We start from the raw sequence: 57671 nt of genomic DNA on the forward strand, positions 1-57671 counted from the left end.
CACCCGCTCCATACATCACTAACGACAAAGTTGCCGGTGGGCAACTTTTTTTGTTGTCTTAAACGCAAATTCTGGAAGTTTGAATATGTAGTCAGTGGTTAATTATCTTCTGAACCCAATTCACATTCAGGAGGTAATCGATATGACACAAAAAATAGTTGGTGTATTTTCTTCAGATCAGGATGCTTCTAATGCGATTCGGGATTTACAAGCTTTAGGATATGATACGAATGATATTTCCGTTATCGGAAGAAACAAGGACGACATCAATTCCATTCATGATGAGACTGGAACGAAGGCGCCGGAAGGAATTGCTTCCGGAGCTGCGACAGGCGGAGTGCTGGGCGGCGTAGCCGGATTGCTGGCGGGCCTGGGTGCACTGGCTATTCCGGGGATCGGTCCGATCATCGCTGCCGGTCCGATCGCAGCCACGCTGACGGGGGCGGCTGTAGGAGCCGGAGCCGGCGGTCTGGTAGGCGGTCTGGTTGGCCTTGGCATTCCTGAGGATGAAGCCGAAGAATACAACAGCTTCGTCAAGCATGGCCGCATCCTGGTGATGGTGGATGCGACGGATGCTCAGGAAGGACAGGTTTACAACGTATTCCGGGAGCATCATTCCCTGAATGCCCATAACTACCGTGATGGATATGATCAGAATGACGGGATCAACCGCAGCGTGGATGAGTCAAAAATGCGGGAAACCCGTGAACCGGCGGGTGCCTTCTATCAGGAATTGGCTGCGCTTGACCGTCCAGAGGGGCAAGTAAGGGATCAAGACATTGAGGATCGCACGATGCGACTGCACGAGGAGCGGCTCGACATTTCGAAGACACGGGAAACTACCGGTGAAGTGAATCTGCGCAAAGAAGTAATCGAAGAGCAGAAGACGATCAATGTGCCGGTAAGCCGTGAGGAAGTAGTCGTCGAGAAAAAGGTGATTCATGACGATGCTATAGGCGAGCCTGTAGGCCGTGATGAAACGATTCGCATTCCGGTCTCGGAGGAGCGGGTGGAGGTCAACAAACGCCCGGTCGTGACCGGCGAGGTGGAGATTCATAAACGGGAAGTTCAAGATACGGAGCAGGTGCAGGATATCTTGAAGAAGGAAGAAGCCCGATTGGATCAGACCGGGAACCCTAGAGTACGGGGAGACGAAAAGCTCGACCGCTAATTGCCCGGGTGAAGGTGGCAATTCAGTTTAAAATAATCATTAAAAAGGACAGCCTAAGGGCTGTCCTTTTATCATTATCACAGGCTGGCGGGCTCACATGTTTATTTGCTTCCGTCCGGGATAATATTTTTAACCCGTCCCACCTGGCCGTCTTGAAGCCGCACCTTAATCCCATGGGGATGATTCGGCGAGTTGGTCAAAATGTCTTTAACGATGCCGCGTGTAAGCCGGCCGGTGGATTGGTCTTTTTTTAGTACGATATCGACGGTCAGGCCCGGGGCAATATTATTGCGTACAGTTCCGTTCATTCGGGTAATTCTCCTCGGTGTTGGATTTATAGGGCATGTTTAAAAGTTATCCTTTACGATACCATAAGCTGACCCGGAATCCAACGGAACAAGGGTTATGCGGGAGGAGACAAGACATCGGCTTGCCAATGTCCGGATCTTTGCATATAATATCAGGTAAGTCAAAAAGTAAATGCGATGATGGAGAAGAGTAAGCAGAAGCCTCCTTACAGGGAAGAGACGTCAGTGATTGAGAACGTCTCTACGGAATCAGGCTGCTGAAGTTCGCTCCGGAGCAGTTCCTTGAACCCCGCTCAGACCGGAAACGGTGGTAGCCGGCGGTGCAGTAGAGGATACCGGCTGCGGCCCGTTATGCCGATAAAGTGAGAGTCTTACTCCCAGGATGCCTAGTTTTATTCTGAAACTTGCGCCGGGCGGTAACGGAGACTCTAACAAGGGTGGTACCACGGTCTTTTCGTCCCTTTCGGGAGAAGAGGCCTTTTTTGTTTTCAGAAACAAGTACGATTTATAAAGCTTAAGGGGGATTTGTCGATGAAAGAACGTTTGGAGGCACTCAAACAAGAAGCGATGGAGCAGCTTGGCAAAACGGCCGATGCTATTCATCTCAACGACCTGCGGGTCAAATATCTGGGTAAAAAGGGTGCCCTCACCGAGATTTTGCGCGGTATGGGCGGGCTTAGCGCCGAGGAACGGCCAGTGATCGGCCAGGTGGCCAATGAAGTGCGCGGAGTGATCGAAGCGCTGATCGAAGAGAAGCAGAACGATTTCCAGCGGAAAGAAACCGAGGGCCGGCTTGCAGCCGAGAAGGTGGATGTTACCTTGCCGGGACGCCCGCTTAAGCAGGGGGCCGTACATCCGTTGAATCAGGTCATTCAGGAAATCGAGGATATTTTTATCGGAATGGGATACCGGATTGCGGAAGGTCCTGAGGTAGAGACGGACTATTACAATTTCGAAGCGCTGAATTTGCCGAAGAACCACCCTGCCCGCGATATGCAGGATTCCTTCTACTTGACCGAAGACTTGCTGATGCGTACCCAGACTTCTCCGGTACAGGTTCGTACGATGGAAGCCATGAAAGGGGAAGTTCCGATCAAGGTCATTTGTCCGGGACGCGTATTCCGCCGCGATGACGACGATGCTACCCATTCCTTCCAGTTCCATCAAATCGAAGGCCTGGTGGTTGGCAAAAGAATTCGTATGAGCGATCTCAAGGGAACGCTGCTGGAATTCACCCGCAAGATGTTCGGATCGAACACCCAAATCCGCCTTCGTCCAAGCTTCTTTCCGTTCACCGAGCCGAGCGTCGAGGTTGACGTTACCTGCGTGAAATGCGGAGGACAAGGTTGCCGGGTCTGCAAGAACTCCGGATGGCTGGAGATTTTGGGCAGCGGGATGGTTCATCCGCGCGTGCTGGAAATGAGCGGATACGATCCTGAGCAATACAGCGGCTTCGCGTTCGGAATGGGCGTGGAACGGATCGCGATGCTGAAATACGGCGTCGACGACATCCGTCACTTCTACAATAACGATCTGCGTTTCCTGCAGCAGTTTGCCAGAGTATAGGCCACGGAAAAGGAAGGGGAAATGACATGAAAGTATCAACCGAATGGTTATCACAATATGTTTCACTGGATAATGTGGATATTCCGCAGCTTGCCGAGATGATTACGCGCTCCGGCATCGAAATCGACTCAGTCGAGAATCGGAATAAAGGTGTTACTAAAGTAGTAGTAGGTTACGTGAAAAGCAAGGAGAAGCATCCGGATGCCGATAAATTGAACGTCTGCATCGTCGATGCCGGCGAAGCGGAAGATCTGCAAATCGTTTGCGGCGCAAAGAACGTGGACGCCGGACAAAAGGTGCCTGTAGCTCTTGTCGGTGCTAAGCTTCCGGGCGGGCTTGAAATCAAGAAGGCGAAGCTCCGCGGCGTCGCATCGCAAGGCATGATTTGCTCGGCCAAAGAACTTGGCTTGAATGATAAGTTGCTGCCAAAGGAACAACAGGAGGGCATTCTGGTACTGCCTGAAAACAGCGAGATCGGCACGCCGATTACCAGCCTGTTGCACCTGGACGATCAGGTACTGGATTTCGACTTGACGCCGAACCGCTCGGATTGCCTCAGCATGCTCGGGGCCGCTTATGAGGTTGGCGCGATTTTGGGCCGGGACGTGAAGCTTCCTCAGCCGGAGAACGATCTGATCGAAGTAACTGAGCCGGCAAGCGACCGGATTTCCGTGAGTATCAAATCCCCGGATCTTTGCAGCCGTTATGCGGTCCGGTATATTTCGGGCGTAAAGATCGGCGTTTCGCCGCTCTGGATGCAAAGCCGTCTGATGGCGGCGGGGGTCCGGCCGATTAATAATATCGTGGACATTACGAATTATGTGATGCTGGAGTACGGGCAACCGCTCCATGCTTTTGATGCCGACAAGATCGCCGGGAACGCCATCGGCGTACGCGCAGCTAAGGAAGGCGAAATTCTGGTCACTTTGGACGGCCAGGAACGCAAGCTTGATGCGGGTTCGCTGTTGATCGTAGACGGAGAAGACCGGCCGGTAGGCCTGGCTGGAGTAATGGGCGGACTGGATTCCGAAGTGACGGAAACCACCGCGAACATCGTGCTGGAATCGGCCAAGTTTGACGGCGGCTCCGTACGCAAAACATCCCGTCAGCTCGGTCTCCGTTCCGAAGCGTCACTGCGGTTCGAGAAGGAAGTGGATCCGGCAAGAGTGCTTCCGGCACTGGACCGCGCGGCAGCGCTGATGGTCGAAATCGCCGGCGGCAAAGTGTTGGAAGGCGTAGTTCAGTCCGTTACGGCGGAAGCGCAAGACCATACGATTACTTTATCGCTGGATAAAATGAACGCATATCTGGGCACAGACATTTCGTCGCTCGAAACGAAAGCTCTGTTGATTCGTTTGCACTTCGAATGCGGTGATCTGGATGTGAATGCACTGGAAGTTCGCGTCCCAAGCCGCCGCGGGGATATTACCCGCGACGTGGATTTGATCGAAGAGATTGCCCGTTTGTACGGTTATGACAATATTCCGGTTACGATGATCGAAGGTCCGTCGACGGCGGGAGGCTATACGAAGCCGCAGGCACTGCGGCGGGCGCTGCGTGGTCTGCTAGTCCATGGCGGATGGCAGGAAACGATGGGCTATTCGTTTATCCGGGAAGGAGCCGGCGGCAAATTCCCTGCACCGGGCGAAGGCGGACATGAAGTGAAACTGGCGATGCCGATGAGCGAAGACCGCAGCGTACTGCGCGGCAGCCTTTTGCCGGGTCTGATCGATATGGCTCAGTATAACCGGAACCGTAAGCACGACGATCTCGCCTTGTTCGAAATCGGTACGGTGTTCCACGGCAAGGATGAGCATATGAAGGAGCAGCCGCGGGAATTGCCTGTGCTCGGCTTGTTGCTTACCGGCAGCAGAGGCGTCAAACGCTGGAATACTTCGGCCGAGAAGGTGGATTTCTTCGACCTTAAGGGCGCATTGGAAAGCGTATTTGAATATCTCGGCGTGAGCGGCCGCGTTTCCTACGAAGCAGACGCTCCTAAAGGCTTCCATCCGGGACGCTCGGCGTCCGTCTACCTGGAGGTGCCGGAAGGCCGCCAGCGGATCGGAACGCTCGGCCAGCTGCATCCGGAATTGCAGCGCGAGATGGATCTCGACGATACGTATGCAGCAGAGCTAATGCTTGAGCCGCTTTATCAATATGCGGGGGATACTGTAGCTTACCGCGATCTTCCGCGGTTCCCGGCGATGCAGCGGGATATCGCAGTCGTCGTGGATGTAAACGTCGAGGCGGAAGCCTTGATGTCTTCGATCCGGAAATCTGCCGGTGAACTGCTAGAATCGGTGGAAGTATTTGATGTATTTACGGGAGCCAAGCTGGGAGAGGGCAAGAAGAGCGTAGCTTTGTCCCTTGTATACCGTCATAAAGAGCGGACGTTGACCGATGAGGAAGTTTCCGAAGTACATGAATCGGTCGTTGCGGCGCTGGAGCAAACTTTTGCTGCTGAATTGAGAAAATAGCAGGAATTGAACCGAGTCACATCGAATCTTTCTTTAGTAACGATTCGATGTGACTTTCGTGCAAATACAGACATCTATGATCAAACTCGGACCGAAGGAGGCACTTGGCTGTGAATACCCCAAACCGTATTAGTGTAAATGTCGATATATATGGGACTTCTTATAAAATCGTGGGCAGTAATGCCGATTACATGAAGCAGGTTGCCCGCCGTGTTGATGAGCATATGCGTTCAATCTCCAAAATGTATTCCCATCTGGATACGCCGCGCCTTGCGGTGTTGGCTGCTGTACGTATGGCTGAAGAAGCCTTGAGAACGGAGCAGCTTCAGAGCGAACTGAAACAGGTTCAGCAGGAAAACGGTGAACTGAAGCAGGAAATCTCAGTGATGCAGGCGCTCCATACGAAGCAGGAGAATGACCACAAAGGGCTCCAGGAAGAGCACCACCAACTGAAGAGCGACAAGAAGTTGCTCGCGGAGCAGGTGGCACAAGGCGAAAACTCGCTGAAAGAGCGCGACGAGGAATGCCGCAAGCTGAATGTCAGAATTCAGGAGCTTGAGCGGCAGCTTGGTGAACAGCGTGGAAACAATACACAATTGCAGACGAAATTGCGGACTTTTGAACAGGAGAATCGCAAAGAGAAGGAAGAACGGGAGAAGCTTGCTGAACAACTTAAGTCATCCCGGCTAAGGGAGCAAACCGCTCAAACCGTTCAGCAGCGGGCGAAGGAGGAGGTGGCGAAGGCAGAGCAGCAGGCGAAGCTGGCACAGCAATCGCTTCAGGCCGCCGACGCGGAAGCCAAGAAACAGGTTCGTCTTCTTCAGGAGGCAAAGGAGCGGGAAGACAAACTGCGTGCGGAGCTTGCCGCCGCCTTACAAAATGAGAACTCGTGGCATAAGCTGGCGGATCGGCGAAACGAAGAGTTAAGCCGGCTGGAGATTAGCCAGTTGGAAGCCGTAAGCCGGACGGAGAAGCTTGAGGAACAGCTTAACGCGGTAAGCGGCGAGTTGGAATCCGCCAAGTCAAGGTTTGCGGCAGAGAAGGACAAATCCGCAAAACTGGCTGATGAATTGGATAAGCTCCGGGCCAGACTGGAGCAGGTGGAACGCGAGCGGGAATCCGCGCGGCTTACAGCGCAATCTGCCGGTGAAGACAAGCAGCGTCTGGAGGCACAGACCTTCAAGCTGGAGGAACGGCTTCAGGATTTGGAGCGGGAGATGCAGGAATATGCGGCACTGGCCGAGGAGCAGGATGAATCCCGCCAGGCGGCCGAGCGTCGTGAACGCGAATGGAGAGAGCAGCTTGCCTCGGCAGAGCAGGAGTTGAACTCCTGGCGCGAAACCGAAGCGGAACTGCAGCGTCAGCTTGCCGAATGGCAGCAGGAATGCGCAAGCGGAGGGGAGCAGGTGTTGAACCTGTCGACCGATTATCGTGAGCTTGAGCAGGAAAAGGACCGAATGGCCGAACAGCTTCGCCAAATCTCCGACAGCTATGAGATCGTATCCCACGAATATCGCTTGCTTCAGGCGGAGCGGGAAGTGGAGCGGGAGAACGTACAGGCTAAGGAAGAAGAGTACAAGCGGTTAAAAGAAGATTATGCCAAGCTGCAGACCGAGTATAACGAATGGATTGAACTGATCGAGCAGGATCAGAATTAATTTTAGCTTCGTTGTGATCCGGTTTATGTTCGTGGAAACGGAAGAGCCCCCGGCGTTCCCGCCGGGGGTTCTTGATGGTTACCGTTTATTCTACGATGATTTTGGAGACCATGGCGCTATGGCCGGATCCGCACATGATCGAGCAGGCTAGTTCAAATTCCCCTGTTTCCTTCGGAATAATTACCGCGGAATCTTTCTTGCCGCTAAGCTGCAGCTTTAAACCGGGCACGAGCATGCCGTGATTGCCTTCCGCATTTTTGAAGATAACCTTGACAGGCACGTCCTTCTTTAAATGATACTCGGCCTGATCAAATTTATAATTTGTAGCTTCGATCACCAGTTCCGCTTCCGGTTCGACATTGCTTACTTCAGAGCTGCTGCCAGATCCCGAGCCGCTTCCGCAAGCTGCCAAAATCAACAAGAGAACAGAACAAGCCATAAATGCAATCGTTTTTTTCACATTTATCCCTCGCAATATAAAAATATTTATGACAATTTCAAGAATATTATATCGCAGTTGGATAAAGACGATGTAAGCAAGGTTTGAAGAATTGGTGAACTTCTTCCATATAATTGCATGTTGAAATGTTAGATTCCTCTCTATAAATAGAACGATCCGCCCGGAAGGATAACTCCGGGCGGATTGCTGAGGTTGGATCTATATGCTGCTGGAATCGGATCGAAGGAAATGGTTAATCCTTAGCTGCTTCGAATGGCGTGGATACCGGGATGAACAGATCGATGATCCCGATTACCAGTGCGGCCAGCAGGGCTCCGATCATGGAAACGGAAACCCCGGATACGATAAACTGAGCCAGCCAGATCACCAGAGCGCTGGTGATGAAGCCGACGATGCCGCGCCCGAACGGGGTAACTCTTTTCCCGAAGATGCCTTCAATAGCCCAACCCAGTAAAGCGATGACTAGCGCAAGCATCAATGCGCTGCCGAAGCCGCCGATACTGAATTGCGGAACGAGCCATCCGACAACGAGCAATACTAGGGCTGAGACAATAAAACGTACAACATGTCCCAGAAAATGCATGGCACTTGGCCTCCTTTTTTTGCGAAAATGCGTGTCATAATCCCCACTTATCTTGTTCCGCACAGGTCCTTTTTATGTGCGAATGCTTGAAATGGCGAAAAATGAACGCTTTCGCTATAATGAAATCATAGCCCGAGGGGAGTTGTGAAAGTTCTTGGACGAGAAAATTTTAAAAACGATGGAATATCGAAAAATTATAGAACAATTGGCGAAATATACGCAGACGCCGCTGGGAAGAGCCGAAGCTGAAGCGCTGTCTCCGGATTCCAACCTTGAGGAAGTTAAACGGCTGCTGCAAGGAACGGAAGAAGCCTTTACCGTCGACAGGTTAAAAGGATATCCGTCATTCGGCGGCATTGTCGACATAACGCCGGCCGTCAAGCGGGCGCGAATCGGCGGTACGCTGAATCCGCATGAGCTGTTCGGCATTGCGACTACGCTGGAAGGCGGGCGCCGAATCAAGCGATTCCTGGCTTCCATGCATGAAGACCAGCCGATCCCGCTCCTGTTCACGCTTAGCGATGCCATTAGCGAGCAGAAGCCGCTGGAGGAGGCCATCAAGCGGTGCATTGACGAGAGCGCCGAGGTGCTCGACTCCGCCAGCGCCGAGCTGTCGCAGATCCGCCGGGAACTGCGCGGCGGTGAGGTACGCATTCGCGAAAAGCTGGATGCGATGATCCGTTCCTCCAGCATATCGAAGATGCTGCAGGACCAATTGATCACGATCCGCGGCGACCGGTTTGTTATTCCGGTTAAAGCGGAATACAGATCCCACTTCGGCGGGATTGTACACGATCAGTCCGGGTCCGGCGCGACGCTGTTCATTGAGCCCGAATCCATCGTGGCGATGAATAACAAGCTGCGGGAAACCCGGCTTCGGGAAGAACGGGAAATCGAAGTGATTCTGCAGAAGCTGACGGCTCTGGTCGGTGAACAGGCGGAGCTGCTGTTTTATGACAGCGATGTGCTTGCACAGCTTGATTTTCTGTTTGCCAAAGCACGCTTGGCCCGGGAAATGAAGGCTACGCTGCCGCGCATGAACGATCGCGGATTTATGAAGCTGAAGAAGGGACGTCATCCGCTTATCCCGGCGAACCAGGTTGTCCCGATCGATGTGGAATTGGGCAACCAATATTCGACGATTATCGTTACCGGCCCGAATACCGGCGGTAAGACCGTCACTCTCAAAACGATCGGCCTGCTCAGCCTCATGGCGATGTCCGGCTTGTTTGTTCCTGCGGAGGAAGGCAGCCAGTTGTGTGTCTTTGACGCCATATATGCGGATATCGGGGATGAGCAGAGCATCGAGCAAAGTCTCAGTACTTTTTCGAGCCATATGACCAATATTATTTCAATTCTGCGCAAAATGACCCCTAAAAGTCTCGTATTGCTGGATGAGGTCGGTGCCGGTACAGATCCTGCGGAAGGCTCCGCTCTCGCGATTGCGATTTTGGAGCATATTCATTCCCAGGGCTGCCGGATGGTGGCCACAACGCATTACAGCGAGCTGAAGGCTTACGCTTATGAACGAAAGGCCGTTATTAACGCGAGTATGGAGTTTGACGTTAATACGCTGAGTCCGACATACCGGCTGCTGGTCGGTGTTCCGGGCCGAAGCAACGCGTTCGCAATCGCCGAACGGTTGGGCTTGCCGGGAGCAATCCTGGACTATGCCCGGGGCGAGGTGAAGGAAGAGGATCAGCGGGTCGAGCATATGATTGCCTCGCTGGAAGAGAACCGGAACGTCGCGGAGCAGGAGCGGGAGACGGCAGAGAAGCTGCGGAAGGACTTGGAGGCTTTGCGGAGCCGCCATACGGCCGAACTGGAGAAGCTGGAGCAGCAAAGAGACCGCCGGCTGGAGAAGGCCGAAGAAGAGGCGAGAACGATCATCGCCAAGGCACGCAGCGAAGCCGAGAAGATTATCGAAGATTTACGGAAGCTGGCGCTCGAGGAAGGCGCTTCGGTCAAGGAGCATAAACTGATCGCGGCCCGGAAACAGCTGGATGAGGCGGAGCCGCAGCAACGCAAGAAGGCGGCCGGCAAGAAGACAGCCAAACCGCCGCGCCAAATTGAACCGGGCGATGAAGTGATGGTATACAGCCTGAATCAGAAGGGCCATATCGTGGAATTGTCCGGCAGCAAAGAGGCGATCGTCCAACTCGGAATCATGAAAATGAAGGTGGCTATGGACGATCTCGAGTTGATCGGATCGGCAGCATCGGCTAAGCCGGCACAGCGGACCGTAACCAATCTGAAGCGGACCAGAGACGATCAGGTCCGAAGCGAGCTGGATTTACGCGGTGCCAATCTGGAAGAAGCGCTGATCGAAGTTGACCGCTTCATCGATGAAGCCTATTTGGGCAATCTGGGCCAGATCTATATTATCCACGGCAAAGGAACGGGAATATTGCGTACCGGTATTTCGGATTATTTGCGCAGGCACAAGCATATAAAGAGTTATCGTCTCGGAAATTACGGGGAAGGCGGTACCGGAGTCACGGTAGCCGAACTGAAGTGACGGGGAGGAGAACGGATTGAAAGGAACCATTGATCCGCTGCTTGAGCAGCCGATCGGGCTGATGGCGGGATATTTTTCCGTAGCGGTTGTAGAACTGATCGTGTTTCTTTCCTGCTTTGAGCTTGTAACAAAGTATCGCTGCTGGCATGAGATAAAACGGGGGAATATGGCGGCATCGCTGGCCACGGGGGGCAAAATCTTCGGAATTTGCAATATTCTGCGTTTTGCGACCGAACGTTCATCCATTTATGAGTTTATCGGGTGGTCTTTTGTCGGAGCGTTTCTGTTTTTCCTTGCTTATATGATGTTTGAGTTTGTGACCCCGGTCTTTCAGATCGACAAGGAGATCGCAGCGGGCAATGTGGCGGTGGGCTTTATCGCTATGGCCGTTTCGGTTTCTGTGTCCTTTGTGATCGGAGCCTGTATCGTTTAGGAGGAGTATGGCATGTTGAAAAACCTGGTCCGGGTTTTATTCGTGGCCTCGATGCTGTTCTTGATCGCCGGAATCATTTTCTTGGTTAGATCGTGATGACGGGTTGGATGAATAATTAATTTGTTAATGGAAGGATGGGCTGAAATGGAAACGACAATCTGCCCTTGGTGTCAAACCGAAATTGTATGGGATGAAGAATTGGGACCCGAAGAGGAATGTCCTTATTGCCATAATGAGCTTAAGGGATACCGTACTTTGAATATTTCTCTCGGCGAGGAAGATGAATTGGAGGAAGACGAGGATTTGGAGGCGGAAGAAGAAGGCCTCGGTCTTTGGGAAGAGGATGACGAAAGCCATCTGAATGCGATTCGGCGGGTAGAAGCTTTTGCAACGGACGGAGGAGATCTGCTTGCTTATGAATCCGGCGTCGAAAATATTCTGGACAGGCAGGAAGAAGTTCCCGAATGTCCGCATTGCCGGGAATATATGATGTTTGCGGGAGTTCAGACGTTAGGTGCGGATTATGCTCCTGTCGTGCCCGAGGGTGCAAAAGGGCCGTTGCTGAAACCGGCAGCCAAGCTAAACGTCTATGTCTGCACCGCTTGCTTCCATGTCGGTTCCTTCTTATCGGAGGATGACCGGAACGCATTGATTCGCACAGTAAGTGAAGATTGATTTTTGTGAACATGGGGGCTTTCCCTGGCCATACATTATGGCTGGAGGGAGGCCTCCTTTTACATTTCAAAGAAAACTTGACGATAAGGGGCTCACTCCATTTTTTGCGTCGTTATGTCATGCTTCCCCGCAGATTGGGTATCTTACATTTACACTGAATCGTTGGAGGAGCAAAATGCATGAGCAGTTCTCTTAACGGCCAATCCAGGCTGCTGTTAGCCGTGAATGGATTATTCGTTTTGGCCGGGGCGTTGTCGGGAACTTTTTTGAACGTCTATTTATGGAAGGTCAAACAGGATTTTGCGATGATCGGATGGTTCACGTTCAGTCAACAGCTAGCGCTCGGGCTTACGTTTTGGATCGCCGGCAAATGGGTGAAGGAGCAGGATAAGATGATCTCCCTCCGGCTGGGGATCGTCGTTTCAGGAATATTCTATCTGCTGGTTCTGTGGGCGGGAGCGCATACCGTCGATTATATATGGCCGCTTGGATTTCTGTTCGGCATCGGATCGGGGCTGTTTTGGCTAGCTTTTAATGTCGTTTATTTTGAAGTGACGGATGTCGATACCCGGGATTTGTTCAATGGCTGGATCGGGATTCTGGGCTCCGTGATCGGCATTTTAGGTCCGTGGACTTCCGGTTGGATTATTTCCGCGATGAAGGGAAATCTCGGATATCGCGTCATATTCACGGTTTCGCTGATCGTCTACGGAATCGGCATCCTGCTTAGCTTTTGGCTGAAAAAAAGAAAACGCGGCGGTCCCTACCGGTGGATGGAGCCTTTCCGGCAGTTTGGCAAGAATAGTCCCTGGCGGCAGGCCGTCCCGGCATCCGCGGCTCATGGAGTGCGGGAGGGCGTCTTTTCGTTTCTGGTCACATTACTCGTATTTATCAGCACTTCGGCAGAGAGGAAAGTCGGCCAGTTTTCGTTGGTTACTTCACTTGTTTCCCTGGTCAGCTTCTGGGCGGTCGGAAAATGGCTCCACATTCGCTTCCGGTATGCCGGAATGCTCGTTGGAGCGGTACTGATTACGGGGGTCATCGGCCCGCTTCTGTGGGACGTCAACTATGTTACGCTGATGCTCTTCGGGATCGGGACTTCCCTGTTCATGCCGCTGTATTTGCTTCCGGTCATCTCCTCGGTGTTCGATCTTATCGGGAAAAATGAGGATACCGTAGAGCAGCGCGTTGAATTGATCGTACTCCGCGAACTGAGCATCATGGTAGGGAGACTCCTTGGCACGCTTCTGTTCATTATCATATTTACCTGGTCTCCTCATATGAAGACGGTGATTTGGCTTATGCTGGGTCTTGGAGCAACCCCTTTGCTGAGTTGGGTTCTCATCCGCAAATTATTTAAGCACCCGGTTGATGCCGCTTGACCGGACAGGAAGTTACAATCCTGGTGATCGCAGGCAGTGGAATCGTATACTTAGCCCGCTCCGTTTAAGGAGCGGGTTTGGTGTTTCGGGTCAGCGCAAACAGTTCCATATCGCTGCGCGGTTTGCCGGCAAGCACATCCGTAATCATCTCGGCGGCGAGCATGCTGCATACGGTTCCGTTCCCTCCATAACCTTCAAGGAAGAAACAATGGGGATAATCCGGATGGGTTCCGATATAAGGCAATCCGTCCCGGGTTTCCCCGAATACGGCTCCCCAGGAATAAGCGGCACGTAGTCCCGATTTTTCCGGAAACATATTGTGAATAAGTTCGAGAAGCTCCTGTCCTTTTTTTATTTCCCTTCCTTCCTTCAACATATTGCCTGTTAAAGGCTCATCCAGACCTCCAGCCATAATCCGGCCGTCGGGGGTTGTCCGCATATAGAGGTAGGGGCGGGCGGTTTCCCAGATCAGACAGCGCTCGTGCCAATCCTTGAAATGGTTTGCCGGTTCTGTCACGACCGCGTAGGTGCTCGTTAAATAAGCTCCGGGTTCCCGTTTCAGAAGCTGGGTTTCATAACCGGTAGCTACGATGACATGCTTGGCGCGAATGACCCGCTGTCCGGAACGGCAGCTAACCCCGTCACTATGGAATGTCCAGCCCGTAATAGGCGTATGCTCGTAAATTTGCAGCCCTTTGGTCGTCGCTTTCTTCAGGAGTTCGTGAACGAGGGCAAACGGATTGATCTCGGCGTCCCCCTGAGTGTAAATTGCCCCAGGCCTGCGGAACGGAAACCGTCCGGAGAAATCTTCTTCGTTCCACCAGTCCACCTGAAATCCGTATTTTTTTAAATTCTCGTATTCTTCCCTCAGCATGGAAACATCCTCAGCGGTGCTCGCCATATACAGGCTGCTTCTCTCCTTCGGTAAGAGATCCGGATGCAGCTTTCCTCCCAGTTCTTTTAAACGGACGAGGGCATCCCTGCAGAGCCTGTAAAAGTGAACCGCCGTCTCTTCACCAAATGTATGAATGAATGAGGTCAAGGTTTTATCGTTGGCATACTGAAGAATTCCCGTATTCGCCAGCGTGCTGCCCGAGCCGATTTCATTTTTCTCAGCCAAAACGATATTCATGCCTAAATCGGTCAAAAGATGAGCGCAAAGAGCCCCGCTGATTCCGCCCCCAATGATGAGACAGTCGCAAGAAATGTCTTGCCCTAAAGCAGGGTAGTCGGGGACAGGACCGATCGTCCTGGGCCAGACGTGTTCGCCCGAATGTAATTTCATCGTTCCATCCCTCCAACAGTGATAGCAAGTGGACTTGTATAATGTCCCTAATCCAATATTCACCGCCGCGCCACAAGTATAACCTCTGACCTATGATAAAAATTTCGAAGCGGGACATAATATGCCCGAATGCAACCATCTATCAGGAGGAAACGAGATGAACTATACGCAAATGCAGCCGCTGTCCGGCAAAGAAGTCAACTATATTGCGGATTCTGTGGCTAATGAAGACATGTTGATCAAGATGTGCGCGGCTGCAGCCGCCGTAGCGACCAATGCACAAATCGAGCAGGCGATTTCGGAGCATATGCGGGTTCACGAGCATCATCTGCACACGCTGATTAACGCGCTGAAACAGCATCAGCCCCTTGCTCCAAGCCAAGCCCAGTAAATTGCGGATCCAACAAAACCATAGGAGGAATCTTTCGTGAACCCACAAACCAGCACAGGGCAAATGTCCCAGGACGACTTGTTGAAAATAATTCTTGCCGATCTTCGGCGTACGGTTCGAGAGTATACCACGGCGACCACGGAGTCGTCCTGCCCGTCGATCAGACGGACGTTTGCCGAGTTGACGGACAGCACCTTGCGTCTGCAGGGCGATCTTTACACGCTGCTTGAACGGCATCAGATTTATTCTCCTCCTGCCGGAGCTACCCGCCAGGAAATCGATAAGAAAATCCAGGAGGCGGAAAAGACGCACCAGAAGGTGCATCAGTTCGTGCAGCAGCAGACAACCCGTTCGAATTCGTATATGCATCCCGCTAATGTCCCATACCATCAAACCAATATCCAGAATCCTTATTACACTTAAACCGTTTGACTGGAAAATAAGACCGTAACCCAAAACGTCCACCTCCCGTAATCTTCCATGGAGTGGACGTTTTTCTTTGCAGGATGCCCAAATTCATGTAATATAAGTATTAAATTTAGATTCCGGAGGCAAACGTCTACCGACGCCGCCGGAACAGCGCTGGAGGGTGAAGCATGAAACAATTGAGCGAACTGAAGCTGAAAGTGCTGGATCTCCTGAAAGAGGACGCCCGCCGGGATCCGAAGCTGCTGGCAACCTTGCTGGGCGTATCTTCGGAAGAAGTCGCAGCCGCGATCGCCGAATTGGAAGAAGATCACGTCATCGTGAAATATGCGACCGTGATCAATTCGAGCAAATTGGACGACGAGAAAGTAACCGCCTTGATCGAAGTGCAAATCACGCCCGAACGCGGGAGAGGCTTCGAAGCCATCGCGGAACGGATTTACCTGTTCCCGCAGGTGATGTCCGTCTATCTGATGTCCGGAGCTTACGATTTGTTGGTGGAAGTGGAAGGGCGCAATTTGAAGGAAGTGGCCAGTTTTGTCTCCGACAAGCTGTCACCGCTGGAATCCGTACTTTCAACGAAAACGCATTTTATTCTTAAAAAATATAAACAAGACGGCATCATTTTCGAAGATCCCGAAGAAGACCGCCGCCTGATGATTTCTCCGTAAAGGAAGTAATGTTATGAGCGTAAAATCACAAGGACAGGCAGAACAGAACGAAAATTCAATGACTTCTTACTTAGCTCCGCGGGTTAGAGATATTAAGCCTTCAGGGATTCGCCGTTTCTTCGACCTTGCCAGCGGTAATAAGGATATTATTACGCTGGGGGTAGGGGAGCCTGACTTCATTACTCCATGGCATGTCCGGGAAGCTTGCGTCTACTCTCTGGAGCGCGGCTTTACGAGCTACACAAGCAATGCAGGCACTCCCGAGCTTCGTGAAGCGATTGCGGAATATCTGTATAACAGCTACGAAGTGAAATATAACCCGAAAGATGAAATCCTTGTGACTGTGGGTGCGAGCGAAGCTATTGATCTGGCCTTGCGCGCGCTGATCGTACCTGGAGATGAAATTCTGGTTCCGGCGCCTTGTTACATCTCTTATTCGCCGATTACCGAAGTCGGCGGCGGTGTACCGGTGGAAATCGAGACGTTCGCCAAGGACAATTTCAAATTGAAGCCGGAACAGCTTAAAGCGGCAATCACTCCGAAATCCAAGGTTTTGATTCTGAATTATCCGAGCAACCCGACCGGCGGCACCATGAGTTATGAGGATTGGCTGCCGATTGCGAAAATCGTGGAAGAACACGACCTGATCGTAATTTCCGACGAAATTTATTCCGAATTGACTTATGGCGATAAGCACGTAAGTTTTGCTTCCATTCCCGGAATGAAAGACCGGACCATTCTGGTCAATGGCTTTTCCAAAGCTTTTGCGATGACAGGCTGGCGCATGGGATATGCTTGCGGCCATCCGGATTTGATCTACGCCATGCTGAAGATTCATCAATACACTGTCATGTGCGCTCCGGTTATGGGTCAGGTAGCAGCGCTTGAAGCCCTCAAAAATGGGTTGAAGGAGAAGGACCTTATGGTCGAATCCTACAACCAACGCAGAAGATTGATCGTTCAAGGATTGCGTGATGTAGGTTTGTCTTGTCATGAGCCTCAAGGCGCTTTCTATGCATTCCCGAGCGTCGAGTCAACCGGCCTGAGCTCGGATGAATTTGCTACCCGGCTATTGGTTGAGGCCAAAGTTGCGGCTGTGCCCGGAAATGTGTTCGGTGCGGGCGGTGAAGGCTTCCTCCGCTGCTCCTATGCGACTTCCGTAAATCAGATCAGCGAGGCGCTCCACCGGATGGGACAATTCATTCATAAATTGAAACAAGGCTGATTCTTAAGTACCTCACCCGGGAAAATGGGGCTAATTAACATTTCTTTCATATTTTAATTGATCACTGTCCAATTGACATGGTATAATTTTATTTTGGAAGAGGGTTTAGTTTCTCAGGGAGGGATTACTTTTGGGTTGTGGTGAATACAATTTGCCTTTCGAACTAGCCGGAATTGTGATCGCAGACGGCAACGATAGAAATCAATGGATAGACGAAGTCGGTCGCAAGACTTCACCACAAGCGGTTTCCTTGGAGGATGAGATCCATTTGCTTCGCAGTAAAATGGAAAAGATATTCCAGCAGGAAAATTCCTTTACTTCGGATATCGTCATTGAGATCAGCAGCTTGCTGGATTTAAAGATCAATGAATTTATGAAGAGTCACCGGAAAAACAAAGAAGCGAAATTATAGAAATTAAATGAACCAGACTATTCCAGGGAAGATCCTACAAGGATCTTCTTTTTTAAATTTATGGTATATTTGAAAATAGGAAAAGGGGGTTGTTTATGACGATTTATACACGTACCGGTGACCAGGGGCAGACGTCGGTTATCGGCGGGAGAGTATATAAGGATGACGAACGGGTGGAGGCTTACGGCACGATCGACGAACTGAACAGCTTTGTAGGATTAGCCGGGAGCTGTGCGGATCAAGCGAAGTTTGCCGATTTGAAAGAGGATTTGCAGCAGATTCAACAGGAGCTGTTTGACTGCGGATCGGACCTCGCTTTTGCAAAAGTTGATGAAAGACGTTTTAAAGTTACCCCGGACATGGCCGAACGGCTCGAGTCATGGATTGACCGTTACGAAGCGGAGAATCCGGTGATTGAGAAATTCATTCTGCCGGGAGGGACAGAACTTGCCTCCTTGCTGCATGTTTGCCGGACCGTCTGCCGTCGTGCAGAGCGGCAAGCGGTAACGTTGAGCCGGAAAGCCGAGGTAAATTGGGAGGCCGTGAAATACTTGAACCGTCTCTCCGACTTTTTCTTCGCGGCGGCCCGGACGGCAAATGCGCGCCAGCAAACTCCCGATGTGGAGTACATTCGCAGTGGGAAGGTGTTTCGCAACTAATTATGACCGCTTACTATAAACCAATAACATATAAGGTTACGGAACAAGAGGACGGTTGGCTGTTAAAAACCGTGCTGCAACGCAGGCTCGGGGTATCCCGAAAGCTGCTGTCACGCATCAAGCTGACGGAACGGGGCGTCATGCTGAACGGGGAGCGGGTGTTTATCAGCGTCCCGGTCAAACCGGGGGATATGGTCTCCATCTCGCTGGAGCAGGAAACCTCGGAGGATATTTTACCGGAACCTATTCCGTTTGATATTGTTTACGAGGATGAAGCCCTGTTGATCGTAAACAAGGCTCCCGGGATCATCGTGCACCCGACGCACGGACATTACACGGGCACGCTTGCTAACGGTGTGGTGCATTACTGGCGGGAAAAAGGGGAGGCCGTCCGCTTTCGTCCGGTACATCGCTTGGATCAGGAAACGAGCGGGATTATCGCGATCGCCAAGAACGCTTATATCCATCAGCATATTTCCGAACAGTTGATCGCGGGTCAGGTTACGAAGAAGTATGCCGCGCTTGTGCACGGCTGCCCCGCCTCGCCCGACGGGCTTATCGACGGGCCGATCGATCGTGACCCGCTGGAGCCGCATCGGCGCATCGTTACCCCAAGCGGATATCCGGCGTTGACCTATTACAAGGTCTCCGCGTGTTACGGATTGGGAGCACTGGTGGAACTGCGGCTGGGAACGGGGCGGACGCATCAAATCCGCGTTCACATGACTTCGATCGGCCACCCGTTGATCGGGGACAAGCTGTATACCTGGAGCACAGCCCAGGGAACGGAAGGACAGAACATGTCCGCATCGGTATTGGATGCGGCGATCGGCCGTCAAGCGCTTCATGCGGCGGAGCTTGGATTTCGGCACCCGCTGACTGGCGAGGATTTACTGTTTCGTGCGCCTCTTCCGCCGGACATGGAGACATTGCGGCGGAAGCTGGAATATGGAGAATAAGAAAGTGAAGGAGAACTTGTTTAATGAGTAATTTGATTGTGTACCACTATCCGCCCTGCGGCACTTGCCGCAAGGCTGTTAAATGGCTTGAAGCTCAGGGGCACCAGCTGGAGTTGAGAAATATTAAGGAGAATCAGCCTGAGCCGGCCTTGCTGACCGAATTGGTCGAGCTTAGCGGGCTGGAGTTGAAGAAATTTTTCAATACCAGCGGAGAAGTGTACAAGGAATTGGGATTGAAAGATAAATTGTCCTCCATGACAAAAGAAGATCAGATCAACCTGCTGTCATCCAACGGAATGCTGATTAAGCGCCCGCTGGTGTCGGATGGGAAATCCGTTACGGTAGGCTTCAAAGAGGAAGCTTACGAGCAGGCTTGGCACAAATAGATAACAATCAGGAAGGAGAATCAGACATGACAATAAATCAGAACGGAAAAGAAAGCATTCTGCTGGTTGACGGGATGGCTTTGATGTTCCGGGCATTTTATGCATCTGCCGCCACGGGATACATCCGCCGAACTAAAGCAGGCCTTCCGACCAATGCGGTTTATGGGTTTATGCGTTACTTCTGGGATGCCGTGCAGAAATTTGCCCCGACGCATATCGCCTGCTGTTGGGATCTTGGGAGCAAAACCTTCCGGACGGAGCAGTTTGCGGCCTACAAAGGCAACCGTTCGGAAGCGCCCGACGAATTGATTCCGCAGTTTTCCGTAATCCGGGACGTGATGGAAAGCCTCGGGATTCCAAATGTCAGCTGTCCCGGTTATGAAGCGGATGATTGCATCGGCACCCTGGCCGCTAAATTCAGCGAGGATATGCAGGTGTACATTCTTACGGGAGATCATGATATGCTGCAGCTGGTCAGCGAGCGGACGAGCGTCATCATTATGAAAAAAGGGCATGGCAATTATATGGTTTATACGCCGGAAAGTCTGATGGAAGAGAAGCAGCTGACACCGCGCCAAATCATCGACCTGAAGGGGCTGATGGGCGATACGAGCGATAACTATCCCGGCGTGCGGGGAATCGGTGAGAAAACGGCGCTGAAGCTCGTGCAGGAGTACGGATCGGTGGAGGGAATTCTGGGCAATTTGGATTCTCTGAGCAAGTCGGTCCGGGGCAAAATTGAAGCAGATCTGGACATGCTCCATTTATCGAGACAGCTGGCGGAAATCCGCTGCGATGTGGATGTGGTGTGCATTCCCGACTCCTGCCGGCTTGAATTGAACGCTGCGGCGGTCGCATCCAAATTCGAGGAATTGGAAATGGCAAGCATCAGCTCGCTGATGGGGCTCGCGGCAACGCCGTAAGGAATAACTAAATAAAACAGGAAATGACGGTGCGGAGAGATCGATCTCTAATGCACCGTCATTTCTTTTTATTTATCCGTATCATACAAAATTTGTCCAGTCAGCGATAAATCGTAGCCATGAATCGAACCCAGCTCCTGCCGGAATTCGGGAGATTGCAAGGTTTGCAGCAGAAGCTGGACCCATTCGGCGTTAGATTTTGTTTTTAACATGACCAAGTCATACCTTTCCTTGATCAACGGCACGAAATCGACGGTATTGATCAGGGAAACCGCATGCTCAATCCCAACGCCAACATCAGCCTGGCCGGCAGCGACCTTGCCCGCCACGGCGAGATGACTTGTCTCCACGTCCTCGTATCCCTCGATGCCTGAGCGTGAAATCCCGTGGATGCGCAGCTGTTCATCCAGAAGTACACGGGCCCCGGAGCCAATTTCCCGATTAATCATTTTCAGGCCGGTTCTGCCCAAATCCGCCCATGTCAGCAATTGCTTGGGATTGCCGCGTTTGACGTATAACCCGGCTTGACGCTGAAGCAGGTTGACGACGACATAGGAATGGCCGGTCAGAATTTTGGTGATATAAGGGATATTGTATTCTCCGCTGCTTCCGTCCAGCAAATGGGTACTGACGATGTCGCTCTTTCCGTGATACATGGAGATCAGGCTGTCGAGACTTCCGTCATGCGAGCGGAGGGGCCGAAGCGAAGAATTAGCCCGCTCAAGATGCTTGGCCAGCAGATCCAGACTAAGGTCCTGACCGGTAATGACCAGGGTTCCTGGATGAGGCTCACGGCCGGAGGAGCTTTGCTCATCTTTGGCGAATTCCTTTGGAATCTCCCGTTCGGCATTCAGGTTGTTATTACGCTGAGAACGGGAAGCAGCCGCTCCGCCGCTTTTTGCATTCTGCTTGTACATCTCCAGATCATCCGCATCGACCCGCATCTGTTTGCCAACCCGGTAGGCAGGAAGATCTCCTTTTTTGATCAGATCATATACAGTTAATTTGGAAACCTTAAGCAGTTTTGCGACTTCTTCAGTAGTGTAGGAAACATCGTTCATGGGTATCCTCCATTGACAACTTTATGTCTAATTATACTTAGTTATATTCAAATATATCTAGATATAATAAAATGAATTATTATTGGTACATGTTTGGAGGGTTTTAGATGCCATCAGGTTTAAAATCTATGTTTGGCGGCCGGGCTTTAATCGGAACATTGCTGCTTATCGCAATTTTGTCCGGATGCGCCAACGCCAACGCAGGGAATAAAGCCGAGACCTCAAGCAACAGCAAACAAACGTCGTCAAATAACCTTGAGAGTTCAGTCACGCTGACGGTATCGGCGGCAGCAAGTCTTAAAGAGAGCATGGAAGAGATTTCCGCGCTGTATGAAGCAGAGCATGAAAATATCAAGCTAACGATGAATTTCGGCGCCTCGGGATCCTTGCAAAAACAAATTGAGCAAGGAGCGCCCGCCGATTTGTTTCTGTCGGCAGGACAGAAGCAAATGACGGCTCTAATCGATGGCAAGTTCGTCAATGCCGACAGCAAGGTTGATTTGCTGCGCAATCGTCTTGTCCTAATCGTTCCGTCGGATGCTTCCGTTGTCCCTGAATCTTTAGAAGTCTTGCAGGAGAAAGACTTTGGCATGATCGCACTCGGCGAACCCGAAGTGGTTCCTGCGGGTTCTTATACGAAGGAAGCGTTGGAGAACGGACAGTTATGGACGATGCTCCAGCCTAAAATGGTGTTTGCCAAAGACGTAACTCAAGTGCTGACTTATGTAGAATCGGGAAATGCGGATGCGGGGTTCGTCTACGAGAGCGATGCGAAACTTACATCCAAGGTGAAAACGGCGCTGGTGCTCGATGAGAAGAGCCATACGCCCATCCTGTATCCCGCAGGAATTGTTGCGGCAACCAAATATCCTGATGAAGCTGACCAATTCCTTGAATTTCTGCAATCGGCAGCAGCGAGCGATGTATTTCGGAATTACGGTTTCAGCGTGGCGGAGTGATGCCTGAGATGGAATGGAGCGATTTTTGGTCGCCTGTCGGATTATCCTTGAAAGTGTCGCTGCTAGCGGGCATCATCGCTTTTTTGATCGCAGGTTACATAGCATGGTTGATGGCCGGCAAGAAGTTTTGGGGCAAAACGATCTTGGAGACGATCTTTATGCTGCCTATGGTTTTGCCTCCTACCGTCGTCGGCTTCTTGCTGCTGATGGCGTTTGGCCGCCGGAGCCCGGTCGGCAAGCTGTTCGAAACACTTGCCGGGCTGCCGATCGTATTTACCTGGGGGGCCGCCGTACTGTCCGCGGCTGTCGTCGCATTCCCGTTAGCCTATCAATCGGCCAAGGCCGGCTTTGCCTCTATTGACCGGGACCTGCTGTCCGCCGGCCGTTCCATGGGCGCTTCCGAGTGGCAGGTCTTGTTTTACATCGCCGTTCCTCTGGCCCAGCGTTCCCTGACAACCGCCTTCGTGCTGTCGTTTACCAGAGCGCTTGGCGAATTTGGCGCCACTCTGATGCTGGCCGGGAATATCCCCGGCAGGACGCAGACACTGCCGACCGCCATCTATATGGCGGTGGAGTCCGGTGACACGACTACCGCATGGGCATGGGCTGCCTTCATGATTCTGATCTCATTTCTTCTTCTGGCCTTGAGTGGTCGGCGTTCGGAAAAAGAGGAGTAGGGAGGTCCGTCACCATGATGCCTATGATGCCAATCACAGATCAATCGGTGAAATAGGCTTCGCCGACCACCTGATACAGAAACGATTTGAGCTCGTGGCTCTCTTCTTCACTCAAACCGAAAACGTGCTCCAGATAGCCTTCTTCCTCCAGATCGTCCGTACCCAGGATAGCAGTCTTGCCGTTCTGGAGATCCGTAACAAGCTTTTTCCCGTAAAAACGGTTTGTGGTCGTAACGGCCAGATCGAAGCGTTTTAGAGAGGCGTTGCCTATAAAAGTTACAAATCGGGTGGATGTACTTTCCGTGCTGTCTGATAAAAAGTCCAAATCGTGGTGCTGTTCGTTCATTTGCAAAGCCTCCTCGGATACTAGTTGTCTTCTGTCATTATAGCCGAAAAACGGAGCGGCGGGGAAATGATAACGGATTGACAGCTGCGAAAAAAAATGGTATGATTAGGAATAACAGTATACGACTAGGGGAAGCACCTCTCTTGAATTTTTCAGGAGGGGTGCTTTTTTGCGTGTTCATAAACATGGGATTGTCGTAGCTGACGTGAATTGGGAGGGGAAAATAGGATGCGGATTGTATTTTTGAACAGTTTGGAAAAGAGGAGCAGCAATGCGGTGTCTGGCGGAGCTCAAGTCTGGATCGGTGAAGAGGAAGGGCTATGGCGGATGGGCTGGAACGAAACGACAGCGGAGGGGGAGCAGGAGACCATTTGGTATGAGGGCGGCTCCTGGTCAGAAATGCTGCACGTATACCGCCACCGTCTTGTCGTTAAGCTGGGTGAAGGTTATCGCCCGGTGATTGAAGGGATCTGGGATGAGCGAGAGGAGTTCCAAGGGCGGGGAATGGCGGCACAGAAGCTGATTTGCTACAGTGAGCTGCACGGGAATGAGGAGTTTTACAACGAACTCTGTGCCTGGCGGCGTAAGAAGGCCTCCGCTGACCGTAAGGCGCCGTATATGATTGCCAGTAACCGGCTGCTGAGGCTGATCAGCGTATTCAAGCCTTGGACGACTGAAGAATTGCTGCAGCTTCCCGGCGTGGGTGAAAGCAAGGCCGCCGAATACGGACCGGAGCTGCTGGAAATGGCTCAGGCCCAGGGGGGCGAACGGCCGGGTGACTTCCCGCTTGGCTGGGTGGAGCAAAACATCGATGAGGATGTATTCCGATCCTGGATATATAAGCAGAAGGAGGCAAAATTTAAGTTGGAGATGGAGAAGTTTAGTACCCGCCGCGTTGTACTGGAATCCCTGGCCCAAGGTCTAGATTTGCAGGAGATTTGCGTACGGACGAACCTGGACCGCAGAGAGGCCGTGGAATTACTTGAATTGCTTGAGAAGGACGGGTATACGACGGATTCACTGGTTCAATTAGAACTCAAGGACATGCCGACGGAGCAGCAGAATGAAGTATGGAAGGCGTTCGAGGAAATGGGCGACAGCTTCTTAAAGCCGGTGCTGCAGCGGGTTTATGATCAGGAGACGCTTGATGCCGGAGGCCTGGACAAGCTTTACGAACGGCTGCGGCTTCTGCGGATTTCATATCGCCGACATAAGGAGCGTGCTCCTAAGGCGGGTTAAATCCTTCTAAAAAAGCCGGCAAGCGGCGAACCTGTTCATGGTTCGCCGTTTGCCGGCTTTGCTGAATTTTAGATCCAGTCCCGTTTCCGGAACAGATAGAACATTCCCGCTCCAAGCACGATCATAATGCCGAGGACAACATAGTAACTGTACTTCCAATGAAGTTCAGGCATATGGTCGAAGTTCATTCCGTAGATGCCGGTAATTAGCGTAAGCGGGATGAAAATCGTCGTAATCGCCGTAAACACGCGCATGATTTCATTCGCACGGTTGGCGATGGCGGCCTGATAAGCTTCTCGTAAGTTTCCTACGAGTTCCCGGAACGTATCGAAGTTTTCGGAAATCTTAACGGCGTTCTCATAGATGTCGCTGAAATATTTCTGCAATTGGTCGTCGATCAGCCGCAGGTCTTTTTTGTTTAGAATATTAATCACTTCTTTTTGCGGACCCAGCACTTTCTTAAGCCAGAGTATTTCGCTTCGCAGACCGATAATTTCGTTAAGATGGGACCGCTTGGTATGCATGAGAATGTCTTCTTCCAGCTTCTCGATCTTGACTTCGATCCGGTCACCGACGATGAAATAATTGTCAACCACAAGGTCGATAAGGAAATAAAGGAACCGGTCGGGCTCGCTGACCTCCTGTTCCCAGAGGATCGGCTTTACAGCCCGGAGTTCGTTGATTTTTTGTTTGGTTACGGTAATGATATAATGCCGGCCCAGAAAAACGTTCAGCGCCCGCAAGAAGATTTCCTCGTCATCATAACGGATACTGTTGACTACAATAAAATAGTGGTTGTCATAAGTTTCGATTTTTGGACGCTGCTCTTCTTCGGTAAGACAATCCTCCACCGCAAGATCGTGCAATGAGAACAGCGGCTGAAGCAGGGCCAGGTCTTCAACATCGGCATCGATCCAATAGAACCCTTGCTCAGGCGGTGTTGTTGTCATTTCTACATCTGCTACCGGAGTAAATACACCGGCGACTACATGACGGATTTTCATGCTCTTCACTCCCTTTCCGGCTGGAAGCAGCCGGTTATGCTCACTTTGGTCTGGCTGAGCACAGGAAGGTGATACAGCGGCGGTGCGGGAACGCCGAATAAGGCGTTTTATGAAAACACCGGGAAAAGAAAGTGCCCGTTATTACCCGCAGGGCGCCTGCTGATCGGTTTCCTATGCGATTGTTGCTTCAGGATAATACACTGCGGACTCGGGTCGCCTTCCATCCTCGGATTCACCTCTTTGTTATTAGGGATATAGTGCCTCTTAAACACTTGTCTAGTATAACGCCGGGGTGTGAATTGTTTCAAGCCAAAAAGTTGTGGACAAATAAGGGCATTTGGCTTGTGAAAATATACATTTCATGTATAATGAAAATCAGTATATTTAAATTTGATTACAAAACTAAATACTTAGACGATTTTCTTATCAAGAGTAGGTGGAGGGACTGGCCCGATGATACCCGGCAACCGGCGATACGTCGCACGGTGCTAATTCTTGCGGAACCGAGTAGTGCGATTTGTCGGCACCCGGTCTCTGAGAGATGAGAGAGGAGCATTCAGGAATAAATGATGACCTTTCTCTATGTTAAGAGTGAGGTCTTTTTTCTTGTCAACGCCCGCTTTCAGCAAGCAAAATTCCAGTCTAGTCGTCAGAAGGAGTGAAAATTATGCCGATTAAAGTACCGGATCATTTGCCGGCCAAGGAAGTGCTTACGAACGAAAATATTTTTGTGATGGATGAGAGCCGGGCCTATCAGCAGGATATACGTCCGCTGCGCATCGCCATTCTGAATCTGATGCCGATCAAGGAAACGACGGAGTCTCAAATCTTGCGTCTGCTTGGCAATACGCCGCTTCAGGTCGAGATCGTTTTGCTTCACCCCCGGTCACATACTTCCAAGAACACGTCCGCGGAACACCTGAACATGTTCTACAAAACCTTTGATGAAATCAGAGGCCGCCGCTTTGACGGTATGATTGTGACGGGTGCTCCGGTCGAACAGTTTGAATTTGAAGAAGTGAATTATTGGGAAGAGTTGAAGGAAATCTTCGAATGGAGCAAAAGCCACGTAACTTCGACGATGCATATATGTTGGGCTTCCCAAGCGGGTCTCTATTATCACTACGGCGTCCGGAAATTGAACTTGGAGAAAAAGTGCTTCGGCGTGTTCCCGCATACGGTCAACAATCCGCATGTGAAACTTCTGCGCGGCTTTGACGAAGTGTTCCAGGTGCCCCACTCCCGTCACACGGATGTCTCCCGGGAAGATATCGAACGCGTGCCTGAGCTTGAAATCTTGGCGGAATCCGAAGAAGCCGGCATCTATCTCGTAGCGTCGCGGGACGGGAAGCAGATTTTTGTAACCGGCCATTCGGAGTACGATCCATGTTCACTCAAATGGGAATACGACCGGGATGTCGCTAAAGGACTCGACATCGACTTGCCGGTCAACTACTATCCGAATAACGATCCTTCCAAAACTCCCGCTTCAAGCTGGAGAGCGCATGCTAATTTATTATTCTCCAACTGGCTGAATTACTATGTGTATCAGGAAACACCCTATGATATCGATCAATTGGCCGAATTTATTTATCAGATCTAAAGTGGAGGGGTATTCAAGGTGAAAGAGAACAAATGGCATTTGGAGAGCAGATTGGCACAAATCGGTTCGATAGAAGAGCCGGTCACGGGTGCGGTAAACTACCCGATATATCAAGCGACAGCGTTCCGGCATCCGCGGCTCGGTCAGAGCACGGGATTTGATTATTCCCGTACGAAGAGCCCGACCCGAACTGTACTTGAAGAAGCTTCCGCGGCACTCGAATGCGGGGACGCGGGATTTGCCTGCAGTTCGGGTATGGCCGCGCTGCAGACCGTATTCAGCTTGTTTTCCCAGGGCGATCATCTGATCGTATCGCTTGATTTGTACGGAGGAACTTACCGGTTGCTGGAGCGGATATTGTCCAGGTTCGGAATTAGCGCTTCCTATGTGGATACCAACGATTTGGACGCCCTTGAGAGCGAACGCAAACCGAATACGAAAGCGGTATTCATTGAAACTCCGACCAATCCGTTGATGATGATTACCGACATTGAGGCGGTTACTGTTTGGGCGAAGCGTCATCAGCTGCTGACCGTTGTGGATAATACGCTGCTGACGCCATATTTTCAGCGCCCGCTTGAACTTGGCGCGGATATTGTCGTCCACAGTGCGACCAAATATTTGGGCGGCCATAACGATGTGCTTGCCGGCTTGATTATCACGAAGGGTGAAGAATTGTCACGCGAGATCGCTTTTCTTCACAATTCCATCGGTGCAGTGCTCAGCCCAACCGACTCCTATCAGCTTATGCGCGGCATGAAGACCTTGGCACTGAGAATGGAACGCCATGAGAGCAATGCGCTCGCCGTCGCGAAATACTTGCAGCAGCATCCGCAAATCGCGGAGGTGTTCCATCCCGGACTGCCGGATCATCCGGGTCATGATATTCAAAAGAAGCAAGCGAGCGGCAATACGGGGATCTTTGCTTTTAAAGTAACCGATGCCCGTTATGTTGAGCCCGTGCTCCGGCACCTGGAATTGATTGCTTTTGCGGAAAGTCTGGGCGGAGTGGAATCGCTGATGACTTATCCGGCAGTTCAGACCCATGCCGACATTCCTGTGGAAATCCGCGAAGCGGTTGGTGTAGACGACCGGTTGCTCCGCTTCTCGGTAGGTATTGAGCATGCGGAGGATTTGATCGCGGACCTGGGTCAGGCACTCGAGGCAGCTCGGCTGGAAGTCGAAGGAGGTCAAGGGAATGAGTGATAGCGGACAATCTCAGCAAGGCGGATCGCCGGAATTACCGGCCAAGAAATTCGATACGAAGCTGATCCACTTCGGAAATGAAGTCGACGCCGCTACGGGGGCGTCCAGCGTCCCGATCTACCAGGCATCCACTTTCCATCATCACGACATCTTTAACCCGCCGGAATACGACTATAGCCGTTCGGGCAATCCGACCCGTCAGGCGTTGGAAGATTATATAGCGGTTCTCGAGGGCGGTTCGCGCGGATTGGCGTTTGCCAGCGGTATGGCGGCGATCTCGACCACGTTCATGCTGTTTTCGGCCGGCGATCATCTGATTGTGACGGAAGATGTATACGGCGGTACATATCGGTTGCTTACCAATATATTAAGCCGGATGAACATTGAGGCGACCTTCGTCGACATGACGGATTTTGCCGCAGTTCAAGCGGCTCTGAAGCCGAATACGAAGGCCGTGTTTATGGAGACGCCGTCCAATCCGACCCTTAAAATCACGGACCTCGCCTTGATCGCGAAGTGGGCTCAGGAAAATGACTTGCTCAGCATCGTTGACAATACATTTATGACACCGTACTACCAGCGGCCTATTGAGCTTGGCGTAGATATCGTGCTGCACAGCGCGACGAAATTCCTGGGCGGGCATAGCGATGTTCTGGCCGGTCTGGCTGTGGCCCGGAACGAGTCGTTGGGGAACCGTCTGAAATACTTGCAGAACGGTCTCGGCACCGTGCTTGGTGCCCAGGATTCCTGGCTGCTGATGCGGGGCATGAAGACGCTTGGCGCGCGAATGGCGCACAGCGAAATCAGTGCTCGCAAGCTTGCCGATTGGTTGAGCCGGCGGGACGATATTGACGCCGTGTTTTATCCAGGCCTGCCTGAACACCCGGGTCGTGACGTTCAGGAACGGCAATCGGCCGGCTACGGCGCGGTCGTATCATTCGACGTCGGCTCGGGCGAGCGGGCGAAGCAAGTGCTGAGCAAGGTCCGGCTTCCGCTTGTGGCCGTCAGCCTTGGCGCTGTCGAAAGCATCCTGTCGTACCCGGCCATGATGTCACATGCGTCCATGCCGCAGGAAGTCCGGCATGAGCGCGGCATTACCGACGGCTTGCTGCGCTTCTCCGTCGGTCTTGAAGATATCGGCGATTTGATCGCCGATCTGGAACAGGCGCTGAAGAACAGCTAATACTTCGCCTCCTTAACAGCACCCGAGCTTGATCGGGTGCTGTTCTAAATTCCGGGAGGTTATTTTATAATGAAGATGATTGTGTTACGATTATCTGGTATGGTTTTGGAATTTTTTGATTATTTATCAGATGTAGTTCAAAAAGTCGACTTTTTGAACTCACACTATTAGGAAAACGCTAGGAGGCAGCCAAATGACCGCAATTAATCATATTTTAGACAAGGCGCTGCAAGGGGAGCGCCTCGACCTTGAAGATACGATCAAGCTGTTTGAGTCGGACGAAGTGGAGAAAATGGGTCATGTGGCCAACATTTTAATGGAGCGAAAGCATCCCGACCCGGTGACGACCTTCGTCATTGGACGGAACGTAAACTATACGAATGTTTGCGACGTGTATTGCCGGTTTTGCGCATTTTATCGTCGTCCGGGCTCGGAAGAAGGCTATGTGCTGCCCGATGAGACTATTTTTCAAAAAATCCAGGAAACGATCGATGTTGCCGGAACCGAAATTCTGATGCAGGGCGGAACCAATCCGAATTTGCCGTTCAGTTACTACACGGATTTGTTGAAAGCCATCAAGGCCAGATTCCCGGAAATTACGATGCATTCGTTCTCTCCTGCGGAAATTTTGAAAATGAAGGAAGTTTCTAACGGACTTTCTCTCGAGGAAGTGCTGCGCGAGATTCATGCGGCGGGATTGGATTCGCTGCCCGGCGGCGGAGCGGAAATTCTCGATGACCGTACCCGGCGTAAAATCAGTCGGGCGAAAGGTTCCTGGCGCGATTGGATGGATGTGATGCAGACGGCTCACCGGATCGGCATGAATACAACCGCGACCATGGTTATCGGCTTCGGTGAATCGATGGAAGAGCGCGCGCTTCACCTGCTTCGTGTCCGCGAAGCGCAGGACGAGTGCATTCAGAACGGATATCCGTCCGAAGGCTTCCTTGCCTTTATTCCTTGGACGTTCCAGCCGGACAACACCAATCTCAAGGTGGACCGCCAGACGCCGGAATCTTACTTGAAGACCGTAGCGATCAGCCGGATCGTGCTCGACAATATTAAGAATCTGCAGTCCTCCTGGGTTACGATGGGACCAGAAGTCGGCAGGTTGTCCCTGCAGTATGGTTGCAATGATTTTGGAAGTACGATGATTGAAGAAAATGTCGTATCCTCCGCCGGTGCTACGTACAAGGTTAACATCGAGTCGATCTTGTCGATCATCCGCTCGGCAGGCAAAACGCCGGCCCAACGGAATACGAAATATGAAATCCTTCGCGTATTTGATAAGGACTCCAGTATTGAACGCGACTTTATCATGCAAAATTAATTAATTATTCATTTGGTAATGCTGGCTATCTTTCCATAGGCCCGCCCCGTATATCCGTTTCCCTCCCGCCATATACTTTGGGAAGGAAGCGAAAGGGGAGAGCTTATGGATTTTTTTTCGTTGCGTGCGGACATGAAAAGCTTACAATCGGAACAGCAGCTCCTTGATTATATCGGTATCGGCGAACCCGGAAGTGCATTACATAAAGCGGCCGCCCGGGGGGATCTCCGGTACACCACGGAAGGGAACGTAATGAATTTGACGATATCCCGACCCTCTGGCGATATGAAGCTGGAACATAAAATTAAGGAAGGACTCGCTCGAGGAATCTCCAGATATATCGTTGAAGTACTGGAGGAAAGTATGGCCCTGAAAATCGCATGGGCCCAGTATTCGTTTGCTACACGCGATGAAGGTCTTGCGGCGGAAGAGTCCTGCCGAAAGCTGCTTGCGGGCCCGGAAGTGGGCGATCAAGCGGCAAGACGGAGACGGATGGACGGGATTTATCATGTTCTCAAGGGATATTTGCAGGAGAACTCGTACCTGGATCTGGACGGGTTTATTGCATTCCGACTTCAGGATTATAGGGACAAGCTGCGGGAAACTGTGGATGTCGCCATGGAGGAATATTTGCTGGATCAGCAGTACGAGGAATTCATCCATTTGCTGCAATATTTTGTTCATTTTCAAGAACCGCTAACCCCGCTTATCCATTTGATGCATAAGCAAGATCATGAATTCAGTATCCTGAGTGAGGAATTCACTAAGATCAGCGCGCCTCCTTGTGGAGGGGTGGTGGCCAATATAGCAGATCAGGAGATGGAGATGGAGGATATGATCGTCAGCACCCTTATCTCGTTGGCCCCCAATCGGATCATGATCCACACGCTTCATCCCGAGGCACAGATCATTTCGACGATCCGCCGCATCTTCGGTGACCGTGCAGAGGTTTGTTTGCACTGCCCTCCATGCCAGATGTTTCATCAGGAATCGAGACGACTGGATCAAGGGACATAGGGTTCTTGACGAGGCAACGTATTCGTTTTATAATTACACGTGATTCAAATTTGCTTACATTGAGCAAAAGCGTTGACAAAGACATGAACCAGAAACAACGGACAGTGCAGAGAGAGGGAACCCGGCTGAAATTCCCTTATGCTCCGGTTTTGGTTTACCCCTTTGTAGCTGCGATTCCGAACCAGTCCTTGCCTGTGGACACATTAGGGACCGCCGGTTCATTACCGTTACATAATGCCGAATAAGGGTTGTCTTTGCGGAAGCAGTGACGCCGAATTAGGGTGGAACCACGGGTAAATCATGCTCGTCCCTTTCCGGGGCGGGCTTTTTTTGTTGTCCGATTCCGGGACTATAATCATTAATCATCTACGGGAGGAATTAACAATGGCAATTAATGTATCGCTGCCGGACGGCTCTGTCCGGGAATACGCTGAAGGAAGCACTCTGGAGGATGTAGCTGCCTCCATCAGTAGCGGCTTGCGCAAGAATGCGGTAGCCGGCAAAATTGACGGCAAGGCCGTTGACTTGAATACGAAGCTGGAAGACGGGGCAAAGGTAGAAATTATTACCTTGGATTCCCAGGATGGCCTGGAAATTATGCGCCATAGCACTGCCCACTTGATGGCGCAGGCGGTAAAACGCCTGTTTGGCGGCAAAGAAGTGAAGCTTGGAATCGGGCCAGTTATTGAGGACGGATTCTATTACGATATGGATTTGGAGCATCCGCTCAATCCCGAGGATCTGCAAAAGATCGAAAAAGAAATGGAGCGAATCATCGGAGAAAATCTGCCGATTATCCGCCGCGAAGTCAGCCGGGAAGAAGCTGTCGCGATCTTTACCGAACTTGGCGATCCGTACAAGCTGGAATTGATCCGTGACCTGCCTGAAGATAGCGTTCTTTCTATCTATGATCAAGGCGAATTTTTCGACCTTTGCCGCGGACCGCATGTTCCATCCACCGGCAAAATCAAAGTGTTCAAGCTGCTTAGCGTGGCGGGCGCTTACTGGCGCGGCAACAGTGACAACAAGATGCTTCAGCGGATTTACGGAACTGCCTTCGTAAAGAAAGCGGAGCTGGATCATCATTTGCATATGCTGGAAGAAGCCAAGAAACGCGATCACCGCAAGCTTGGTAAAGAATTGAACATTTTTACGTTCAACAATCTTGTCGGACAAGGCCTGCCGATCTGGCTGCCAAAAGGCGCTACGCTGCGCCGGACGCTGGAACGCTATATCGTTGACATTGAAGAACGCCTCGGCTATCAACATGTTTACACTCCGGTTCTCGGGAATGTGGACCTGTACAAAACTTCGGGACACTGGGAGCACTACCAGGATGACATGTTCCCGAAAATGACGATCGACACGGAGGAATTCGTGCTTCGTCCGATGAACTGCCCGCATCACATGATGGTTTATAAGAGCGACATGAGAAGCTACCGTGATCTTCCGATCCGGATCGCCGAGCTCGGCATGCAGCACCGCTATGAAATGTCCGGCGCCTTGACAGGGCTTCACCGGGTACGTTCCATGACTTTGAATGACGCGCATATCTTCTGCCGTTTGGATCAAATCAAGAGCGAATTCACACGCGTGCTGGATCTGATCAAGCAGGTTTACAGCGACTTCGGTATCAAAGAGTATCGTTTCCGTCTGTCCTACCGGGACCCTCAGGATACGGAGAAATATTTTGCGAACGACGAGATGTGGAATACCGCTCAACGCATGCTGCGTGAAGTAGTAGAGGAAGCGGGGCTTCCGTTCTTTGAAGCCGAAGGGGAAGCGGCTTTCTATGGTCCGAAGCTGGACGTACAGGTTAAGACAGCTCTCGGAAAAGAAGAAACATTGTCCACGATTCAAATCGACTTCTTGCTTCCAGAACGCTTTGAGTTGGAATATGTCGGAGACGACGGCGCGAAGCACCGTCCGGTTGTCCTTCATCGGGGCATCCTCGGTACGATGGAACGCTTCTCGGCCTTCCTGCTTGAGAACTTTGCAGGTAACCTGCCGCTCTGGCTGGCGCCGGTTCAAGCGAAAATCATTCCGGTATCTACAGCATTCGATGATTATGCGCGTGCTGTTGAAGACAAATTGCGCGCTGGTGGCATTCGGATTGAGAGCGATCTGCGTAACGAAAAGCTCGGTTATAAAATCCGCGAAGCCCAGCTGGAGAAGATTCCTTATATGTTCGTAGTCGGCGAAAACGAGAAGAGCAGCGGCAGCGTCTCCGTTCGTAAACGCGGCGAAGGGGACCTTGGTGCAAAGGCGCTGGATGAGGTACTAGCGCTCCTCCAAGACGAAATCCGCAATCACGTAATTTAAAAAGGTAGTTCAAAAATTCGTCTTTTGATCACGAAGTATCTCATTGAAGCTTAATCGGCATCGAATCTTGAATTCAGCAGAGTCTTCCGGTGCTCACGTAGGTTTGCCTACGCTGCGCTCCTCAGTCTCTGCTTCATCCAACCTTCTCGGTGCTGAAAAGCCGATTTTTGAACATTTATCACACTCTATAATGTATAAACTGTGGCGCATGTGGAAACCCTTCGGAATAAGGGGGAGGTTTTCATATGCGTCAATTTAATTTGTGGCGGAGAGTTGCGCTAAGTTTTGTAGTCGTTCTTCTACTCCATGGAATAGCCGCAGAGAGTACAACTTATGCCATTACGGCCGAAATGTCGAAGAGTCAATATAATCAATATGTGCTCCAGGAATACCGGGAGCATGCCCGACAGCAGGAAATACTTAAGCACATCCAGCCGGAGGGAGAAAGAGCGTACGGTTCGATTCACTCGCTTTTCCTGGAGAAGAAGACCCAAGAGGTCAAGCCAGAGGCGGCCAAAAAGAAGGTTCAAACGGTCAAGGTTATGGCTACCGGTTATACAGCCGGGTTTGAATCGACAGGCAAGAAGCCGAGTCATCCTCAATACGGGATCACGTATTCCGGGGTAAAGGTTCGCCGGGATAAAGATACGATATCTACGATTGCCGCGGATTTAAAAGTATTTCCGCTCGGTACCATTCTTTATATTCCAGGGTACGGCTACGGCGTAGTCGCGGACAAAGGATCGGCAATTAAAGGCAACAAAATTGACCTTTACTTCAAAACGACCAAACAGGTATTCAAAGAATGGGGCAAGAAGGAAGTCGAGGTCCAGGTTATTCGTAAAGGAAACGGCAAGCTGACGGAAGCAATGCTTAACAAATTGGGCAAAGCGATGGAAGTGGACAAGGAGTTTTCCGATAAGGTATGGGATCAGGCGATCTAGAGACCTGAGCCTGAATATTTCACTTTACCTGTAAGCATAATAAGGGACGTGGCCATAACAAACGGCCGCCAAGGCATTTCAATGCCTGCGCTTTATGCAAAGGGAGGTGAAATTTCATGCCGAATCAAAAAAACAAGGCAGCTTCTCCTGGCTATAAAACACCGAACGAGAAGTATAATGCCGAGTTCGCTGAAGAATCCAATGCAACGATTGCTCAAAAAGCAAAAGCATCCCGCAATGCTGCAATGAACAAGGGTGCAGGACAACAACAACAATAATATTGAAGCATCCAGAGACGTTTTCCGCCCATTTTTAAGTGGGCCGGAAGCGTCTCTTTTTATTTATTTGGATAAAAAAGTAAAACCCCTCGGTCCCGAGACCGAGACAAGGTTCCACCTCGCGCCGCTGTTGCCCTTCCCGGGAATCCGTTACAATAGGTTTAACAGATTCAGGAATGAACCATTTGGAGGGAAATGCAATGAGAAACGGATTGTTGGGACGGCTGATAGGAGGCCTGGTGCTGATCTCTGTCGGCGGCATATTTTTATTGAACCAATTAGGAATTACGGACCTTAGCCTGGGTTATCTTTTCTCAACCTACTGGCCCGTGTTTTTAATACTAGGCGGGCTTAGCCAGCTCGGAAATGGGCAGTGGAGAGGATCGAGCTTCATCGGGAGCGCGATATTGATCGTTATCGGGGGCTATTTTCTGGCTAATAATCTTGATTTGATCTCGTTGTCGCCGGGAGATTTCTTTAAATTCTTTTTCCCGCTTGCGCTTATCGTCGGAGGACTGTTCGTCCTGTTTAAACCAGGCCACAGCCGAAACGACCGTGATCGGAATTTTCCGCCACCGCCACCGCCGCCGCCATCGAGACCACCGGTACCACCGCTGAATAATAAGTACATTCCGGAGATGGAATCCCCGCTGGATTCGATTTTTGGCGGGCTTGAGAAGGACGAGGCGAAGAAAGAAGACAAATTCAAATACAAGCATGAGAAACAGCGCTATGACTCGTTCGGGATGGGCAACGGTTCAACCGGCAAGCCAGAGATCGTGAACAAGTCGGGTTTCATTGGAGACGTTCACTTGGGGCAGGATTATTTTGAACTGCATCCGACGGACATTTCCCATTTTATCGGGGACACGATCATCGATTTAACGAAAGCGCAGATTCCTTATGGTGAAACGAAAATCAACGTATCCGCTTTTATCGGGGACGTGAAAGTATTCATTCCTGAAGATATGGATATCGGAATTACCGCAAATTCCAGCGCATTTATCGGCGATTTGAAGGTGCTGAACCAGAAGCAGGGCGGATTCATGAGCAATGTCGATGCCCAATCTCCGTACTACGGCGAGGCCAGCAAACGGGTAAAACTGGTCGTGAGCGTATTCATTGGCGATGTAAAAGTGAATATGGTGGGCTAAGAATATGATAGTACAGCGGATTTTAAAGAATACAAAATGGGAGCTTCTGCTTTTCTTCTTACTGACAGGCAGTTTGGCGGCGATTACTCTCTATATCGGAACCATAACCGGGGTCATTGTCGTCCATGACTCCCGGGTATGGATTTACGATGTGGCGGGGGTCGTCGTTTTGACGCTCATTATTGGTTATGTCGCAGGGCGGCGTATTCAAGGCCGGATCGATCCGATGCACCTGAACATGCTCCAAGTGGCTAAGGGGAATTTATCCGTACGCATGCCGGAGACTGTCGATCAGACATTTGCCGGGGTTTATCAGGAATTCAACAATATGACGGACGCGGTAGAGAAAAAGATGCAGCTGCTGCAGCAATTGGGCGAGAAGGAAGTTATGGAGAAAGAACAGGCCGCGGAAAAGGCGGTTTTGGAAGAGCGCAGGAGACTGGCCCGGGATCTGCATGATACGGTTAGCCAGCAGCTGTTTGCGATTCATATGGCCGCTTCCTCCCTTCCAAAAGTGCTGGAAAATAACGAGGAGCAGGCTCATCTTGTGATGGACCAGCTGATCCTGATGTCCAACACGGCCCAAAAACAGATGCGAGCTTTGATCGCCCAGCTCCGTCCGATGGAATTGGTCGGCAAAACGCTGGCGGAAGCGCTGGATCAGTGGTTCCCCGACTATTGCAGGCAGAACGGGCTTAAGGGAATCAAGGATATGGATCTGCATGGCGACATGTCCGAAGCGAAGGAGCATCAATTGTTCCTGATCGTGCAGGAAGCCATGGCCAATATCGTCAAGCATGCGGGAGCCAAGCTGGTAAGCCTGTCGCTGCGCGAGGGGCCGAGGCAGGTGGTGCTCAGTATCAGCGACGACGGGCAAGGATTCAGCAGTACTTATCAAAAGCAGGGTTCCTACGGGCTTACCACGATGAGAGAGCGGGCGGAAAAGCTCGGAGGACATGTGGAAATCATAAGTAAACCCGGTGCGGGAACGACGATCAGGGTACATATTCCAAAGTTCGAAGATAGCAAAAGGGGAGAACAGGAATGAGCGATAAGATTAAAGTAATGATCGTTGACGATCATGATATGGTGCGAATGGGACTTAAAACTTATCTGATGCTTGATCCGGGTTTCGAGGTGATCGCCGAGGCCTCGAACGGCCAGGATGCGGTTGCCGTATTGGAGCGGGGAATTCCTCAAGGACAGCCGGACATCATACTGATGGATTTAATGATGCCTGTTATGAACGGCGCCGAAGCCACCAAGGAAGTACTTAGCCGCTTCCCCGGGATGAAGATTGTAATTTTGACGAGCTTTTTGGAGGATGACCTGGTAGTACAGGCTGTGGAATCGGGAGCGGTCAGCTATGTGTTGAAAACCGTGTCCGCGGAAGAATTGATCTATGCCCTGCAAGGAGCTTACCGGGGGATGCCGGTGATGACGGGGGACGTGGCCCAGGCTTTGACCCGGGGGCTTCGCCAGCGGAGCGTTCAGGGCGACGATTCGGGCATGACCGAGCGGGAAAAGGAAGTGCTCTTGCTGATTGCCGAAGGGAAGAGCAATAAAGATATCGCCGAGGAACTTCATATCAGTATTAAAACGGTCAAGACCCATGTCAGCAATCTGCTGATGAAATGTGAGCTGGAGGACCGGACACAGCTGGCGATCCATGCGCATCGACAAGGATGGGTCTCCGGCAGTTAATTTCTGATTATTTGATCTTATATGTTATTCTTTCGCTTTTATCTTCTTTTTAATTGTTTTTAAGGTACGCTTAAGGTTTATAGTACAAAATAAGAACAAGAAAACAAGATACCCCCTGCACCGTGCGGGGGAAGGAGGGAATATCACCATGGACGAGGAAAGAAACAAATCAGGTCAGCCTTTCGGGGATGGCAATAATACTAACGCAAATGAAAATAATTACGACAAGTCCCGGGAATCGGAAGGTTCGGGCTCATCATACTACTACTCGTACGGACCATTCCAATCCTATGGAAACGGCGAAGGCAGCGATCAAGGAAGTCCTTCTTATGACCGCCGGCAGTCGGAAGAAGTGGAAATCACAAGACCGCAACCGGTTCGCCCGATTCCCGCTTCTTATGAGATTCGTTCCTCTGCGGGCGGAGTCGGAGGCGGAGCGAACGGGGACGGAAGAGGAGCCGCTTCGTCTAAAAATCCGGGAAACTGGCAGTTTAACAAACCGCCTAAGAAATCCTCGGTCAAATCGGTGATTGCCGGCGTGCTGGCAGGAATGCTGATTATGACAGGTGCGATGGTGTATGCGGATCACCAGAACCTGTTCACAGGGGATCAGCCGGAGGCTAGTGTGTCGGCATCCGCTCCTGCTTCTACGAACAGCAGCAGTACGAAGGAGAGCGGAAGCAGTTCCTCTTCGTCAAAGGCTACGCAGGCGCTTTATCCGATTACGAATCCCGGTGATGTAACTAATGTTGTCCAGCAGGCCGGACCTGCGGTCGTGAAGATTGAAACCTTGGTCAACTCCAGCAAACAGGGCAGCTCGACGAGTCCTTACAGCAACGATCCGTTCTACCGCTATTTCTTCGGTGATGGATACTCCGGCGGTGGCAGCGGCTCGGGAGACAACGGATCATCCTCGGGCTCCGATCAACTGGTTCCAACAGGCATTGGCTCGGGCTTTATTTTCGATAAGACCGGTTATATTTTGACTAATGAGCATGTCGTGCATAACGCCGATGTCGTTCAAGTCACGGTGCAGGATACGGATAAACCGTATGAAGCCAAGGTGCTTGGCACAAGCTATGAATTGGATTTGGCCGTATTGAAGATTGAAGGTGACGGCAACTTCCCTTCGATCCCGCTCGCGAATTCCGATAGTACGGAAGTCGGCGAGTGGCTGGTCGCCATCGGGAACCCGCAAGGATTTGACCACACCGTAACGGCCGGCGTGCTTAGCGCGAAGGAACGCGGCATCACGATTGCCGGAGAAAACGGCGAAAAAAACCGCGAATATGAGCACCTGCTTCAAACGGATGCATCGATCAACCCCGGCAACTCCGGCGGCCCGCTGTTGAATCTGAACGGGGAAGTGGTCGGGATCAACGTGGCGGTCAGCTCGGATGCTCAGGGCATCGGGTTTGCGATTCCTACAAGCACGATCACGGAAGTGCTCGACAAGCTGAAGAACAATGAGAAAATCCCGAAAAAACCGGTTCCGTTTATCGGCGCAACGCTGATGACGATGACTGATGAAGTTGCAAAGCAAATGGGGACCGATGTGAAGGAAGGCTCCGTCGTATCGGACATCGTATTCAAATCCCCGGCCTATAATGCCGACCTTCGCCCTTACGACATCATTACCGGTGCGGACGGCAAAGGGTTTGCAACCAAGGAAGCTTTGATCGAGTACATTCAGAAACAGCAGGTTGGCGACAAGGTGACATTTAACGTTGTTCGCGACGGCCGGAAGCTGGATCTGGACATTACGATCGGCGACAAAAATGAGTTCGCGAATCTCGAATAGCAAGGAGAGCCGTTAATCCGGCTTGGAAGAGAGGCGGCAGGCTATAGCCTGCCGCTTTTTCTAAGCTGTGGGGGCTTTGATCCAAATCGCTGATGAAGCGGAAAAGCCCGGTGCTTTTTGCTAGAATATAGATAGATGTATTGAAGGCGGCAGGAATGATGATCTGCTGATTAAAGGAGTGAGGGTTAGATGAGATCCGCAATTCTGGTTATAGATGATGACGAGAAAATTACCTCTATGCTGCGGCGGGGATTGGCATTTGAGGGGTATGACGTACATACGGCCCGAAATGGAGCGGAAGGCTTGTCGATGGTTCTGACGGCTGATCCGGATTTGATCATTCTGGATGTGATGATGCCGCAAATCGACGGTTTTGAGGTGTGCCGCAGGTTACGGGAAGGGGGAAGCACGGTTCCTGTATTGATGCTGACCGCCAAGGACGAGGTGGAAAACCGGGTGAAGGGCCTGGATACGGGGGCAGATGACTATCTGGTCAAGCCGTTTGCGCTGGAGGAGCTTCTCGCCCGGGTACGCGCCTTGTTGCGGAGAAAAGAACCGGCCGGAGAATCGGCCGATCATCGGCTGATATTTGAAGATATTGTAATGGATCTGGACTCCCGTGAGGTGCTGCGGTCCGGACAGCGTTTGGAGCTGACGGCCAAAGAATTCGATTTGCTTCATTTGTTCATGCAAAATCCGCGGCGGCTGCTTACCCGCGATTTAATTATGGATAAAATTTGGGGTTATGATTACAGCGGAGAGTCCAATGTCCTGGAAGTATATATAGCGATGATAAGGCAAAAAACGGAGGAGTATGGCGGCAAAAGGGTGATCCAGACAATCCGCGGCGCAGGCTACATACTGAGAGGAGACTCCTAGAAGATGTCCATGAGATGGCGGCTAACCGCTTGGTATACAGGGATTTTGGCAGTTACGCTGATCTTGTTCGGCGCTTCGATTTATGGATTTGTTCGTTATTATACTTATGAAGAGGTCAAAAAGAAGGTCGATGATCAGGCCGATCAAATCCTTAGTTCGCAAAATGTCACGTTGACGCAGGGATGGGATCTTCAGTTGACCCCCAAACAGGCGCTTCGGTTGGAGGATGCCCGCATCTTCTGGCAGCTCAACAATTATGCGGTGGGATTGATGCGCCGCTCGCAAGGATTGCAGGAACGGGACATTGCATTTCCTGTACCGGCTATCGAAGATATTGGCAAGAAAGGCCTGTTCCAAAAGATTACGATTAATGGAAACTCATATATTTTGTACGAACGGGCCGTCTATCTGGATGATACGATTGTCGGCTTGCTCCAGCTAGCCGCGGATACGAACGCCGAGGACCGGCTGATGGAGCGGATGAAAACGATTCTGTTGATCGGCTCGTCCATAACCTTGTTAGTGGCGAGTACGTTTGGGCTATTCCTGGCGCGGAAATCGATGGCGCCGATCGGCAAAGTCATCGAGGCGGCGAACGGAATCCAGACCGGGAACGACCTTAGCGTCCGGATTGATTATGACGGTCCGAATGACGAAATAGGCCGCTTAATCGGTACGGTCAACAGCATGCTAGCCAGAACGGAAGGCTTCTATAATGAACTGGACGAAGCGTATTCCGCGCAGCGGCGGTTTGTATCGGATGCCTCCCACGAGCTGCGGACCCCGCTGACGACGATTCGCGGAAATGTCGATCTGCTGAAAAAAGTATGGTCCGGCGAAGAAGGGGCGCGCCCTCCTATGGACGAAGAACAGCTTCGCAGTCTGTCGTTGGATGCGGTGAGCGATATCGCCGATGAGTCGCAGCGGATGAGCCGGCTCGTCAACGACATGCTGTCCCTTGCCCGGGCGGATGCCGGACAGACGATTGAACGGAACATGGTACCGCTTCTCCCTCTCGTTGAAGAAGTGGTCCGCAGAGCTCAGTTCCTGCCGCGGGAAGCAGTCTGGGTGCAGGGCGATCTACAGGTTCTTGAAGGGGCTAGCATCATCGGAAGCAAGGACTATTTGCAGCAGATGCTCTTTATTTTTATTGAGAATGCGTTCAAGTATACGGCCGAAGGAAGCGTGACGATCGATGCGATCCGGGCCGGAGAGCAGATCGGGATCCGGATCGCAGATACCGGAATCGGCATGGATCGGAGCGAAGTTCCTCATATTTTCGATCGCTTTTATCGGGCCGACCCATCCCGCGGCGTAACGCCAGGCATTGGCCTGGGACTGTCGATCGCCAAATGGATTATCGATGAGCATGGCGGATCGGTTGAGGTCATGACCAAATTTGGTGAGGGAACGACATTTATTATCTGGCTTCCGGCCGTCTTTAACGCCTTGCCGGAATAAGCTATAATAGAGGAGGTTCCCTCCGTCAGGAAAACCGGGAACGAGAAAGCAGGGATACGACAATGGAAGTTATTAAAATCTCGCCGCGCGGATATTGCTACGGGGTCGTCGATGCGATGGTACTGGCCAGACAGGCCGCCAAAAACCTCGATCTTCCGCGCCCGATCTATATATTGGGCATGATCGTCCATAACAGTCATGTCACGAATTCCTTTGAGGACGAAGGCATCATCACTCTGGATGGTCCTAACCGGATGGAGATTTTGAATCAGGTGGAGAGCGGCACCGTGATTTTCACGGCGCATGGCGTGTCACCGGAGGTTCGCAAGCTTGCCAGAGATAAGGGGCTTACTACCGTGGACGCCACCTGTCCCGACGTCACAAAGACGCATGTTCTGATCAAGGAGAAGGTGGCCGAAGGGTATGATGTCGTCTATATCGGCAAGAAGGGACATCCTGAGCCGGAAGGCGCCGTTGGCGTTGCGCCCGATCGAGTGCATTTGATCGAGAAGGAAGAAGAGATCGAAGCCTTGGAAATTACGGCGGATAAGATCGTAATTACGAATCAGACAACGATGAGCCAATGGGATATCAAGCATATCATGAAAAAATTGCTGGAGAAATTCCCGGGCGCCGAAGTCCATAACGAAATCTGCCTGGCTACTCAGGTGCGGCAAGAAGCGGTTGCGGAACAAGCCGGTCAAGCGGATTTGGTGATCGTTGTAGGCGATCCTCGAAGCAACAACTCGAACCGCTTGGCTCAGGTATCAGAAGAGATTGCAGGCGTGACAGCCTACCGTATTGCGGATGTGTCCGAATTGAAGACCGAGTGGCTTAAAGGCATTCAAAAAGTTGCGGTAACCTCCGGTGCATCGACGCCTACGCCGATTACAAAAGAAGTCATCGCCTATCTGGAGCAATACGATGCTGAGGACCCGGAAACGTGGGAGATCGTTCGTACGGTTAATATGCAAAAGCTGCTGCCTCCGGTTAAAGCCGGTGCAAAGAGCAAAACCGAACAGGTTAGTCAGTAGGCTGACCGGTTCAGAACCCGCCAGATCAACCTGCAGTTTTAATATCATATCGATCAACAGCCGTCCCAAGAGTTCTTCGAAGGGCGGCTGTTTTTTTGTTTGCCGAGAAGGGACAGGGTATATTTCCAAGTTTTGCGGGGTCCTTCGCGTTGGGATTCATGTTATACTCCTTTTAGAAAGATTACAAAATTGTTACTATATGTTCATGTTCAAAAAATCAGGTTTGCAGGACCAAGAAGGTTGGATGAAGATAGGGACTAAGTAGCGGAGCTACACGTTTTCGTAGAAAACGACTTCGTAAGCATTTGCTCATGGGGTACGTGAGCAACGGAAGGCCCGTCTGAATTCAAGATTCGACGTCGAATCCGCTTCATGATCTCCTTCGTCATGGAAAGATGACTTTTTGAACAACCACTATATGAATCTAGCTATCAAGGAGATGACAGCATGAAAACAAATCGATTCAATAAACTTATGATGACTGGCGGATTGACTGCTCTTTTGGCCGCTGGACTTGTGGTGCCGGCTTCGGCACAATCGAATACAACGTATACAACTTATACTACTAAGACCACGTTCTCTTCGAACTGGAACACTTATTTCAACTCGATTCCTTGGAATGAGATATATAAGCAAATACCGGCTCAAAACGGAACTAACGGGAATTGGAATTTCCAGAATGGCTCAACTCAGAATGGAACAACCCAGAATGGTTCGTCGCAAAATGAGACTAGCCAGCCAGGTACTAAGCCGGACAGCAATTCCGGTTCCCAGACTCAACCGACTCAACCGACTCAACCGACTCAACCGACTCAACCAACTCAACCGACTCAACCAAACACGGGGGCCAGCACCGATAAATCGCAGTTTGCAACCCAGGTGATCACGCTGGTGAATCAGGAGCGCGCGAAGCAGGGATTGAAGCCGCTCGCGGGAAATGCCGAACTTAACAATATGGCATTGGCAAAGGCGAAGGATATGAGCCAAAACAATTATTTTGACCATACTTCCCCGACCTACGGCTCTCCGTTCGATATGATGAAGAAGTTCGGAATTAGTTACAGCTATGCTGGAGAGAACATTGCCATGGGACAAAAAACTCCTGCAGACGTTGTAAAAGCCTGGATGAACAGTGAAGGGCATCGTGCCAATATTATGAATGCGAATTACAACTTGATCGGCGTCGGTTACTATAACGGATACTGGGCGCAAGAGTTCGTAGGCAGATAAGCAAGAGATTGTGCGCGAAAATGTTGGTTCAGCCATAAGTAATGCGATGCAATGTAATGTAATGCGAATATGAACGACGGTGCGGATACTTCCGCGCCGTTTTTTATTACGGCTTTAGCCAGTTGAGCTCGCGAAGCGTGCGAAACAAAAAACCACCCGCTATGCGGGTGGAGGGATCGAAGGTTTGACCACCAAGACCATTCCGATAAAATTGAGATGTTCAGGCTCAACAATGAAAGGAATGGTCTTAAATGGCAAACAAGAGCTATAGTCTAGCTCACACGAAGTGGATGTGCAAATACCACATTGTGTTCACCCCGAAGTATAGACGGAAAGAGATCTATAATCAAGTAAGGAAAGACTTAATCGAAATTTTCAAACGTTTATGTAAATACAAGGGGGTAGAAATAATAGAAGGCCACATGATGCCAGATCATGTACATATGTTAGTAGCGATACCCCCAAAAATCTCAGTATCTTCATTTATGGGATATCTGAAGGGAAAAAGCTCGCTGATGATATTTGAGAAGCATGCCAGCTTGAAGTATAAATATGGAAACCGGAAATTTTGGGCAGAGGGATACTACGTCAGCACAGTAGGCTTGAATGAGGCCACTGTCGCTAAATATATACGTGAGCAAGAAGCACATGACCAAGCAATGGATAAACTGAGTGTGAAAGAGTATGAGGATCCATTCAGCAGAAACAGTAACAAGAAGAAGTAAACCAGTTTAACTGGTAAGTGAAAGTGACAAAAACACTGAGCCTGAACAATTTTATTGTCAGGCTAGCGTCTTTAGGCGCAGTTTGGCAACAGGGGGTTATACCCCAAGAGCAAACCACCCGTTGGACGGGTGGTTATGATTTATTATAGGCAGGTAAGGCTGCCTTCATTGGAAATTTTCCAATGAAACTCCAGGAGAAGAGGGTATGACCATCGCTAATTGGATAAAATCCAATGAAAAAGCCAAGTATGCCGGATAAGGCGAAGGTTTTGTTAAAATGGTTGGATAATATCCAATCAGCGTCAATGAAAATGAGATTGGGCTGAATCTAATTGGAAATTTTCCAATCAACTCGTCAATTATCCAATCAAGCTGCCAGTAGAGAGGCAAAGTAATTAGACAGAGTAATTAGATAGATTAATTAGGCATGGTAATCAATTCGGCTAAAAGGAATGACGTAAGGGGTTGACGAAACGGGCAAAAACAGCTATATTTACTTTAATGGATAAAAGCATAAAAGCGAACAAGCGTTCAAGCGCGATAGCGTACTCCATGTGAACTTATTAATGTTAATAAATTGGCTATCCCCACTAGGGGTATATTCCGTTAAGATGAAAGGATGAATGAATCATGATCGTTATTACTTCGAATCAAACGCCCGAGGAGCGCGTTCAGGAAATTATCGCCGTTATTGAAAAGGAAGGACTGCAAACTCATGTATCCCGCGGCAAGGACCGGACGGTCATCGGATTGATCGGCGCAATCGAGCCAAAGCTGGCTGAGCATTTACGTCAGATGAAGGATGTTGAGAACGTCATTAAGATTTCAAAATCTTATAAACTGGCCAGTCGCGATTTTCATCCGGAGAACACTCTCATCTCGATCGGCGATGTCAACATCGGTGGCGGCGACCTGGTCGTTATGGGCGGACCATGCGCCGTGGAATCTCCTGAGCAGATCGACGAGATCGCTAGCTTGGTGAAGGCCGCAGGCGGTCAAGTATTGCGCGGCGGCGCCTTTAAACCGCGTACTGGGCCTTATAGCTTCCAGGGCGTCGGGGTAGAAGGGCTCGTTATGATGGCGGAAGCGGGCAAGAAACATGGACTTCTGACCATTACGGAAGTGATGACTCCCGAATATGTGGATGTCTGTGCCGAATATGCCGATATTCTTCAGGTCGGTACCCGCAATATGCAAAACTTCGATTTGCTTCGCAAGCTTGGTACTTGCGGCAAGCCAGTGCTGCTTAAGCGCGGCTTCAGCGCGACGTATGACGAGTTTTTGAATGCGGCTGAATACATTCTGGCCGGCGGTAATCCAAATGTTATGCTGTGCGAGCGCGGAATCCGCACCTTCGAGACATATACACGTAATACGCTTGATTTGTCCGCTATTCCGGTTCTTCAGAGTCTGAGTCATCTGCCGGTCATTTCTGATCCGAGTCACGGAACGGGACGCAGGGAACTGGTCGAGCCTATGACAAAAGCGTCTGTTGCTGCCGGTGCGGATGGACTTATCATCGAGATGCATACCGATCCGGACAACTCTATGACTGGGGACGGCGTGCAGTCTCTGTTCCCGGACCAATTCGCAGCGTTGCTGCGGGATTTGGAGAAGCTGGCACCATTGGTAGGCAAGCGTTTTGATACCTTAAAAGAAGCAGTGCAAATTTAACCAAAAATAAGCGTTTTACTATCCTATAAAAGCTCTCCCGCATATTGAAGCGGGAGGGCTTTTATACTTTTTGTCGATTAGTTTGTACTCAATGTCATAAAACCTAACATCTGATATAAAAATACCTTACATGGCTATTGACGGCTTTCCCCGTGCGGTTTTATAATGACGACAGAATAAACAAAAAGGGTGAACATTAGAACGGATTTCTCGGCATAATGTTCGTGATTGGGAGGAGTTTGTATGTCAGCAGAGTTGGTATTAAGAACAATTCAGGAAAAGCAAATTGAGTGGGTCGATTTTCGTTTTGTTGACTTATCCGGTCGCGCACACCACATCACTCTTCCGGCTAAAGAGGTCGATGAGGATACTTTCGTAAACGGGGTCGCTTTTGACGGTTCTTCGATTCCGGGGTTCCGTGGGATTGAAGAGTCCGATATGGTCATGATGCCGGACCATGGCGCAGTATATGTGGATCCGTTTACCTCGCATCCGACACTGAATGTATTTTGCGACATTTTTACGCCGGATGGGGAAAGATATGAAAGAGATCCTCGCAGCATCGCAGTCCGGGCTGAAGAATACCTGAACGCGAGCGGTGTCGGTACTGCGGCTTTCTTCGCACCGGAGTCCGAATTTTTTATTTTCGACGATGTACGGTATGAGAGCGGAATGAACAAAACTTTTTACTCGGTTGATTCGGAGGAAGCACTCTGGAATACGGGACGTACGGAAGAAGGGGGAAACCTCGGTTATAAAATTCCGGTCAAGGGTGGTTATGTTCCGGTAGCGCCGGCTGATAAGCAGCAGGATATTCGCAGCGAAATGTGCCGGCTTCTTGAAGAGGCGGGCATTCGCGTAGAGCGTCACCACCATGAAGTGGCTACCGCCGGTCAAGCTGAAATCAACTTCCGTTTCGATACTTTGTTGAAAACGGCTGACAATTTGATGGTCTACAAATATATCGTGCACAACACGGCCATCCAATTCGGCAAAACAGCAACCTTCATGCCGAAACCGCTCTTTGGCGATAACGGCTCCGGAATGCATGTTCACCAATCGATCTTTAACGGCGACACACCTCTCTTTTACGAAAAAGGCGCCTATGCCAACTTGAGCGAAACGGCGCTGCATTATATCGGCGGTATCCTGCACCATGCGCCGGCATTGATCGCGTTTACGAATCCGAGTACGAACTCGTTTAAACGTCTGGTTCCGGGTTACGAAGCTCCGGTCAACCTGGTCTATTCGAAGGGTAACCGTTCGGCTGCCGTACGTATTCCGGTTGCGGCTGTAACGCCTAAAGGCTGCCGGATCGAATTCCGTACTCCGGATTCGACGGCGAACCCGTACCTCGCTTTTTCGGCGATGTTGATGGCGGGCCTTGACGGAATCAAACGCAAAATCGATCCGACCAAAGAAGGCTACGGACCGTTCGACAAGAACATCTACGAACTGTCGGATGAAGAAAAGGCGGGTATCCGCAGTGTTCCCGGTTCACTCGACGAAGCGCTGAGCGCTCTGGAATCCGATTATGAATTCCTGACGGAAGGCGGCGTATTTACTAAAGCATTCATCGATAATTTCATCGATTTAAAACGGGCGGAAGCCAGATCGGTAGCTATCCGTGTTCATCCTTACGAATTCGGGCTTTATTACGATCTGTAAACCGGTTAGAATCAAAAAAGCGATTGGACCAGGGGGATTTCACCCCTCAGTCCAATCGCTTTTTTGCCGATCATAATAAAAAGCCGCCCGGATAAACACTCGGCGGCCTTTTATTAAAGCTGTACTTTTAATTTATTCCCGCAGGACTCCCGGATGACAAGCTCCGGCTCCACAACCACGTTGCTGGTTACGGACTGTGTATTCATCAGATCAAACAATAAAGAGGCGGCAAGTCTGCCGATCTTATCTTTATTTTGCCTTATGGTGGACAAGGCAGGGCTTGTGTATTTACAAGCTTCGATGTCGTCGCAACCGATGATAGCGACGTCTTCGGGAACGCGGAATCCATGTTCCTTCAATGCCCGCATGGCACCGATGGCAATGAGGTCGGAAGCGGCAAAGATGGCCCGAGGCAGGCTGCCGGATTCGATCATTTTATTAATAGCCTCATAACCGCTCTCTTCGAAAAAGTTTTCCCCATTTACGAACCAGTTATCGAAAACGGGAAGCCCGAAACTTTCGATGGCGTCCTTGTACCCTTTCTCCCGCATATTCGAAATATCCGATTCCAGTGTGCTTCCGATGTATCCCAGCTCCCGATATCCCTGGAGGTAGAAATGTTCAACTACCTTATAAGACATTTTGTAATTGTCGGACATAATATAACCGGAGCTTTTACCCTTCAGTTCGATATCGACGCCAATGCATGGAATTTCGCTGTGGTCCAGCTCGCTGATCGACGGTTCCACTTGCTGCCCTGTAACAATGATGCACCCGTCGACTTGAAAGTGTCGGCAACGGGCCAAATAATCACCGTCAACAGCATGAGATTTTTCGTTGGAGAAGAACAGGAGGTCATAGCCCAGAAAGCCCATTTGTTTCTTAAAGGAGTTAAGCACCTCAACAAAGAACGGGTGGGTAAAGTCGATATTCAGTTTACCGGCAAAGATCACTCCGATCAGACTGGATTTCTTGGTGGCCAGTGTTTTCGCTGAGTTGGAAGGGACATACCCTGTCTGTTTCATGATTTCGTGAACTTTCGCTTTGGTTTCTTCGGAAATGTCACTATAGTTGTTAATGATTTTGGATACGGTAGATACTGAAACTCCCGCCATTTCCGCAATCGTTTTTATATTGACCGACAAAAATTTTGCCCCCTCTCTTGAAAGAGAATCAAATCGGGTTATTCTTGTTGCGAAATAGGTTTCGAAACTCTTTTCGTAATTTAAGTTTACAGGCTACCTTTAAGCAAGTCAATTAAAAAACGATGTTTATATTCCTTAAGGGGAGAACTATATCTGTTGATGGGATAAGGATTGAAGCGCTATCTTTTCCGAATGGACAAGCGGTCTTAAGCAGGATAAAACCAGTTACAAAAAATATCTTTACAAACGTTTGGAATGATGCAATAATGTGTTTTGACGAAACCGCTTTCGGAGAAAAACGAAGATTTGCGAAACAACAGCACAGTTTTAACGAAAATTTTCGTAGATTAATCGCAAACCACGTCCGAAAGAGCAGTCAATTAATTACCAAATTAGGGGGTAGCAACATGGTAAAGAGAATTTCAGCCTTGGTACTGGCAGGCGCTCTAACACTCAGCCTTGCTGCATGTGGCGGCAATAACGACAAAGCAGCACCTTCCAATGAAGGCGGAAGCAAATCATCCGGTGAGAAGAAAGTCGTGAAAATTCTCCACTGGAAGCAAGAAAACATTAATAAAGCGATGGAAGAAATCAACGCTGATTTCGAAAAGAAATATCCGGAATATAAAGTCGAATACACGACTACAGGTCCGGATGACGAATATAAGCAAGCACAGAGAGCTAGAATCACAGCTAACGATGTAGACGTTCTGGCCGACTTGTCGGGCATGAGACTTTCGCCGCAAGACTGGACACCAGGCGCGAAAACTCCGGATTGGCAGCAATGGATCGATTCCGGCCTGATCGCTGATCTTTCGGGTCAAGAGCTGGTGAAGAACTGGAACGCGAACGATATCGAAAAAGCCGGTACATATAATGGCAAGGTTTATGCCGTTCCTACCGGTAAAGTGGCCATGTCGGGTCTGTTCTACAACAAACAGATTTTCGAAGACAACGGTTTGAAAGTGCCTACAACCTGGTCTGAATTCCTTAAGCTTTGCGAGGATTTGAAGGCTAAAGGAATCACTCCGATCGGGGTGGCCGGTAAAGACGTATGGCCTTTGAAACTGCCGGTATTTGCGCTTCAAGCGAAAATCCTGGGCGGCGGCGACCAACAAAAATGGATCGAAGGCGTTTGGAAGGGCGAAACAGCGTTCAATGACGCTGAAGCCGTTGAAGTGCTCGACAAAATGAAAACGATCCAAGACAACTACATGATCGACGGGTTCATGGGAATCGACTACGCTTCCGCTCCTGCGATCTTTGCTACAGGTAAAGTAGCTATGCTCGCTGACGGATCGTGGGATGCTCCTACAATCGCTACAGCTAACCCGGATCTGAAATTCGGATACTTCCCGGTTCCGGCTACTGAAGATGCTGCGAAAAACGCTTCTTTCGTAGGTAAATACGATGTAACCTGGTATGTTGCTGAGAAAGGCCCGAACAAAGAAGGCGGACTCAAATGGCTGGAATTCTTCTCGCAGCCTGAAAACTACACTAAATTCGTCAAAGCGGCAGGCTTTATTCCTACCCAAGACAATATTTCCACGGACAGCGAGTTTATCGATAACGAACTGACTCCTTACCTGGGCGATTTTGAATTGGCTTACGAAATCATGATGATCAACCGCGAAAACGTGGGCGAACATCTTGCTGCAGAAGGCGTGCATACAGAATATCTGGCACCGGGCGGACAATTTAAGACCGCTAAGGAATTGGCTGATGTGCAACAAAAAGAATGGGAAGCAGCAGCTCCAAGATAACTTAGAGAGACAATTATAAAGAACATACTGCCCTCGGGGTCTGCGTAGGCAGACCCCGATCATTTATTTGATTTGGACCTGCGAGGTGAGAGAGATGTATCCATTTGGCAAAGGCTTTGCAAGATATATACCGTTTTTATTACTGCTGATCCCTATGGGATTGTACCTTGTCTTTTATTTTGGACCCTCCGTAATGACCGTGATTTATTCCTTTACCGACGTAAAAAACATCCCCGGCAGTTCCATGAAATTTGTCGGCCTGGAAAATTATTATGATCTATTTTACTCCGGAAACTCTGGAGAACGCTGGCGCTCCATTATTAATACATTAATCTTCATGTTTATCGTTACCATTGTTCAGAACGGAGTCGCCTTGTTCATTGCCGTACTGATTAACCAACGGCTTCGCGGCGACTATTTCTACCGTGCCGTCTTCTTCTTGCCGGTCGTACTGGGTGTAGCTGTCGTTGCTCTGATCTGGAGCATGATGTTCGACCCGATGAGTGGTCCGGTAAATATGCTGTACGAGTGGCTGTTCGGATATAAAGATATGTTTTTTGCCAGCTTTACGCATGCGTTCGGATACATTATTTTCGTGCAAATCTGGATGTACATGGGCTACTCCATGCTGATCTTCCTGGCTGGCTTGCAGTCGGTGCCGAAGGATTTGTATGAAGCTGGTTATATCGACGGCACGAACAAATGGCAATCTTTCCGTCACATTACTTTCCCGTTGATCGCTCCTTCCTTTACCGTGAACATGCTGCTTTCGATTATCGGCGCGATGTCCACGTTCGATATCATTCTGGCTACGACGGATGGACGATTTAACACAAGAACGATGGCTTATGACGTTTATAAAGAAACCTTCCGAGGCAGCCTTGAGATGGGACTTCCATCCGCATTGTCTGTCGTTCAGTTCCTGATCATTCTCGTCTTCGTCGTTGTTGCGGTGAGACAGACGCGTAAGAGAGAGGTGGAATATTAATCATGAAAAATTCCAAATCGTTTACAGTCCTGTCCTACGCTGTCATTGCTATATTGCTGGTTTTATATGTGGTACCGCTGATTCTCGTACTCAATGTTTCCATTAAATCCTACCCCGAATATTTGATGAATCCGATCGGTCTCGTCAAAGAAATCCAGTGGAGCAATTACGCTACCGCATGGACAGAGGGGAATTTTGCTAACTATTTCCTGAACAGCGTGATCTATACCGGGGTGGCAACCGTGTTGACCATCATTGTGTCTGTTATGGGCGCTTTCCCGGTAGCCCGCGGTTATGTCAAATGGGCCGGGTTCATCTATTTGTTCTTCCTGTTGTCCCAATTTCTGCCGAACCCGATGGTTGCCCAGTATAAGCTCATGTTATCGATGCGCGAAAGTCTGGACATGTTCGGCTATGACACCAAGCTGGGATATATCATTCTCAAAACGTCAGGTACCGGCGTCGTCTTCATGATGTTTGTCGGTTATATCAAATCGATCAGCCGGGAACTGGATGAAGCGGCCGGGATGGACGGATCGGGTTATCTCCGTTATTTGTTCCAAATGATTCTGCCGCTGATGAAACCGGTTATCGCTACCGGCGTTATTTTGACGGCTATCGGTATCTGGAATGACTTTGTCGGCCCGATCATGTATCTGCCAAGTAAAGTCAACTATCCAATCACTTTCGGTCTGAAGGAATTCAAAGGTCAATACGGCAACAACTGGCCGCTCTTGGCCTGCGGTATTACCATTGTGGCAGCCCCGTTAATCGTGCTGTATACCTTCATTCAAAAATATCTCGTGGACGGAGCGCTTGCGGGAGCGGTTAAATCCTGAAGTTGTTCCACGGAACAGAATCCCGCATACCTTCGTAGAGCGGGATTCATTTTTGCCTGAAACAGGAGTCCGGCCGATATGGACGGATTTAATGTTTACGATATCCAAGGGAGAGGGAGAATCACATGAAGAGCAAAAAGTGGGAGTTTCTAGGTAGCCAGGGCCAATTTAAGCTGGAGCAGCCGGAAAAAAGCAGTTATTTGTATTTTCCGCTGGTCAACGAAGCGGGAATGATGTCCGCGATCACGCCTAATTTACACGGAGAAATGACCTCCGGCCACAATTCGTTTTTGATGGAGCCGGTATCGGTGCTGGATCTTCATAATTCCAAAGCTTCAAGAAACTTTTGGGTGTACCTGGAGGGAAGCGGTGCCTGGTCCGTGAGTGGGAATTCGGCCAAGCAAAATGCTGCGTTATTCTCCGGTAGCGAAGAGAAGAGCGAACTTGAGGGAGGCTTTCTTTGGCATAAAGTAACCCGGGAGCATGCGACTGCCGGCTTGCGGGCCGAAACGGTCAATTTTGTGCCTGTTACGGACGACAAAATCGAACTTATGAAAGTGAAGATGACCAATACAGGAACATCCCCGCTTCGGCTAACTCCGACTGCGGCGATTCCGATCTATGGGCGGTCGGCGGATGACCTCCGCGATCATCGTCATGTTACTTCCTTGCTGCATCGCACCTTCACTTCGCAACACGGTGTAGAAGTTCAGCCGGCGCTTTCTTTTGACGAGCGGGGACATCGCGTCAATAAGATGACTTACGGCGTGTTCGGCGCCGGTGCAAGCGGAGAGGTCCCTGTAGGCTTCTTCCCGGAAACCGAAGGCTTTACGGGTGAGGGCGGTGCCCTAGATTGGCCGGAAGCCGTAGTAGCAAACCTGGAACCGGCTGTAAAGGCCGGAGCCGAGCTCGAAGGCTTTGAAGCGACCGGGGCTCTTCGTTTCGAAGAGGTTACCCTTGCTCCGGGGCAAGCTGTGTCCTATGTTATCGCGATGATCATCGCCGATGACCGGATCGATCAGGAGCGGATTGCCGCCGACTATTTGTCGGAAGCGCGTTTCGATGAGCTGCTTGGTCAGAATGAAGCCTATTGGCAGGCCAAGCTGGATACGGTTACCTTCCATACCGGCGATAAAGAGCAGGATATGTGGATGAAATGGGTAACCCTTCAGCCGATTTTGCGGCGTCTCTACGGCAACTCCTTCCTCCCTTACCATGACTATGGCCGTGGGGGAAGAGGCTGGCGCGATTTGTGGCAGGATTGCCTGGCCCTTATGGTCATGGAGCCTGCGGAGGTCCGGAACTTGCTGCTTAACAACTATGCGGGTGTCCGGATGGATGGCAGCAACGCGACCATTATCGGATCGAAACCCGGCGAGTTCGTAGCGGACCGCAACAACATTCCTCGCGTCTGGATGGATCATGGGGCTTGGCCGCTGCTGACGACGCTGCTGTACATTCATCAAAGCGGGGACTTGGAGCTGCTGCTTCAACCGCAGACCTATTTCCGCGACGTATTCGTCAAACGCTGCAAGGAACGTGATTTGACGTGGACTCCGGAGCAAGGAAACAAGCTGCTGACCGGGGACGGGAAAGTCTATGAAGGAACGATCCTGGAGCATATCCTGCTGCAAAATGTGACTCCGTTCTTCCATGTTGGAGAACACGGCAACATCCTGCTGGAGGGCGCCGATTGGAACGACGGCCTTGACTTGGCGCCGAACCGCGGCGAAAGCGTGGCGTTTACGGCTTTCTATGCGAGCAACCTGCTTGAGCTTTCTGGGCTGTTGCTAGAGATGAATGAGAAGACCGGCCAGGATTCCGTGGAGATCGCCGAAGAAATGGCGATTCTGTTCGACACCTTATGTAATCCGGTAGCTTACGACAGCATTGCCGATAAACGGGCTTTGCTGCAGCGTTATTACGATTCCATTGTTCCTTCTGTTTCCGGAGCGAAGGTGAAGCTGGATATCCGTCAGGTCGCCGAAGACTTGAAGCGTAAGGGCGAATGGGCGATGGAGCATCTGCGCCGGAACGAATGGATCAAGAACAAGGAAGGCCATGAATGGTTTAACGGGTACTATAACGATCATGCCGAGCGGGTAGAGGGAGACCAGCCAAGCGGGGTACGGATGACATTGACGGGCCAAGTGTTCACGATCATGGGCGGCGTCGCCACCGAAGAACAGGTCGGTAAAATATCCTCCGCCGTGAACCGTTATTTGAAAGACGACAAGATCGGATACCGTTTGAATTCCCGGTTTGGTGGTATTCAGCAGGATCTGGGACGGGCGTTTGGATTCGCCTTCGGACATAAGGAGAACGGCGCAATGTTCAGTCATATGACCGTGATGTATGCGAACGCATTGTATAAGCGCGGTTTTGTGAAGGAGGGCTTCGACGTCCTGGACTCCATATACAAACTGTCCGCCGACTTTGAGCAAAGCCGCATGTATCCGGGAATTCCGGAGTATATCAACGAAAAAGGACGCGGCATGTACACGTATCTGACCGGATCGGCCAGTTGGCTGCTGCTGACCCAGTTGACGGAAGTGTTCGGGGTCAAGGGCTATTACGGCGATTTGCAGTTGGAGCCGAAACTGATGAAACCGCAGTTTGACGTGGACGGTAAAGCTTCCGTTGAGACGTTGTTTGCCGGACGTATGCTGCGTCTCGTTTATTGTAATCCTCAAGGAGCCGATTACGGAGCATATCGCATTCAATCCGTTACCTTGAACGGGGAGTCGCTTCCTTTCGTTGTTTCGGGAGAAGGCTGCCTGATTCAACGGAGCGTGATCGAAAAGCTTTCCGAAGACGGATTGCATGAGCTTGAAATTGTATTGGGGCAATAAAGCCCGTTAGTGATTTTGGGAGGCATTTCAGCAATGGCTTATCAACTTAAGAATGAACAACTGGTGATTGAAATCGCTGAGCCCGGAGATTATCGGGGATCCCGTTTTGATTGGAACGGATTTATTACGGACGTTACATTACTCGATGGAAATCATTCCTACTGCGTTCCCGAAAGCCTGGTGCCCGGTCAGGGCACCGGAGGCGCGGGCCTGTGCAATGAGTTCGGAATTAAGGAACCGATCGGCTACGAGGACGCGCCAGTAGGTGAGCCGTTTCCCAAACTCGGCGTCGGGCTGCTGACCCGGCCAGACGACCGGGAATATGACTTCTCGCGAGCGTATCCGGTCAAACCCTTTGCAACTGAAATCGAAATAGAAGGCACCCGGAAAATTACGTTTCGGATAACTCCGGAAGATTGCCGTGGATATGCCGTTGCCGTTACCAAATCGGTTTCGATTGACAATAACCGGCTTACCGTGGAGTATCTGCTTCATAATACTGGGACGAAGCCTATCCTTACTGAGGAATATTGTCATAATTTCTTTGGAATCGACGGTTATCCGATAGGTCCGGATTACGTATTGAAGTTTCCGTTTGAATTGTTTCCCTGGGCGGATGAAGAGGAAACGCTTGCCGGCCTGATCTTTAGCAAGGGAAATGCCGGCGAAGTTCGCTGGGACCATACGCCAAAAGACCCGTTTTATTTCCGCCTTCCGGGTTTTGATGGAAATAAGTACCCTTGGATCTGGGAGTTGCTGCACAACCCTAGTGGAGCAGGCGTCCGTGAAATCAGCAGATTCCATGTTTCGGCTGCGGCGGTTTGGGGAATCGGCCATGTCGTATCCCCGGAAATGTTTATTGAAGTGAAACTGGCTCCCGGCGAACAAAAGACCTGGTCGAGAGTATATGAATTTTTCGCGAAACCGGACTAGGTCCTTTGACGGGATGAAGCGTTAATGTGTCAATTCTGCAAACTGCGGGTTTTGACGAAATATCAGCTTGCTGGAAAAAAGAAT

At 50.6% G+C, this 57671-nt stretch carries 53 protein-coding genes, 1 riboswitch and 1 other annotated feature; of the genes, 45 read left to right on the forward strand and 8 right to left on the reverse strand.

The window, feature by feature from the left end; all coding sequences use genetic code 11:
- Nucleotides 1-142 precede the first annotated feature (142 nt).
- On the forward strand, nucleotides 143-1171 hold the full coding sequence (locus tag NYE70_RS00005) for a YsnF/AvaK domain-containing protein (protein WP_341044620.1): 1029 nt from the start codon (nucleotides 143-145) through the stop codon (nucleotides 1169-1171).
- A 101-nt stretch (nucleotides 1172-1272) separates the two neighbouring features.
- Here NYE70_RS00005 and NYE70_RS00010 read toward each other — a convergent pair whose 3' ends face one another.
- Nucleotides 1273-1479 (reverse strand): YwbE family protein, encoded by a 207-nt coding sequence (locus tag NYE70_RS00010; RefSeq protein ID WP_211022088.1) that lies wholly within the window; start codon nucleotides 1477-1479, stop codon nucleotides 1273-1275.
- A gap of 168 nt (nucleotides 1480-1647) precedes the next feature.
- Nucleotides 1648-1944, forward strand: a binding site (T-box leader).
- 66 nt (nucleotides 1945-2010) lie between these two features.
- On the opposite strand from NYE70_RS00010, the gene pheS reads away from it, so the two are divergent.
- The 3 genes from pheS (at nucleotide 2011) to zapA (ending at nucleotide 7180) form a co-directional block, all read left to right on the forward strand.
- The gene (gene pheS, locus NYE70_RS00015) at nucleotides 2011-3045 is read left to right on the forward strand and encodes a phenylalanine--tRNA ligase subunit alpha (protein ID WP_341044622.1); all 1035 of its coding nucleotides are present in this window, start codon (nucleotides 2011-2013) and stop codon (nucleotides 3043-3045) included.
- A 26-nt stretch (nucleotides 3046-3071) separates the two neighbouring features.
- Nucleotides 3072-5522, forward strand: a complete 2451-nt coding sequence (gene pheT / locus NYE70_RS00020) for a phenylalanine--tRNA ligase subunit beta (RefSeq protein ID WP_341044623.1) — start codon at nucleotides 3072-3074, stop codon at nucleotides 5520-5522.
- A 110-nt stretch (nucleotides 5523-5632) separates the two neighbouring features.
- Nucleotides 5633-7180: a cell division protein ZapA gene (gene zapA, locus NYE70_RS00025; RefSeq protein ID WP_341044624.1), complete on the forward strand. Its 1548-nt coding sequence runs from the start codon at nucleotides 5633-5635 to the stop codon at nucleotides 7178-7180.
- Nucleotides 7181-7265: 85 nt separating this feature from the next.
- On the opposite strand, the gene NYE70_RS00030 is transcribed toward zapA, so the two are convergent.
- Both NYE70_RS00030 and NYE70_RS00035 read right to left on the reverse strand, forming a co-directional pair.
- A complete protein-coding gene (locus NYE70_RS00030) occupies nucleotides 7266-7640 on the reverse strand; it encodes a cytochrome C oxidase subunit II (RefSeq protein WP_211022095.1) in 375 nt (124 codons plus the stop codon).
- Nucleotides 7641-7872: 232 nt separating this feature from the next.
- Nucleotides 7873-8223: a phage holin family protein gene (locus NYE70_RS00035; protein ID WP_211022097.1), complete on the reverse strand. Its 351-nt coding sequence runs from the start codon at nucleotides 8221-8223 to the stop codon at nucleotides 7873-7875.
- A gap of 154 nt (nucleotides 8224-8377) precedes the next feature.
- On the opposite strand from NYE70_RS00035, the gene NYE70_RS00040 reads away from it, so the two are divergent.
- The 4 genes from NYE70_RS00040 to NYE70_RS00055 all read left to right on the forward strand — a co-directional run bounded on the left by NYE70_RS00040 (nucleotide 8378) and on the right by NYE70_RS00055 (nucleotide 13231).
- Nucleotides 8378-10741: an endonuclease MutS2 gene (locus tag NYE70_RS00040; protein ID WP_213656190.1), complete on the forward strand. Its 2364-nt coding sequence runs from the start codon at nucleotides 8378-8380 to the stop codon at nucleotides 10739-10741.
- Between the two features lie 16 nt (nucleotides 10742-10757).
- Complete coding sequence (locus NYE70_RS00045) at nucleotides 10758-11174, forward strand: DUF350 domain-containing protein (protein WP_211022101.1); 417 nt, start codon at nucleotides 10758-10760, stop codon at nucleotides 11172-11174.
- 144 nt (nucleotides 11175-11318) lie between these two features.
- Nucleotides 11319-11849: a hypothetical protein gene (locus NYE70_RS00050; protein ID WP_290407562.1), complete on the forward strand. Its 531-nt coding sequence runs from the start codon at nucleotides 11319-11321 to the stop codon at nucleotides 11847-11849.
- 179 nt (nucleotides 11850-12028) lie between these two features.
- Nucleotides 12029-13231, forward strand: a complete 1203-nt coding sequence (locus NYE70_RS00055) for an MFS transporter (protein WP_211022105.1) — start codon at nucleotides 12029-12031, stop codon at nucleotides 13229-13231.
- 64 nt (nucleotides 13232-13295) lie between these two features.
- Here the strand turns inward: NYE70_RS00055 and NYE70_RS00060 are convergent, their stop codons facing one another.
- Nucleotides 13296-14516 carry an NAD(P)/FAD-dependent oxidoreductase gene (locus NYE70_RS00060; RefSeq protein ID WP_341044626.1) on the reverse strand — a complete coding sequence of 407 codons (1221 nt, stop codon included), beginning with the start codon at nucleotides 14514-14516 and terminating at the stop codon, nucleotides 13296-13298.
- Between the two features lie 157 nt (nucleotides 14517-14673).
- Between NYE70_RS00060 and NYE70_RS00065 the strand changes: the two genes are divergently transcribed.
- The 9 genes from NYE70_RS00065 (at nucleotide 14674) to NYE70_RS00105 (ending at nucleotide 20568) form a co-directional block, all read left to right on the forward strand.
- The gene (locus tag NYE70_RS00065) at nucleotides 14674-14907 is read left to right on the forward strand and encodes a hypothetical protein (RefSeq protein WP_211022108.1); all 234 of its coding nucleotides are present in this window, start codon (nucleotides 14674-14676) and stop codon (nucleotides 14905-14907) included.
- A 36-nt stretch (nucleotides 14908-14943) separates the two neighbouring features.
- Entirely contained in the window at nucleotides 14944-15330 is a 387-nt protein-coding gene (locus NYE70_RS00070) for a spore coat protein (RefSeq protein ID WP_244861649.1), read from the forward strand.
- Between the two features lie 173 nt (nucleotides 15331-15503).
- A complete protein-coding gene (locus NYE70_RS00075; protein ID WP_211022110.1) occupies nucleotides 15504-16004 on the forward strand; it encodes an Lrp/AsnC family transcriptional regulator in 501 nt (166 codons plus the stop codon).
- Between the two features lie 13 nt (nucleotides 16005-16017).
- Nucleotides 16018-17229: an aminotransferase class I/II-fold pyridoxal phosphate-dependent enzyme gene (locus NYE70_RS00080; protein WP_211022112.1), complete on the forward strand. Its 1212-nt coding sequence runs from the start codon at nucleotides 16018-16020 to the stop codon at nucleotides 17227-17229.
- Between the two features lie 208 nt (nucleotides 17230-17437).
- On the forward strand, nucleotides 17438-17641 hold the full coding sequence (locus NYE70_RS00085; RefSeq protein WP_373316847.1) for an aspartyl-phosphate phosphatase Spo0E family protein: 204 nt from the start codon (nucleotides 17438-17440) through the stop codon (nucleotides 17639-17641).
- 95 nt (nucleotides 17642-17736) lie between these two features.
- Nucleotides 17737-18300, forward strand: coding sequence for a cob(I)yrinic acid a,c-diamide adenosyltransferase (locus tag NYE70_RS00090; RefSeq protein ID WP_211022115.1), 564 nt, complete (start codon nucleotides 17737-17739; stop codon nucleotides 18298-18300).
- A gap of 2 nt (nucleotides 18301-18302) precedes the next feature.
- Nucleotides 18303-19259: an RluA family pseudouridine synthase gene (locus tag NYE70_RS00095; protein ID WP_341044627.1), complete on the forward strand. Its 957-nt coding sequence runs from the start codon at nucleotides 18303-18305 to the stop codon at nucleotides 19257-19259.
- Nucleotides 19260-19282: 23 nt separating this feature from the next.
- Complete coding sequence (locus NYE70_RS00100; RefSeq protein WP_341044628.1) at nucleotides 19283-19645, forward strand: arsenate reductase family protein; 363 nt, start codon at nucleotides 19283-19285, stop codon at nucleotides 19643-19645.
- A 26-nt stretch (nucleotides 19646-19671) separates the two neighbouring features.
- The gene (locus tag NYE70_RS00105) at nucleotides 19672-20568 is read left to right on the forward strand and encodes a 5'-3' exonuclease H3TH domain-containing protein (RefSeq protein ID WP_247681753.1); all 897 of its coding nucleotides are present in this window, start codon (nucleotides 19672-19674) and stop codon (nucleotides 20566-20568) included.
- Between the two features lie 68 nt (nucleotides 20569-20636).
- Here NYE70_RS00105 and NYE70_RS00110 read toward each other — a convergent pair whose 3' ends face one another.
- Nucleotides 20637-21629, reverse strand: a complete 993-nt coding sequence (locus NYE70_RS00110) for a substrate-binding domain-containing protein (protein ID WP_211022121.1) — start codon at nucleotides 21627-21629, stop codon at nucleotides 20637-20639.
- Nucleotides 21630-21736: 107 nt separating this feature from the next.
- Between NYE70_RS00110 and modA the strand changes: the two genes are divergently transcribed.
- Together modA and modB are read left to right on the forward strand one after the other, a co-directional pair.
- Nucleotides 21737-22588 (forward strand): molybdate ABC transporter substrate-binding protein, encoded by an 852-nt coding sequence (gene modA, locus NYE70_RS00115; protein ID WP_341044629.1) that lies wholly within the window; start codon nucleotides 21737-21739, stop codon nucleotides 22586-22588.
- Nucleotides 22588-23265, forward strand: coding sequence for a molybdate ABC transporter permease subunit (gene modB / locus NYE70_RS00120; RefSeq protein ID WP_211022123.1), 678 nt, complete (start codon nucleotides 22588-22590; stop codon nucleotides 23263-23265). Before modA ends, modB begins: the two co-directional genes overlap by 1 nt.
- A gap of 40 nt (nucleotides 23266-23305) precedes the next feature.
- Here modB and NYE70_RS00125 read toward each other — a convergent pair whose 3' ends face one another.
- Nucleotides 23306-23611 (reverse strand): DUF3055 domain-containing protein, encoded by a 306-nt coding sequence (locus NYE70_RS00125; RefSeq protein WP_211022125.1) that lies wholly within the window; start codon nucleotides 23609-23611, stop codon nucleotides 23306-23308.
- A 228-nt stretch (nucleotides 23612-23839) separates the two neighbouring features.
- Here NYE70_RS00125 and NYE70_RS00130 point away from each other — a divergent pair, with 228 nt between their 5' ends.
- Nucleotides 23840-24850: an HRDC domain-containing protein gene (locus NYE70_RS00130; protein WP_341044630.1), complete on the forward strand. Its 1011-nt coding sequence runs from the start codon at nucleotides 23840-23842 to the stop codon at nucleotides 24848-24850.
- A gap of 68 nt (nucleotides 24851-24918) precedes the next feature.
- On the opposite strand, the gene corA is transcribed toward NYE70_RS00130, so the two are convergent.
- A complete protein-coding gene (gene corA / locus NYE70_RS00135; protein WP_213656196.1) occupies nucleotides 24919-25854 on the reverse strand; it encodes a magnesium/cobalt transporter CorA in 936 nt (311 codons plus the stop codon).
- Between the two features lie 420 nt (nucleotides 25855-26274).
- Nucleotides 26275-26402: riboswitch (SAM riboswitch) on the forward strand.
- 119 nt (nucleotides 26403-26521) lie between these two features.
- On the opposite strand from corA, the gene metA reads away from it, so the two are divergent.
- The 20 genes from metA to glnA all read left to right on the forward strand — a co-directional run bounded on the left by metA (nucleotide 26522) and on the right by glnA (nucleotide 49067).
- Nucleotides 26522-27457: a homoserine O-acetyltransferase MetA gene (gene metA, locus NYE70_RS00140; RefSeq protein ID WP_211022131.1), complete on the forward strand. Its 936-nt coding sequence runs from the start codon at nucleotides 26522-26524 to the stop codon at nucleotides 27455-27457.
- An 18-nt stretch (nucleotides 27458-27475) separates the two neighbouring features.
- Nucleotides 27476-28663 carry a PLP-dependent transferase gene (locus NYE70_RS00145; RefSeq protein WP_341044631.1) on the forward strand — a complete coding sequence of 396 codons (1188 nt, stop codon included), beginning with the start codon at nucleotides 27476-27478 and terminating at the stop codon, nucleotides 28661-28663.
- Nucleotides 28656-29846, forward strand: coding sequence for a trans-sulfuration enzyme family protein (locus tag NYE70_RS00150; RefSeq protein ID WP_341044632.1), 1191 nt, complete (start codon nucleotides 28656-28658; stop codon nucleotides 29844-29846). The genes NYE70_RS00145 and NYE70_RS00150 overlap by 8 nt, the downstream gene beginning before the upstream one ends.
- A gap of 193 nt (nucleotides 29847-30039) precedes the next feature.
- Nucleotides 30040-31176 carry a cyclic dehypoxanthinyl futalosine synthase gene (gene mqnC / locus NYE70_RS00155; RefSeq protein WP_211022134.1) on the forward strand — a complete coding sequence of 379 codons (1137 nt, stop codon included), beginning with the start codon at nucleotides 30040-30042 and terminating at the stop codon, nucleotides 31174-31176.
- Nucleotides 31177-31308: 132 nt separating this feature from the next.
- Nucleotides 31309-32193 (forward strand): putative sporulation protein YtxC, encoded by an 885-nt coding sequence (locus NYE70_RS00160; RefSeq protein ID WP_341044633.1) that lies wholly within the window; start codon nucleotides 31309-31311, stop codon nucleotides 32191-32193.
- Nucleotides 32194-32252: 59 nt separating this feature from the next.
- A complete protein-coding gene (locus tag NYE70_RS00165; RefSeq protein ID WP_211022137.1) occupies nucleotides 32253-32438 on the forward strand; it encodes a hypothetical protein in 186 nt (61 codons plus the stop codon).
- 139 nt (nucleotides 32439-32577) lie between these two features.
- A complete protein-coding gene (gene thrS, locus NYE70_RS00170) occupies nucleotides 32578-34515 on the forward strand; it encodes a threonine--tRNA ligase (protein ID WP_341044634.1) in 1938 nt (645 codons plus the stop codon).
- A 245-nt stretch (nucleotides 34516-34760) separates the two neighbouring features.
- Nucleotides 34761-35459 carry a 3D domain-containing protein gene (locus NYE70_RS00175; protein WP_290407548.1) on the forward strand — a complete coding sequence of 233 codons (699 nt, stop codon included), beginning with the start codon at nucleotides 34761-34763 and terminating at the stop codon, nucleotides 35457-35459.
- Nucleotides 35460-35575: 116 nt separating this feature from the next.
- Nucleotides 35576-35737: a hypothetical protein gene (locus tag NYE70_RS00180; RefSeq protein WP_211022139.1), complete on the forward strand. Its 162-nt coding sequence runs from the start codon at nucleotides 35576-35578 to the stop codon at nucleotides 35735-35737.
- Between the two features lie 200 nt (nucleotides 35738-35937).
- A complete protein-coding gene (gene liaF / locus NYE70_RS00185; protein WP_341044635.1) occupies nucleotides 35938-36891 on the forward strand; it encodes a cell wall-active antibiotics response protein LiaF in 954 nt (317 codons plus the stop codon).
- A 4-nt stretch (nucleotides 36892-36895) separates the two neighbouring features.
- The gene (locus NYE70_RS00190) at nucleotides 36896-37939 is read left to right on the forward strand and encodes a sensor histidine kinase (protein WP_341044636.1); all 1044 of its coding nucleotides are present in this window, start codon (nucleotides 36896-36898) and stop codon (nucleotides 37937-37939) included.
- A complete protein-coding gene (locus tag NYE70_RS00195; RefSeq protein WP_341044637.1) occupies nucleotides 37936-38595 on the forward strand; it encodes a response regulator transcription factor in 660 nt (219 codons plus the stop codon). Before NYE70_RS00190 ends, NYE70_RS00195 begins: the two co-directional genes overlap by 4 nt.
- 148 nt (nucleotides 38596-38743) lie before the next feature.
- Nucleotides 38744-40396 carry a S1C family serine protease gene (locus tag NYE70_RS00200; protein ID WP_341044638.1) on the forward strand — a complete coding sequence of 551 codons (1653 nt, stop codon included), beginning with the start codon at nucleotides 38744-38746 and terminating at the stop codon, nucleotides 40394-40396.
- Between the two features lie 189 nt (nucleotides 40397-40585).
- The gene (locus NYE70_RS00205; RefSeq protein WP_211022144.1) at nucleotides 40586-41275 is read left to right on the forward strand and encodes a response regulator transcription factor; all 690 of its coding nucleotides are present in this window, start codon (nucleotides 40586-40588) and stop codon (nucleotides 41273-41275) included.
- A 3-nt stretch (nucleotides 41276-41278) separates the two neighbouring features.
- Nucleotides 41279-42736: a sensor histidine kinase gene (locus NYE70_RS00210; protein WP_341044639.1), complete on the forward strand. Its 1458-nt coding sequence runs from the start codon at nucleotides 41279-41281 to the stop codon at nucleotides 42734-42736.
- 62 nt (nucleotides 42737-42798) lie between these two features.
- Nucleotides 42799-43770, forward strand: a complete 972-nt coding sequence (locus tag NYE70_RS00215) for a 4-hydroxy-3-methylbut-2-enyl diphosphate reductase (RefSeq protein ID WP_213656205.1) — start codon at nucleotides 42799-42801, stop codon at nucleotides 43768-43770.
- Nucleotides 43771-44217: 447 nt separating this feature from the next.
- Entirely contained in the window at nucleotides 44218-45000 is a 783-nt protein-coding gene (locus tag NYE70_RS00220; protein ID WP_341044640.1) for a CAP domain-containing protein, read from the forward strand.
- Between the two features lie 251 nt (nucleotides 45001-45251).
- Nucleotides 45252-45725, forward strand: a complete 474-nt coding sequence (gene tnpA, locus NYE70_RS00225) for an IS200/IS605 family transposase (protein WP_213656720.1) — start codon at nucleotides 45252-45254, stop codon at nucleotides 45723-45725.
- Between the two features lie 630 nt (nucleotides 45726-46355).
- Nucleotides 46356-47399, forward strand: coding sequence for a 3-deoxy-7-phosphoheptulonate synthase (gene aroF, locus NYE70_RS00230; RefSeq protein ID WP_341044641.1), 1044 nt, complete (start codon nucleotides 46356-46358; stop codon nucleotides 47397-47399).
- Between the two features lie 243 nt (nucleotides 47400-47642).
- On the forward strand, nucleotides 47643-49067 hold the full coding sequence (gene glnA, locus NYE70_RS00235; protein WP_211025237.1) for a type I glutamate--ammonia ligase: 1425 nt from the start codon (nucleotides 47643-47645) through the stop codon (nucleotides 49065-49067).
- Between the two features lie 113 nt (nucleotides 49068-49180).
- Here glnA and NYE70_RS00240 read toward each other — a convergent pair whose 3' ends face one another.
- A complete protein-coding gene (locus NYE70_RS00240) occupies nucleotides 49181-50182 on the reverse strand; it encodes a LacI family DNA-binding transcriptional regulator (protein WP_445323820.1) in 1002 nt (333 codons plus the stop codon).
- Nucleotides 50183-50619: 437 nt separating this feature from the next.
- On the opposite strand from NYE70_RS00240, the gene NYE70_RS00245 reads away from it, so the two are divergent.
- From NYE70_RS00245 to NYE70_RS00265, 5 genes are all read left to right on the forward strand, one after another.
- The gene (locus NYE70_RS00245) at nucleotides 50620-51975 is read left to right on the forward strand and encodes an ABC transporter substrate-binding protein (RefSeq protein WP_211025241.1); all 1356 of its coding nucleotides are present in this window, start codon (nucleotides 50620-50622) and stop codon (nucleotides 51973-51975) included.
- Nucleotides 51976-52069: 94 nt separating this feature from the next.
- Nucleotides 52070-52963, forward strand: coding sequence for a carbohydrate ABC transporter permease (locus NYE70_RS00250; protein ID WP_211025243.1), 894 nt, complete (start codon nucleotides 52070-52072; stop codon nucleotides 52961-52963).
- A gap of 2 nt (nucleotides 52964-52965) precedes the next feature.
- Nucleotides 52966-53802, forward strand: coding sequence for a carbohydrate ABC transporter permease (locus NYE70_RS00255; protein ID WP_211025245.1), 837 nt, complete (start codon nucleotides 52966-52968; stop codon nucleotides 53800-53802).
- Between the two features lie 125 nt (nucleotides 53803-53927).
- Nucleotides 53928-56654 carry a GH36-type glycosyl hydrolase domain-containing protein gene (locus NYE70_RS00260; RefSeq protein ID WP_341044642.1) on the forward strand — a complete coding sequence of 909 codons (2727 nt, stop codon included), beginning with the start codon at nucleotides 53928-53930 and terminating at the stop codon, nucleotides 56652-56654.
- Between the two features lie 33 nt (nucleotides 56655-56687).
- Entirely contained in the window at nucleotides 56688-57587 is a 900-nt protein-coding gene (locus NYE70_RS00265; RefSeq protein WP_341044643.1) for a hypothetical protein, read from the forward strand.
- Nucleotides 57588-57671 lie beyond the last annotated feature (84 nt).

The sequence above is a fragment of the Paenibacillus sp. FSL R5-0407 genome (genome assembly GCF_038009185.1).
GTDB lineage: Bacteria > Bacillota > Bacilli > Paenibacillales > Paenibacillaceae > Fontibacillus > Fontibacillus vini.

Bases quoted from the DNA above. Each gene is read 5' to 3' on its own strand.
- NYE70_RS00005 (WP_341044620.1), top strand. From the start codon at position 143: ATGACACAAAAAATAGTTGGTGTATTTTCTTCAGATCAGGATGCTTCT.
- NYE70_RS00010 (WP_211022088.1), bottom strand. From the start codon at position 1,479: ATGAACGGAACTGTACGCAATAATATTGCCCCGGGCCTGACCGTCGAT.
- pheS (WP_341044622.1), top strand. From the start codon at position 2,011: ATGAAAGAACGTTTGGAGGCACTCAAACAAGAAGCGATGGAGCAGCTT.
- pheT (WP_341044623.1), top strand. From the start codon at position 3,072: ATGAAAGTATCAACCGAATGGTTATCACAATATGTTTCACTGGATAAT.
- NYE70_RS00035 (WP_211022097.1), bottom strand. From the start codon at position 8,223: ATGCATTTTCTGGGACATGTTGTACGTTTTATTGTCTCAGCCCTAGTA.
- NYE70_RS00050 (WP_290407562.1), top strand. From the start codon at position 11,319: ATGGAAACGACAATCTGCCCTTGGTGTCAAACCGAAATTGTATGGGAT.
- NYE70_RS00055 (WP_211022105.1), top strand. From the start codon at position 12,029: ATGAGCAGTTCTCTTAACGGCCAATCCAGGCTGCTGTTAGCCGTGAAT.
- NYE70_RS00060 (WP_341044626.1), bottom strand. From the start codon at position 14,516: ATGAAATTACATTCGGGCGAACACGTCTGGCCCAGGACGATCGGTCCT.
- NYE70_RS00065 (WP_211022108.1), top strand. From the start codon at position 14,674: ATGAACTATACGCAAATGCAGCCGCTGTCCGGCAAAGAAGTCAACTAT.
- NYE70_RS00075 (WP_211022110.1), top strand. From the start codon at position 15,504: ATGAAACAATTGAGCGAACTGAAGCTGAAAGTGCTGGATCTCCTGAAA.
- NYE70_RS00080 (WP_211022112.1), top strand. From the start codon at position 16,018: ATGAGCGTAAAATCACAAGGACAGGCAGAACAGAACGAAAATTCAATG.
- NYE70_RS00090 (WP_211022115.1), top strand. From the start codon at position 17,737: ATGACGATTTATACACGTACCGGTGACCAGGGGCAGACGTCGGTTATC.
- NYE70_RS00095 (WP_341044627.1), top strand. From the start codon at position 18,303: ATGACCGCTTACTATAAACCAATAACATATAAGGTTACGGAACAAGAG.
- NYE70_RS00100 (WP_341044628.1), top strand. From the start codon at position 19,283: ATGAGTAATTTGATTGTGTACCACTATCCGCCCTGCGGCACTTGCCGC.
- NYE70_RS00105 (WP_247681753.1), top strand. From the start codon at position 19,672: ATGACAATAAATCAGAACGGAAAAGAAAGCATTCTGCTGGTTGACGGG.
- NYE70_RS00110 (WP_211022121.1), bottom strand. From the start codon at position 21,629: ATGAACGATGTTTCCTACACTACTGAAGAAGTCGCAAAACTGCTTAAG.
- modA (WP_341044629.1), top strand. From the start codon at position 21,737: ATGCCATCAGGTTTAAAATCTATGTTTGGCGGCCGGGCTTTAATCGGA.
- modB (WP_211022123.1), top strand. From the start codon at position 22,588: ATGCCTGAGATGGAATGGAGCGATTTTTGGTCGCCTGTCGGATTATCC.
- NYE70_RS00125 (WP_211022125.1), bottom strand. From the start codon at position 23,611: ATGAACGAACAGCACCACGATTTGGACTTTTTATCAGACAGCACGGAA.
- NYE70_RS00130 (WP_341044630.1), top strand. From the start codon at position 23,840: ATGCGGATTGTATTTTTGAACAGTTTGGAAAAGAGGAGCAGCAATGCG.
- corA (WP_213656196.1), bottom strand. From the start codon at position 25,854: ATGAAAATCCGTCATGTAGTCGCCGGTGTATTTACTCCGGTAGCAGAT.
- metA (WP_211022131.1), top strand. From the start codon at position 26,522: ATGCCGATTAAAGTACCGGATCATTTGCCGGCCAAGGAAGTGCTTACG.
- NYE70_RS00150 (WP_341044632.1), top strand. From the start codon at position 28,656: ATGAGTGATAGCGGACAATCTCAGCAAGGCGGATCGCCGGAATTACCG.
- mqnC (WP_211022134.1), top strand. From the start codon at position 30,040: ATGACCGCAATTAATCATATTTTAGACAAGGCGCTGCAAGGGGAGCGC.
- NYE70_RS00160 (WP_341044633.1), top strand. From the start codon at position 31,309: ATGAAAAGCTTACAATCGGAACAGCAGCTCCTTGATTATATCGGTATC.
- thrS (WP_341044634.1), top strand. From the start codon at position 32,578: ATGGCAATTAATGTATCGCTGCCGGACGGCTCTGTCCGGGAATACGCT.
- NYE70_RS00175 (WP_290407548.1), top strand. From the start codon at position 34,761: ATGCGTCAATTTAATTTGTGGCGGAGAGTTGCGCTAAGTTTTGTAGTC.
- NYE70_RS00180 (WP_211022139.1), top strand. From the start codon at position 35,576: ATGCCGAATCAAAAAAACAAGGCAGCTTCTCCTGGCTATAAAACACCG.
- liaF (WP_341044635.1), top strand. From the start codon at position 35,938: ATGAGAAACGGATTGTTGGGACGGCTGATAGGAGGCCTGGTGCTGATC.
- NYE70_RS00190 (WP_341044636.1), top strand. From the start codon at position 36,896: ATGATAGTACAGCGGATTTTAAAGAATACAAAATGGGAGCTTCTGCTT.
- NYE70_RS00195 (WP_341044637.1), top strand. From the start codon at position 37,936: ATGAGCGATAAGATTAAAGTAATGATCGTTGACGATCATGATATGGTG.
- NYE70_RS00200 (WP_341044638.1), top strand. From the start codon at position 38,744: ATGGACGAGGAAAGAAACAAATCAGGTCAGCCTTTCGGGGATGGCAAT.
- NYE70_RS00205 (WP_211022144.1), top strand. From the start codon at position 40,586: ATGAGATCCGCAATTCTGGTTATAGATGATGACGAGAAAATTACCTCT.
- NYE70_RS00210 (WP_341044639.1), top strand. From the start codon at position 41,279: ATGTCCATGAGATGGCGGCTAACCGCTTGGTATACAGGGATTTTGGCA.
- NYE70_RS00215 (WP_213656205.1), top strand. From the start codon at position 42,799: ATGGAAGTTATTAAAATCTCGCCGCGCGGATATTGCTACGGGGTCGTC.
- NYE70_RS00220 (WP_341044640.1), top strand. From the start codon at position 44,218: ATGAAAACAAATCGATTCAATAAACTTATGATGACTGGCGGATTGACT.
- tnpA (WP_213656720.1), top strand. From the start codon at position 45,252: ATGGCAAACAAGAGCTATAGTCTAGCTCACACGAAGTGGATGTGCAAA.
- aroF (WP_341044641.1), top strand. From the start codon at position 46,356: ATGATCGTTATTACTTCGAATCAAACGCCCGAGGAGCGCGTTCAGGAA.
- glnA (WP_211025237.1), top strand. From the start codon at position 47,643: ATGTCAGCAGAGTTGGTATTAAGAACAATTCAGGAAAAGCAAATTGAG.
- NYE70_RS00240 (WP_445323820.1), bottom strand. From the start codon at position 50,182: ATGGCGGGAGTTTCAGTATCTACCGTATCCAAAATCATTAACAACTAT.
- NYE70_RS00245 (WP_211025241.1), top strand. From the start codon at position 50,620: ATGGTAAAGAGAATTTCAGCCTTGGTACTGGCAGGCGCTCTAACACTC.
- NYE70_RS00250 (WP_211025243.1), top strand. From the start codon at position 52,070: ATGTATCCATTTGGCAAAGGCTTTGCAAGATATATACCGTTTTTATTA.
- NYE70_RS00255 (WP_211025245.1), top strand. From the start codon at position 52,966: ATGAAAAATTCCAAATCGTTTACAGTCCTGTCCTACGCTGTCATTGCT.
- NYE70_RS00260 (WP_341044642.1), top strand. From the start codon at position 53,928: ATGAAGAGCAAAAAGTGGGAGTTTCTAGGTAGCCAGGGCCAATTTAAG.
- NYE70_RS00265 (WP_341044643.1), top strand. From the start codon at position 56,688: ATGGCTTATCAACTTAAGAATGAACAACTGGTGATTGAAATCGCTGAG.